This is a genomic window from Acinetobacter sp. M5A5_2a (genome assembly GCF_053345265.1).
Genome location: NZ_JBKEZV010000010.1, coordinates 172,812 through 230,482 on the forward strand (window position 1 = coordinate 172,812; position 57,671 = coordinate 230,482).

The window sequence follows — 57,671 nt, forward strand, 5'->3', positions numbered from 1 at the left end:
ATCTACGATATCAATAGTCGGAATAACGGTCATGTGTGTTCCTGGCAAAAGGCTTGGGCGCATTGAGTTATGAAAAATATTCTAAAGGATAGTTAATAAACTGCTTAGCACTTTAATTTCGATCCTTATGAATAAAATTGATTTGATCAATAACAACGCAAAACTGAAAATCTTAATGGTATGATACAGCAATTTTTAACCAACGTTGGAAGCATTCATGGAAATCGTATGCCTAGATCTTGAAGGGGTTTTAGTTCCTGAAATCTGGATCAATTTCGCTAAAAAAACAGGGATTAAAGAACTCGAGGCTACAACTCGTGATATTCCGGATTATGATGTTTTAATGACTCAGCGTCTTAATATTTTAAAACAACACGGTCTAGGCTTAAATGACATTCAAGAAGTCATTGCTGAGATGGGGCCTTTACCAGGTGCAAAAGAATTTGTTGAATGGGTGAGTACACATTTCCAACTCGTGATCTTGTCAGATACTTTTTATGAGTTTGCGCATCCTTTAATGAAGCAATTGGGTTGGCCAACAATTTTCTGTCATAAATTAGAGACAGATGAAGAAGGAATGATCACGGCTTATAAATTACGTCAACCAGATCAAAAACGTGAGTCGGTTAAGGCACTACATGGCTTAAATTTCCGTGTAATTGCTGCTGGTGATTCTTATAATGATACAACGATGCTAGGCGAAGCTGACCATGGTTTCTTGTTTGATGCACCTGCAAACGTAATTGCCGAGTTCCCGCAATTCCCTGCAATTCACGGCTATGACGCATTAAAAGAAGCAATCCGTTCAGTTTCAAAGCGTAGCATTCCAGCTTAAATAGCAAGAATAAAAAAGGCGCTTTAAGCGCCTTTTTTATATGAATGAGTTTTGAAACTTAGAATTTATAGCCAAGTTTTAAACCGTAAGCGATTGCGTTGTTGTCAGAGAACTCTGCAACATAATAGTCATCGCTACCAGCTTGTGCACCAGTTTGTGCTTTTGCATCACCTAACCAGAAGTATTTTACACCGCCAGCAATAAATGTTTGAGGAGTAGGGCTATATTGAAGTCCTAAACCTACGTTCCAGTAACCTTCAGTTGGGCCTAAAGTAGTTACAGGGTTACCTGCACCAGAGTCCCAACCTACAGAAACGTTACCCGCCCATTTATCGTTAAGCTTACGGCCTACACCCGCATTAACAGACCATTGGTCATCAGCATATTCAACTAGATTAAAACCATTTGGGCGGCTAGGAGTTGCTATTGGACCTACAGCTTCTGATACTTTGCCAAATTTATATGGACGAATCGCGAAATCTTTCCAATTCACCCAGCGTACATTCGCGAATGCGACTGTATTTGCCATAATCCCTGTCTGGAAATCAAGGTTTACAGATTGAGGGGTGGTAATTGTGGTTTTGCCTTCTAATTGGTTAGCAGTAATAGCCTTGCCAATTGTTTGTTGGATCGCTCCAGCTTGGGCAGGAGTTAACTGACCAGCTGCAACTAATTGTCCAATAGTTGATCCAAGCGCTCCAGCATTGGCTGTAATTGAGTCTGCCAGTGCAATTGTTTCATTTGCATCAATTTTGTGATCAATTTCTGAACGATATGTAATAGAGGCTTTAAGTGCGATGTCTGGAATTTGGAAAGCAGCCCCCGCTAACCAACCAGCTGCGCCATCTTCAGGAATCGAAGCGTCATAGCCATTATATAAACTATATGCCGCACCTCTTAAATGAACATTTCCTTTGATTGTTTGGTATACACCACCACCGTAGAAGTTAAAGTTTTCAGTAGGTTGGAAACCAAAAATCATCGAAATATTTTGAGTATCAACTTCAACAGAAGTTGCACCCTGAGTTCCGCCTAAAGCGCCTGTTGTAATTGGTAAAGTACCAAGAATAGGATCTGATGGGCTTGCTACGAAGGCATTCTTACCAGAATATTGTGCATCGGCTCCAAATGGTTGATCGTAGAGCAAACCAAAAGAGAATTTATCAGTAAGTTGTAGTTTTAAGGCTGCACTTGGGAAATAATAATCATCTCCCATATCGCCAATATTACGACCCGTTTTAATTGTACCGGCTTCTTTACCCGCTACATCCGGATCTAAAACAGAAATACCAGCTTCAAAGTAGTTACCAGGCTGCAAAAATGCAGAGATAGATTGTCCAGAGCGATCCAATGCTGCTGCAAAAACCCCAGTTGCAGGCAGCGTTGCTAAAATCATTGCAGTGCTCAGATGTTTTAATTTCATTTTAATCTTTCCTTGAACTTCAAGACATTTTTTTAAAAGTAACAGAGTTAAACCGTTTAAACTGTGTTGCCTTCAAAGCTTCTAATTACAACTTATAAAAGCTTTGATAACTCCATGTAACAAAAATAGCATAATTACAATAAGAGTAAATCTGTTATATGAACTGAGCAGTACTCATTTTTTATACAAATAAGGTCAATAATGGATGAAATATGAAGGAATATTTTCATTGGTAAATTATTTTAATTAATTGATATTTATATTTTTAATCTATTAGTAAAGAGGTTTGTTTTAGTGACATTTTTGTCACTAATCCAAGAAAAATGGTCAAAGATTTTTTTGTAAAAATATGAATTAATTGATTATGAAATGAGTATTAGTTGTCATTTTTAGTTGATAAGTCTAGTTTCTCTACATCTGTATATTATTGATTCAGTTTTATATTATTAATTTTATAAAAAAGTTTCTCCTTATTTTTTTACCATTTGATCTATTTTTTTAGGCGATTTAATTTTACATTTGAGCGTCTATAATTTAAAGAATAACCGAAAATAAAAACTAACTTTCGGTTGTCCTATTTTTAGATTTAAAACATACCATTAGAGGGGATACAGTCTGTCATCAAACTCTTCAAGTTTTGGAAATTTTAGTGGTTCAAGTTGGTCTAGATGCGTTAGATAAGTTACATAGTCTTCGAGGAGGGTTTCTCTGGCCTCTTGGCTAATGTAGGGGACGTGGTAGGCAGTGAATGGTGGTAGAACTTCAAAACCAGCATATGCCAAAGTACCGCGTTGAATCGGGGATAGATAATGTTTGATTGGCCCATGAATAGTGTTTTCTCCAAACATGTGTGTTCTACCACCGAGTGTTAAACACAACATCGCTTTTTTACCAGCCATTCCACCGTGGTTATAAAAGCGTTTACCCCCGTAAAAGAGCCCTGAAACAAATACACGATCAATCCAGCCTTTTAAAATTGCTGGTACAGAGGTCCAGTAAAGTGGGAAATTTAAAATGACTAAATCAGCTTTTTTTACCTTTTCAATTTCTGCCTGAATATCAGGAGCTAGAAGTTGATTTTTACTGGCATTTCTTTGTTCTAGAGCATAGTTAAAATAGTCAGGCTGATTGAGCTCTAAAAAATCCTCTTTGGATGCAATGGGGTTAAATTGCATGGCATATAAATCTGAAACCTCTACGCGATGTCCCAATTTTTCTAGAGTTTGTTTAGCCGTGCTTTTTAGAGCAGTGGTAAAAGATTGTGGTTCTGGGTGGGCATGGACAATCAGGATATTCATAGGGGCACCTGTGTTTTTCAGAAATTGTACTGTTTAATGCAATTAAGCGGATTTTGCTTTGAATGACTATGCCTGAATTTAAAAGCATGGCATAGTTCATGAACTGACAGTTTTTACCATTTCGCGCCATTTATTTTGCTCAATGGGTTACTCATGAATCCAGAATTACCCGGAACTTATATTAACTTAATCGTCGAGACTGTTAAGCGGTGGGGTGTCTCTTATGAGCAGCTTTTAGATGGAAGCGGCATAACAGTAGATCAATTAAAAAAACCATATTGGTATGTTGAGTTTAATACCTTAAATCAGCTCATTGAGCGGGCCATCGAGTTGTGCAAAGAGCCTGCATTAGCGGGGTATTTGGCTTTAGAAATGACTGCTTCATGTTATGGTTCAGTCGGAATGGCTGCCATGGTTTCTGCAAATTTAGGGGAAGCACTGAAAATACTTGAACAGTTCATTGGGTCACGTTGCGAGGTTTTTAAACCGGAAGTAAAACAAGAAAATAATTATGCATATTGGTTCATTCATCAGCCTGTAAAGGAATTTCAGTTGAGCCCAAATGCCAACATTTTTTTGTTAGTAGGTTTTATTCAAATTGCAAGAAAATTAACAGGGCTCTCTCACTTAGGAAAAGTTGAATTAAAAATGCCAGAACCGACAGGTTTTGCCAAAATAAGTAGTCAACTGGCAGTCACTTGTTTATTTAATCAAAAACGCAACAGTTGGATATTTTCAAAAGACTATTTAGCACAGCCTGTATTAACGGCAGACCCAATGTTGGCGCCTTTAGTAAATGCACAATGCAAGCGAGATATAGAAAAATTAAAGTTACACAGTGGCTGGAAATGGCAAGTCAAACAAGTTGCTGAAAAATTATTTGTAAATGGCGAGGTTGAGACATTAAAGGTAGGGCAAGTGGCTCAAGTCATGAATATTTCAGAGCGAACTTTGCAACGATATTTAGCCATTGAAAATACAAGTTTTACCATCTTGGTTGACTCACTTAAAAAGCAACATGCTCAAAAACTTTTAGCTCAAAATAACATGTCGATTGAAAAAGTAGCTTTAACTTTAGGTTATGCCGAGACTTCTCATTTTACCCGTGCGTTTAAGCGTTGGATGGGAGTCACACCCAAGTATTTTCAGACCCACAGCAAAATGGATGAATTAAGTTCACATTTGGGTTAGAGAGGCCACTGATTTAATTGCATGACCACTAAATCTGATTCGAGAGCTTTAAGCCGTTCGTTCTGACTTAGATGAAAGCAACTGAATCACTTCAAAATAGCTAGGAGGTGTCGGGACATGTCCTCGATCCCTTAATAGCCCATGCATACGTGGCAGTTTGAAGTAGGGTACCGAAGCCATTAAATGGTGTTCCATGTGGTAATTAACGCGAATAGGGGCCACAAAGCTTCTAGCAATCCAACCTGCTCGTGTTGTACGGGTATTTGTTAAGGCTGTAAGACTCGTTTGCATACCTGCATGCTCCGCCATTGAGCGAATTCTTAAAAATAATGGAAATGGGGTCAAATAAGCTAAAGGCCACAACCAATAAAAACGTTGCTGACCAAATGCCTTTAAAACACCATAAAGAGCTGCATTGGTTGCAATGGCTCCACTACTGTTTTTTACAAGACTTTTGGCATAATCAACAAGATGTTTATTGCTGCGGTCTAACCAGATCTGATCATTTGCAACAGTCCATTTCATTAAATCGAGATCCATTAACACTCGACCAAAACTAAACTTTAATCCCGTCATCCCGGTTAAGTCGCGTAAGAATTTGCGGGTAAGAGATTTTTTGCTTACGGGAAAATCCGACACTAACGAAAGATCAGGGTCATCTGGAGTAGAGGTTTTTGCATGATGACGAACATGATGTTGACGGTACTTGTGTAGATCATTCCAGATTGGGCGGGCGCATAGCCATTCGCCTACAAAGTCATTTATTTTTTTATTTTTAAATAAGCTTTTATGTGATGCATCATGCATCAGAATTGCTAGACATAATTGGCGACCTGCCAATATAGCCAAGGCTAGTATACAAGCAAGTAATTTGCCCCAGCTAGGTAAGTAATCCCACATCATGATTAAGCTCGCAAATGTTCCCCCAATAACTGCCCATGTACTTGCAACAGCCCAAGCGCCGTATGCATCCGAAGGCTCCGTCAGTTCTTGTATTTCTTCTCTGCTAAATAGATCGGTAACACTCACCTGTGTATTCATTTTTATTCTCCCAAATCAGATTTTGGTATCCATACTTTATATTACCAATATAATCATAAAATTTTAAAAGTTGTAATATTTGTTTGTAAAAAAATAAATCGTTCTTTAAGGTGTTAATTCATTTTCATAAAGTTTTTGCCACAGCTTTTGTCCAATCGAGTCTAGCTGTTGTACATTTTGAGCAAATTGATTGCGGGCATGTTCATTAACAAAGGGAGAGGGTAGTAAAGGATCATTCATTAATAAAGTAATGGTTTCTCGCCCTAGTAACAATGCTTGAGCAGCAGCGTCATTGAGCGGTAATTTTTCATATTTTAAAAGCCATTGCTGAATATCTTGGCTATAGTTTTTGTAGTTTAATTCGAGTTGTCTGGTATCCCATAAAGAAGCAATCAACTGAAGGCTTTTTGAATCAAATTGTTGAATAATAGAAATTTTGGCTTCACTTTCAAGACCTGCTAAAACAAGTTCTTCACATGTTTTTTCGAAACTATAGGCCAAATTGTCAGGTCGAATATAAATACCAGTTTCGAGTTCTTTAAAGCCAAATTGACGTAATGCTCGTTCTCTCTTTTTTAAAGCGGTGCGATCTATGCGACCTAACGTACCTGTAAATACTGCAAGATAATGCTGTTGCCATTCTTTGGTTTGTTTAATGCCATTTTTGCGGTTCAAAATGATTTTTGCCCATTCTTTGGTTGATGGCGAAAGTTGATAAATACCGCGCTCGACACTTTCTATCATGCCTTCATTTAATAGCCGAGTCGTCGCAACCCGAATTCCATTTTCACTCATATTAAAAAGTTTAGCGGCAATTAATATCTGTTTGATGGTGAGTTGAGGATAGGCTGAGGAAAGAAATAAATCGATAATAAGATGGCGTGCATTAATTTTGATATTTTTCATTCAGATAGAATTTTTGATATGAGCTGCATTTAATCACAATAATATCATGTTTTTTTAAGAGCTTTTTAAGATGATTTTGTAGAGTAAGAGGCGGCAAAAAAGTTTTATCTATAACAAGAGAGATTTTGGCAGTTCTTTACCAAGTTTTATCTTTTTACGATAGTTAACCCAAGTTTGTCATCATGATGTGATACATTATCGCACTTTAAATAAACTGCCTTTAACTAGGGGCAATAACCACAAACGTTAGAAATGATCTGATATTGAACATGTGTTAAGTCAAATTTGAGGCTTACCAATTGCGATAAAACAAATTTTAGGTCGTTCTAGTGATTAACTTTCTTTGAGCAAGTTATGGAAAATTTTGAAGTTATAAAAGCACTGTTTCTAGGCTTTGTTGAAGGCTTAACTGAGTTTTTACCCATCTCGAGTACAGGCCATCTGATTTTATTTGGTCATATTATCGATTTCCATTCAGACGGTGGACGTGTATTTGAGGTCGTAATCCAGTTAGGTGCTATTTTGGCAGTGTGCTGGTTATACCGACAAAAAATTATTAATTTGATTAAAGGTTTTTTTAGTGGAGATGTCGAGTCTCGTCATTTCGCCATCAGTGTACTTATTGCATTTTTCCCTGCAGTCATTATTGGTGTTTTGGCCGTCGACTTTATTAAAAGTGTTTTGTTCAGCCCAATTGTCGTTGCTATTGCATTGATTGTTGGTGCTCTCATTATTTTCTGGGTTGAATCTAAGCAGTTTGAACATAAGACAGACGATGCGACCAAAATTACTTTTAAACAAGCACTTTTAGTCGGGCTTGCTCAATGTGTTGCCATGATTCCGGGGACTTCACGTTCAGGTGCAACGATTGTAGGCGGAATGTTTGCGGGCTTATCGCGTAAGGCTGCTACAGAATTTTCTTTCTTCCTAGCAATGCCAACCATGTTGGGCGCAGCAACTTTTGACTTGATCAAAAATGCAGACGTACTTACCGCTGATAATATGATTAATATTGGAGTTGGTTTCGTTGCAGCCTTTATTGCCGCTTTATTTGTGGTAAAAGCATTAGTGCTATTTGTAGAGCGCCATACGTTACGTGTATTCGCATGGTATCGAATTGTATTGGGTGTAATTATTCTGATCGCAGCAATGTTCTTTAATTTATCGGCTTAAAATCTGATGAAGTGAAAAAGCCTAGAATATTCTAGGCTTTTTTATGCCTAAAAATTGATTTGAATTGCCTATTTATACAAAGTAAACGTAAGACACATGTTTTCATTTTAGGTTCATTGTTATATTGATTATTAGATTACCTCTCGCAATAAAACTATGCCGCAAAATCATCTCTCGGAAAATTTGGTCGACGCATTTTTACATTTGGCTCCAGCAGAAGGTCTTTATCCTACTTTTACCTCCAACATCACCTTGATGCGTGTTGATCACTCCACATCACCTGTTGCAGTGTTGCAAGAACCTTCAATTGTTTTAGTCATACAGGGAGTAAAGCGAGGGTATATCGGCAAAGATATTTTTCAATTTCGTCAGGGGCAGTGCTTATTCATTTCAATTGCCATTCCCTTTGATTGCGATACAGTAGTTGAAAATAATGAACCAATGTTGGCTATTGCAATAAAATTTGAATCTCAAATGATGGTTGATTTAGTAACTAAACTGGATAAAGAACCACAAGTGGTTACCGAAGACTCTCATTCAGGCGATTTAAAATTGAGCTGTGGGCTTAGAGTCATTGATATGAACGCGACTATTTCGGAAGTTGCTCTACGATTGCTTAATTTATTTCGCTCTAAACAAGATACTTTTATCTTGGGGGAACAAGCAAAAAGAGAATTGGTTTATCGTGTATTGCAGGCTTCTGGAGGAGAGTTCATAAAAAATTTATCTGCCATGGCAAGTCGAAACGGCGTGATTTATACAATCTGTGAAATTATTCAGCGTGATTATTATCGTAATTTAACGGTTCAAGAGCTGGCGAAACAAGCGGGAATGAGCATATCGCTTTTTCACCAAACTTTTAAAAAAGTGACAAATTATTCTCCTTTACAGTACATCAAAATTACTCGACTGCATAAAGCACGTGAGTTGATCATGAACAACAAAATGGGGGTAGCAGAAGCAGCCTATGAAGTCGGTTATGTCAGTGCCTCACAATTTAGTCGAGAATTTAAACGACTGTTTGGAATTCCACCTAAGTCTTCGATTATTTAACTTAGATCAGTATTTTTAAAATATAAATCAAACATGGAGCATATAAATGACCCTTCCAACCACTATGAAAATTATTGAAATTACCGCTCCAGGTGGACCTGAGGTTCTAAAAGTTCAAGAGGCTAATATTCCGGTACCTCAAGTAGATGAAGTCTTGATTGAAGTAAAGGCTGCGGGAATTAATCGCCCTGACGTGTTACAGCGTATGGGGCTATATCCGATGCCTAAAGGTGTTACTCAAATACCGGGACTAGAAGTTGCTGGAGTGGTGGTTGCGGTAGGTGACCAAGTGCAACAGTTCAAAGTCGGAGATAAAGTTTGTGCTTTAACAAACGGTGGTGGCTATGCAGAGTACTGTGCAGTTGCTGCGACACAAGTATTACCAATACCTGAAAATTTATCGTTTACTCAAGCCGCTGCTATTCCAGAAACGTTCTTCACAGTTTGGGCCAATCTGTTTGATATTGGTCGTTTAAAGGCAAATGAAACAGCATTGATTCACGGAGGGGCCAGTGGCATTGGCACCACTGCTTTAGCCATTTGCAATGCTTTAGGGATTAAAACTTTTGCTACGGTTGGAAGCGAAGATAAAGTTGAGACACTCTCTGATTTGACCACGGCAATTAACTATAAAACCCAAGATTTTGAGCAAGAAATTTTGAAACACACCCAAGACCAAGGTGTTGATGTTATTTTGGATATTGTGGGTGGCTCTTATTTCCAGAAAAATTTAAATCTATTAAAACGTGATGGTCGACTTGTCATTATTGGTTTTATGGGTGGTCGAATCGCAAAAGAATTTGATTTACAAAAATTGATTTTAAAGCGTGCCACGATTACGGGTTCAACGATGCGAGCGCGTACTAGCGAAGAAAAAGCACAAATTGCCCAATCTTTGCATGAGCATGTGTGGCCATTACTGGCACACGGTAAGTGTTTACCTCAAATCTATAAAACGTATGCTTTTTCAGATGTACAAAGTGCTCATGAATGTATGGAGCAGGGTGATCACATCGGAAAGATCGTTTTAGAAATGAATGCGTAAAGCTGGAATAATTAAGGTTTAGGTGAACGACAGGTTCGCCTAAACTGAATTTTATAATTTTAAACTCTGCCTATTTCTCTATAAAAATTGCCAAATTCTATTGGCAGATTGCACCAGTTCTATGACTTCACCTATAAATTGAGTAAGAAATAAGAATTGGCTCTTAATTTATTATTTCTTTCCATACTGATGAAAAAGGATAGTAACAATGAATACCGCAAATATTGATGATAAAAATCCTACTCCAGATTTGGCTGAAGATAATGCTTTTTTCCCATCACCTTATTCACTGAGTCAATATACTGCTCCAAAAACAAATTACGATGGAACTACATACTCAACGCCGTATACTGGCAGTAAAAAAATCTTAGTGATTGCAACCGATGAGCGTTATATTCAAATGCAAAACGGCAAGTTTTTTTCTACCGGAAATCATCCTGTTGAAATGCTTTTACCGATGTTTCATTTAGATAATGCTGGCTTTGAAATTGATGTTGCGACACTTTCAGGTAATCCAGCTAAGCTTGAAATGTGGGCGATGCCAAAGCAAGAACAGGTTGTATTAGACACTTTTCAAAAATATGCAGACAAGTTAAAAAATCCTCTAAAACTCTCAGATATTTTAGAAAATGTAGTAGGGGAAAATTCACCTTATGCGGCTGTCTTTATTCCGGGTGGGCATGGTGCATTAGCTAAGATTCCACATAGCCTTGAAGTAAAAAAAGTTCTTAAATGGGCAGTTGAACAAGATAAATTTATTATTACTTTATGTCATGGGCCTGCTGCATTATTGGCTGCGGTTGTAGACGAAGCGCCTGAAAACTATATCTTCAAAGGTTATCAAATTTGTGTATTCCCTGATGCTTTAGATGCAGGGGCGAATATCGATATTGGCTATATGCCGGGTGCGTTACCTTGGTTAGTTGGTGAAAACCTTGAAAAACTCGGTGTGGAAATTTTAAATAAGGGTATTACCGGACAATGTCATAGAGACCGTAAACTATTAACAGGCGATAGCCCACTTGCTTCTAATAATTTAGGCAAACTTGCAGCTGAAACGTTGTTGGCTGAAGTGAAGGATTAAGTATATTGTTCTATCGAAATAGGGCTTTTATTAAGTCCTATTTTTTTATAATAAATAGAGTGTTAGGTGGAAATTTGAAAATGGTAAATGATGTAAAATCAGTATAATAAGTAAGGGATAGGAGAATATTAAAATGATAAAAATAGAAGATATAAATCTACTTGAGCAAGGATATAAGTTGGTTTTTGATTTAAGGTCATCTTCTTCAATATTGATGGATGAAAATTATATCAAAAATATACAACAAACTACGTTGGATAAGGGAACAACTATGGGGCTTAAGGGTGACAATGGTTTATATGCAACAGCTGAATGGTGGGGAAATATCGAAAATGGTAATATAGAAAATTACTATGTTAGAGGGTTAATAGTTGAAATAAATGAAGAAAATCCATTTATAGATGGAAGTACCATGATTACAATTAAAGTAAATGGAACTGATAAAGAAATATTTCAAGATATAGTTTTTACTAATGAAAAAGAAAAGGCTATAAGTAAAGAGCTCTATAAAGTTGGAAATGAAATAGTATCCATTTATATTTTGGATAAATTAAAAGAGGATGATGTTTGGAATTGGGTAGTAGAAGAAAAACTAGGTGTTTCTCCATTACTTAATAGGGTTTGTATTAAGGGTGGGGATTAAAATTATTCTATATTGATGGGTTGTAGGTGTTTAATATGAATGAAGATGAAATTAATATTATAGCCTATAACTATGTGGGTTATATTAAATTAAATAAAGATATTATTTTTCCTGCTGATGGTAATAAAAATGATATTATTTATAACCAAAGTGGAGTTAATAGGAGAGAGTTTTCTGGATATATAAGCTTTCCTGAAGTTGAAATTAATACTTTATTTTATATGAAAGCTTTTTTACTTACTCTTAATGTAGATATACCTTGTAATGAGGAAATTCATTCTTTGATTAAAATATTTTCATATTATGAAAATCAATCTTCTTTAATCAATAAATTATCATTAGGGCTGAAATCTAATTCAAAAGGTCTGGTTTTTAATGGACTTAAAGAAATAATAGGTGATTTTTACTTGTTTGAAAAAATTGATGACTTGTTTTTCTACGATGGAAGAGAAGAATATTATAAAAAAACGTGATGCTGGAGGTAGCTGGTAATGGGAAATTTGTATAGTTTACTATTTATACCAGTATTAGTGGCATGCTCTGGTACAGTTGATTTGCTTGTTTCGGGTAATGCTAATAAAAGAATTGTATTTCAGCTATCTAAAAGTGATGCCAAAAAGCTTGATAGTGGTTTTAGATTTTATGTAATGGATAATAGTGCTGTTCCTGCTGGTGCGTTGAAAGAAACAGTATGGGAGATTAAGATAAGCAGTGAAATAAGTTGGTTTAATTTTAAAAATGATTACACCTATAAATGGACTTATGGAGTTAAACCAAGCGGATTTAAAGAGATTGTAAAACCCAAGCAGCTAAAGTTAAATACTCAATATTATTATTCGATTGATGGTGGGGCAGGCTATCATGGTTCAGGTTGTTTTTATTTAAATGAGAACAAAATGGTTATAAATAGTAAGAGCTGCTAAATAAGTTTAGTAGTAGGGCAAGAGGTAGGAAGTGAAAGAGACTTATCTTCTAATATATACAAGATATAAATTTCTAATATTTTTGGTATATACATTAATTTCTACTTTTGGAATATTTGTACAATACATTAAAAATATTGCTAAGGAAATGTCTTTTTTATGTTTTAATAATCAGATTAAATTGACTCCTCTATCTAATGATGCATTATCTTGGATATATTGATATGAGTAAATTACTAATCCATATGGCAAAAAATAAATTTACCATCTGTGTGGCATGGATGATATTGGTAATACCTATATTAGCAATAGCAACCACATCAGATGTTATTTACTCTCCAATTATTTTTATATTATTGGTATTTTATTTAAGGAAAGAGCGGAACTATATATTTTTAGCTTCTGCTGTATATGGCTTTTTTGTTTTCTTTCCTCCCTATCTTCATTTTATCAGGTGGATAAGCTTCTTTATTGCAGGGGAAATTCCACTTAGGGAGTGTTTGGAGCAAATTTATTCACTGCTTAAGGTAAGATCAATGACGTATTTTAATCCACCCAGTGCAATATTTGCAGTGTTAGCTACACCTTCCATTTATTTAATTAATTTGAGAAATAAATTTAATGAAAGTAAATGGATGAAGCTTGAGCATTAAAAAATAAATCATGGATTATATTATTTATTGGTTTTAATTTAAAAGTTATATTCTTTTTTAGAATATACCTTTGTATTTCAGAAGGACTAGATTTTACTTGTTCAGCTAAGCATGTGCGTGACCCTGCTAAAACTACAAATGCCACCCAGTTTAATCAGAATGTTAATGTTAAGGCTTTACGGGGAGATACGATATTGAATTTTGATCGTGCCTCATCGGATATTTTTAATCATATAACAAAATATGAGAAAAAATATGACTTTAATATAAGCATAGCTAATACACCTAGTGGAGATATGAGAATATTCATTAATAATCCTAAGCCTGCTGCTTCGATAAATTTTCCTTACTACCCTAGAAACAGGAAGCAATAATATGAATGAACTAGGTTTAAGCATTAAAATCATTCAAGGAGAGGCATCGATAGAGCTAAGTCATATCTCCTTTGAAAATTCAGCCTTTATATGGCCTACGGATAAATCTGATTTAAATTTTTTCATTGATCAAGGTGCCTTGCTTGTACCATCTGAATTGGAAAAATCCATTTATTCTTCAGGGGATTATTTAATATTTACAGATGTCTCAGGAATAGCTGATGATGGAGGGTGGACTTATGCCAAAGTTGTTCATGTAAATAACGTGGTTCATTGGGAAATATTGTTTAATAATGATCTAATTGAACTAGTTTTTGACTTAACTACATATCAAAAAGAGCTTACTGAGATTATGAATAAATTAAAGGGATTGCCATCAAATATTATATTACAGCCTAGCCAGATTGTATTTCCTGAGGATGTGGATCCGCTTAGCTTTTAGTGATTATTTGTACCCTTTAAAAAACGGCTCTCTATACATCATGTTGCTTAAAATTCCTACCGTTCATAGAATATGCATTGTTAAGCTACAACTCAGTAGTAGCGATTTATGGCTATGTTACCTCCAGAAGATCTTTTTATATGACTACCAATACTTTCCACTTAAGATATTTAATTGATGGTGTGAGCCATGTAGTGGGATGGAGTTAGCATTCTCAGTATGTATAGGTGGAGGAAAAGGTTTAATGTCTGGTACAACGAATTAATTATCTTCAGCTCATCAAGGTTGGTAGTAAAAGAGGATGAGTAATAAATTTAACAAGGTGTCTTAAATTATATAAATTAATGATTTATATTAATAAATATTTGTATCAAAGATATAAAATAATTTTAAAATAAAGCTATAAGGTTTAATTTGGAGAAAGGAAATAATATGAGACCTTTTTTAGTATGTTTGATGTTTTTTCTTAGTGGTTGTAGAGCTGTAGAAATTAATAAGGAGTATTATTTTCAGCAAGGTTTTAATGCATCAACTGTTGTAAATCTGACTAATTATGTCTATATAATTAAAGAGTTACAAAAACATGAAAATGTGGATATATATATTCCTTTATTGCTTGTTGCACAAGATATGAGGAGAATATCAGAAAAAGATTTAACTATTTATGATAAAAAGAATTTATGTCAAGTTAAATATTTTATAGATAATAGATATTTAAATGATCAAAGAAAGATTCAAAAAGATCTCTTGGAAACTAAAAAATGGCTTTTAAATCTAAATTACTGTGATTAAATTTATATATGAAAGTTTAAAATTGGAACAGTGTCTTAAGAGTATTTTAATATTAAAGGAACTGTATGAAAAATTATATTATAAATTTATCTGATGACTTTTGTGAATATGCTTGGGAAATTGAGTTGAAGGGATGTTTTGAGGTGGATATACAGGTATTTGATAAACTTTATACATTTAATTTTTATGATCCTATTAGATTGAAACAAACTATTGAAGATGATTTAAGATCAAATCAATATTTTTTTTATGAAAATATGGTTGTATTGCCAAAAGTAAATTTAAGGAATATTGAAAAATTTATAGAAAATATAATTGATACTCCTTATCTATTATCTTTTTCTACAAAAATAATCTAATAAAAAGGATAAGAGGTAGGAAGTGAAAGAGACTTATCTTCTAATATATACAAGATATAAATTTCTAATATTTTTAGTATATACATTAATTTCTGCTTTTGGATTATTTTTGCAATATATCAACGAAGTTTTATCTATATCTTCTATTTTGAGTATTTTTTTATCAACATTTTTTTGCTTATATGCTTGGTTTAATGGAACTTTTACCTTTGTATTTGCTATAGATGTTAATAGTAGTACAGGAGAGGTTTATAGGAGATGGTGTGTAATTATTTTTAGCTCTTTGTTCTATGTGTATACTTTAATTGACCCTTTTCTATAATCATTACTAGTATATCTATTTGCTAGATTATAGTACGCCCTGCGGGACTCGAACCCACGTCGGTCGCTTAGGAGGCAACTGCTCTATCCAGTTAAGCTAAGGGCGCATAATTTAATGATTATAAACGAAAAAGCTATTGCTAAGGCAATGGCTTTTTCATATTTTAAGTATTAAAACTTTTGCCATAAGGGGGAATATAGATAAAGTTGAACCACTCAACAGTTTCATAACTACTTATGCCTAGTATAAAAAACAGTTTATAACGCTAAAAAATCACAAAAAATTCATGCTTATCTTTCTATGATCTAAAGTAAAACACGAAAAGATTCAAGGCAAGCAATCGAGTAGATGAAGCTATTTCCGAAAAGTTGTTTGTTAAAAATCAGATTTAGCTACCTATAATTCAAAAGGGTATAACATGAAAAAAATTGCTGAACAGGACTTATCTAGAATTATTGAAATGGCATGGGAAGATCGGACTCCATTTGAAGCAATTGAGCGCGAGTATGGCTTAAGTGAAAGTGAGGTTATTCGTTTGATGAGATACAACCTGAAAACCAACAGTTTTAAACTCTGGCGCAAACGTATGGCTGGGCGTAAAACTAAGCATCAGCAATTACGTTCACCAGAAATTGAACGAGCTTACTGTTCGCGTCAGTATAAATATGCATAACTTCTAATTTTATTCTCGATGAAATTTTAATTTTTACAGCGCATAATTTTCTGATGATGAATAAAAAAGCCCCTGTCGAAACAGAGGCTTTTTTGTATTTAAGTATGAAATATAGAATTATTGTTTTTTAGAATTCAATAATTTAAATAGTACAAACATGAGAACGATCCAGATTGGAATCATCATCACTGACTCTTTGAAACCTTGGCTCCACATAATGTAGAGAACAACTGCAATAAAGCCTAAAACCAAATAGTTACTAAATGGTGCCCAAAGTGCAGGGAAGTGAGTTTTTTCACCTTTTGCTTTCATTGCTGATCTAAATTTGAGGTGAGTCAAACTAATCATTGCCCAGTTCAATACTAATGCACCAACGACGATATACATTAAGTGACTTAATGCATTTTCGGGTACAAAGTAGTTCAACAGTACACAACCAAAAATTAACAATGCAGAAAGTAATACGGCTGGAACAGGTACGCCTTGTTTGTTTACTTTTTTGAAAACTTTTGGAGCGTTACCTTGTTGAGCTAGACCGTATAACATACGGCTGTTTGCGAACATACCACTGTTATAAACAGATAAAGCAGCAGTTAAAATAATAAAGTTAAGAAGATGCGCAGCCCAACCAATTCCCATTTGGCTAAAAATCATGACGAATGGGCTTTTGTCGAGGCCACCAAGATCTAACTGGTTCCATGGCACTAATGAAAGCAAAATTGTCAATGAACCGATATAGAAAATTAAGATACGGAAAACGACTTGGTTAATTGCTTTTGGAATGGTTTTTTTCGGATCTTTTGCTTCAGCCGCTGCCATACCAATTAGCTCAATGCCGCCAAAAGCGAACATTAAGAAAGCTAACATATAGAACAGACCACTAAAGCCATTTGGAAAAAATCCACCATGTGTCCAAAGGTTGCTAAATGAAATGCTTGAACCCACATCTGCTGTAAACAACAAATAAAGGCCAAATACAATCATAGAGATGACCGCAGTTACTTTAATAATGGCGAGCCAGAATTCAGATTCACCATAAAATTTAACGTTGGTTAAGTTAACTGCCGTGATTACGACAAAGAAAAATAAGACAGAAGTCCATGCTGGTATGTGGGGCCACCAATAATTAATATATTTGGCCACAGCGGTGAGTTCACTCATCGCAACCAGAACATAGAGTATCCAATAATTCCATCCAGCTAAAAATCCAGGAAATTTCCCCCAATATTTATAAGCAAAATGGCTGAACGATCCTGCAACAGGTTCTTCAACAATCATTTCTCCCAAGTGACGCATAATCAAAAACGCGATTAAGCCGCCAATGGCATATCCTAAAATAATGGATGGTCCCGCAGATTGAATCACTTGCGCCGAGCCTAAAAATAATCCGGTACCAATTGCTCCACCCATAGCAATTAATTGGATATGTCGATTTTTTAGTCCTCGTTGCAGTGTAGAAGATTCGTTGGTCAAAGGTCTTCACTCACAATGAATAAGTAAATTATTCTAATAGATGGAGTTATTTTAGCCTAGCCTACAAATTAATAACGAGTGACTGAAAAGTACTCTTAAAAAATATTTAAAATCAATGATTTGTATTTAATATTTCAATATCGAGTGAAAAGTGTTCTAAAAAATATAATTTCATATAGACTTTTTTTCTTAGATTTTGCTTAGATTAAGTCATTGCAAGCATATTGCTAAATTCTCAAAATATGCTCGCGTCAATACGATTGATGTATAAAAGCAGAGTGCTATCTCTTGACCTTAAAACAATTTAAAATGAAGAGAAGGGTAAACAAGAATGCTTGTTTCGATATAGAAGAACATAATAGTAAGGATAACAGTTGATATGAGCTCAATACCGCAAATTAAAATTCCAGCAACTTATATGCGTGGTGGAACCAGTAAAGGTGTATTTTTTAAGCTTGATGATTTGCCGGAAAAAGCCCAAGTTGCAGGACAAGCACGAGATCAACTTTTACTCCGTGTAATTGGTAGTCCAGACCCATATGGAAAACAAATTGATGGAATGGGGGGAGCCACTTCTAGTACCAGCAAAACTGTTATTCTCGCGAAAAGTACTCAGCCAGAGCATGATGTAGATTATTTATTTGGTCAGGTTTCAATTGATCAGGCTTTTGTAGACTGGAGTGGTAACTGCGGAAACTTAACTGCTGCTGTTGGTTCTTTTGCGATTTCAAATGGCTTGGTAGATGCAGACCGTATTCCTGAAAATGGCCTATGCACGGTTCGAATTTGGCAAAAAAATATTCAAAAAACCATTATTGCCCATGTGCCTATCACCAATGGTCAAGTTCAAGAAACTGGTGATTTTGAGCTTGATGGTGTGACGTTTCCTGCCGCTGAGGTTCAAATTGAGTTTTTAGATCCGGCCGATGATGGTGAAGAGGGCGGCGATATGTTTCCTACAGGAAATGTCGTTGACGAATTAGACGTTCCTGATATTGGTCGTTTCCAAGCGACATTTATTAACGCTGGTATTCCAACCATTTTTTTAAATGCAGAAGATTTGGGTTACCAAGGCACTGAATTACAAGATCATATTAATAGCGATGCGGCAGCACTGGCACGTTTTGAAAAAATTCGTGCGTATGGTGCGGTACAGATGGGTTTAATTAAAGATATTTCAGAAGCAGCTGCGCGTCAGCACACACCAAAAATTGCTTTTGTTTCTAAACCAAAAAACTATACAGCATCGAGTGGTAAGCCTGTTTCAGAGAGTGATGTTGATTTATTGGTCCGTGCTTTGTCGATGGGTAAATTGCACCATGCCATGATGGGAACAGCAGCAGTTGCGATTGGCACTGCTGCTGCCATTCCGGGTACATTGGTGAATTTAGCGGCTGGTGGTGGCGAACGTGAAGCGGTACGTTTTGGGCATCCATCTGGAACATTACGTGTTGGCGCTCAAGCTGAACTTGTTAATGACCAATGGGCGGTTAAAAAAGCCATTATGAGTCGTAGTGCACGTGTGTTAATGGAAGGTTGGGTGCGTGTTCCGGGTGACAGTTTCTAAACTTCCTCTAAATAAAAAGCCTCTCAATATGTAGAGGCTTTTTTACGCCTGCCTTTAAAAACTCAGCACCCACTTTTCACAGTGAATCGTGTATGATGTAGCCCATGAATGCTTCATTACATTCAATAAAATTTCTCTACTGATTTTATCGAGGCGACTGTGTCATCACTCTCTCAAGTTAATGCGGATGTTTTAAAACAAGCTCAACAACGTATTCAACAAGATTTATTGACGACATTGGCTGCGTTCTCAATTCCAGAGCCTTTAAAAAGTGCAGTACACCATGCAGTTATGCTTGGTGGAAAACGTGTGCGTCCGGCTTTATGTTATGCCACTGCTTCTTTACAGCCAAATCCAAATTTTGCGGCCGCTCGTCGTGCTGCGGTTGCAGTCGAACTCATTCATTGTTACTCACTAGCGCACGATGATTTGCCTTGTATGGACAATGATTTACTGCGTCGTGGTCAGCCGACTTGTCATGTTGCGTTTGGTGAAGATACTGCTTTGCTTGCAGGCGACATTTTACAATCGATGGCTTTTGAGGTTTTAGGTAGTCGTTTGTTTGATGAACAAGGGCAGGGTACTGATGCCGCGATTGTATTAAAACAAATGCAGATTTTAGCAACTGCCAGCTCTAAAATGGTCTCTGGACAGGTGTTAGACTTACAAGCTGAAGGCAAGCAAATTGCCCAAGATGAACTAGAAAATATCCACCGCAATAAAACTGGTGCGCTCATTCAGGCCGCAATTATGATGGGTGCAGTCACCATCTTTTCTGGAACGGATCAAGCAATTCCAAAATTGCGCCAATATGGGCAGACGATTGGATTAGCTTTTCAAGTATTAGATGATATTCTCGATATTACGTCGAGTACTGAAGCTTTGGGTAAAACTGCTGGTAAGGATGAGCAAGTGCAAAAATCGACATACCCAGCGTTAATGGGTCTTGAACAAGCACAGATCTATGCAAAAGAATTGCACGATCAAGCTTTTGAAGCCTTAGCGCATTTTGGTGATAATGCAAAAGAATTAGTTGATATCTCAAAATTTCTTTTAGCGCGTACGAACTAATAATATTAAATCAATATTCATAACTTCTATTCATGCGAAATGAATAAAGGAGAAAAAAATGAATGGTGAACAACTCCATCAAAAAGCAATTGAAATTGCGCGTAATCTTCCCTTTAGTCAACAGACTCATCCGTTTGGGCCTGACTATGAAGTTTTTAAAATTTTAGAGAAAATGTTCATGCTGACGACAGAAGTTGCAGGCGTCAAAATGATTAATGTGAAGTGTGATCCGTATAAGAGTCAGGAATATCAGGAGCTTTATTCATTTATTATTCCGGGTTATCACATGAATAAAAAACATTGGATTTCGATTACACCGCATAAGAGTTTAACTAGCGATTTACTGCAAGATTTAATTCATGATTCTTATGATTTAGTCGTAAAGAAATTACCTTTGAAAGATCAGAAAAGATTAAAAAACCAATAATATAAAAAACGGCGACATGATAGTCACCGCCTTGATTTTAATTACTTATTTGAAGTAATTGAATTAATTATGCTTTCCCATAATACCGCGAATTGTATTTAAAACATCGGCAGGTAAAACCACAGTTTTAGCATTATTTGATTTCGCCATATCCTGCATTGCTTTTACATATTGTTCACCCAACAGATATGCCACAGGAATCTCTTTATCGCCAACTGCACTGGTCACCATTTCAATTGCACGTTGAGAAGCTTCAGCTAACACGACTTGTGCTTCTGCATCACGGCGAGAAGCTTCTAAACGACCTTCTGCACTTAAAATAGCAGCCTGTTTTTCACCATCGGCTTTGGTAACAGCAGCACGACGTTGACGTTCTGCGGCAGCTTGCTCTTCCATGGCAGCTTGCATGGTATGAGACGGTTGAATGTCCTGAATTTCGACTGTTTTTAAGGTAATGCCCCAATCTGAAATATCGTCAGAAATAGCAGCTTTTAACTTAGCCTTGATATGATCTCGTGAAGACAATGCATCATCTAGATCCATTTCACCGACAATAGAACGTAATGAGGTTTGTACAAGGTTCTGAATCGCCCATGTATAGTTTTCAATACCGTAAACTGCTTTTTCTGGTGTGGTTAAATTAATATAGGCTACCGCATTCATGAGCAATACGGCATTGTCACGTGTAATCACTTCTTGCGACGGAATATCTAGCACAATATCTTTCGTGGTAATTTTATAAGCTACTTCATCGATATAGGGAATCACAAAATTAAGTCCCGGATTAAGGGTCGTGTGATATTTACCTAAACGTTGGACAATCCATTTGTAGCCCTGAGGAACAATACGAACCCCTTTAAAAATGGTAACACCTACAAAAGCCAAAAAGGCTAAAACAATAATAGTACCGACTGGCATGAAAATACCCTCTCTTTATCTTTAATGTTTATGAAGTACTGTGGGTTTGAACAATTAAGTCGTTACCCGAAATGTCAATAACTCTGACACGATCGCCCACTTTAACAGGAGTAGTGCTCCGACAATTCCACTCATCGGCCCCTAAAATAGGCATTGGAAAGCGAACAATAATTTGATCATGGTCTAGACCAGTTTGAATAACCATTCCAATTTGACCAATAGTTGCTTCACGGGGGAGGCCCGCTTTCGTTTTATCAATTGATAAGGGTTTAATAAACTTGAACCAAAGAATGGTGCATAGCACTGATAATATTATCCACAATACAATTTGCGTTGTGAGGCTAATATCTGGAAATAACCAATAGAGAATGCACACCATAATGGCGGCAATACCAAACCAGAGTGCGGCAAAGGCAGGTAGAATCAGTTCAGAAAGAATAAGTAAGATACCCAATACAAACCAGTGCCAAGGTTGTACAACAAACTCCATAAATCTGCTCTTTTATATATCTTTATGATGGGTAAAAGTGACTAATATCACTTTTACTACTGTAGCAGATGATAGGAAGTGTGGATAGAAAAAAACCACTTCAATTAGAATTTAGAGCGTGGCGCGGGCTTAAATGCTGCTGGAGATTTTTTGAAGTTTGCAATTGCACTTTCAATTTGACGCATTTGAGCTTGAGCAGCTTTTTCACCTTCCAAAATTGCTTCATTACTGGATTTCAAGTCTAGTGTACCTAAATGACCAACTTTAGGTTTAATTACCACATTCGCTTGCTTGAGTTCTTCATTAATACTTTGTTGGCCCATAATATTAATTGTCTGATCAAGCAATCCCCACATATTGGCTGGGCGATTACCTGCTGGACGCGCAGAAATATCAACTGCAATCACAATATCTGCACCCATATCACGAGCTGTTTTTACAGGAATTGGGCTGACTAGGCCACCATCTACGTATTTTTGATTGCCGATTGTGGCAGGCACGAACACATTTGGAATGCTGCAAGAGGCACGTACAGCTTGACCAGCATTACCTTTAATAAAGTCTGCTTTTTGACCATTATCAAGACGAGTTGCCACAGCCGCAAAGCGGATTGGGAACTTCTCAATTGGTTTATTACCAACATTACGGTTCACGTAGTCTTGTAACTTTTGTCCGAGAATAATGCCCTGACGATTAAGGGTCAAATCACGGATATCAGACTCTTGTAATTTCAGAGCCAGACTTTGCAATTGATAAGGTGTTTGCCCACTCGCGTAGATACTTCCAACAAAGCTACCAGCGCTGGTACCCGTTACAATTTTAGGCTTAATTCCATGAGACTCTAAAACCTTGATCACACCAATATGTGAAAATCCTTTTGCTCCACCGCCACCTAAAGCAAGCGCAATGACAGGTTCACGGGCTTTAATTGAGGTAGTCGGCGTTGGTGTTTTGCTAAATTTATCACAGCCAAAGAGTGCTAGAGAGATAAATCCAATACTGGCAAATTGAGCAATTTTCATCTTTAAAAATAATCTATGTCGAGATAAATTAAGAAGGGCCATAAGACCAGATTCGCTCAATTTTTGCTAGGTTTTTTTCACTAGATTTTGTAAAGGTTCGGCAAGCCAATTACGATTTTTGGGTGAAATTTTTCCTTCATAGCGGTCAAAAATCTTTTGTAGATCTTCATCATAGTTTCCACTTGGGTCTAAGTGACCTAAGCAGTGAATCGTTTTATGGTCATAATCAAAAGAAAACATCACAATTGGAATGTTGGCTTTTGCGGCAATATGGTAAAAACCACTTTTCATTTTTTTTGCTTTTTTACGTGTGCCTTCAGGTGCCATCCCAATCCAGATCTTGTCATATTTTTGAATTGTGGCGACGACTTGTTCAGTTAGTCCATTGGCTGTGTCACGTTTAACTGGAATAACACCAGCCCAATCTAACGCCCGTTTAAAAGGTGGTTTAAAAAGAGCATCTTTACCCAAAACTGTAATCTGGATACCTAATCCGAAAATAGCAAGAAAACCATACCACCCATCAATGTTAGACGTATGAGGTGAAATAATCGCAACTGCTTTTGGATAATTAGGAATTTCGCCTTCAATTGTCCAACCTTGCGCTAAAAAAAGTTTTTTAAATAGTGCTCGGCTTAACACAGTGCCGCGTTGAGGTACCAAATGAGGTAAATTAGGGAAATGTTGATCCATATTTTTTTAAATTTTAACTTGTCCTTGTTTAATCTTAATCTTTTGAAATATATGCTTCATTGGCAAAATGTAAGAACAACATGACATTTGATGTTATTCCTCATTAAAGAAATAAAAAGTAGGTATATATGTTTCGGCAGCAAAATCTTTATCTTCTGCTATTTTCCTTATATTGGGCACAAGGGCTACCAGTGGGTTTTATGACCCATGCTTTACCTGTTATTTTAAGGGCACAAGGTGTATCACTCGCTCATATTGGTGGTTTTGGTCTACTAATGTTACCTTGGTCAATTAAGATCTTTTGGGCGCCGTGGGTTGATCGACATGCACTTTCCCATTTGGGACACTATCGTAGCTGGATTTTACCTACTCAGTTTTTGACTGTGGGTGTGCTGTGTATTTTGTCTTTTTTCCCCATTCAAGCTTTAGATCAGCCTCTTTATTTATTTGCCTTTTTTATTTCGCTTCTTTTAATGAACTTAACAGGAGCAACCCAAGATATTGCAACTGATGCTTTGGCCGTCAATTTATTACAGCATGACCAGCAACATTGGGGAAATACATTTCAGGTGATTGGTTCCCGACTCGGTTTTATTGTCGGGGGAGGCGCCGTACTTTGGTGTTTAGACTGGTTGACATGGCAACCCACTTTTTTGTTATTAGCAGCTTTGGTGTTTTTAAATACGTTACCCGTTTTATTATTTAAAGAACCTAAACACAATTCTCATTCAAATAATGAACCTCAACTTAATCAACAAAACTTAGTCATAAAGATTAAGGCCTACTTGAGTTATTTCTCTCAAAATAAAGAGCTCCGCTCTTGGTTGATTGTACTCATTACTTTTAAAGTAGCAGATGGTTTAGCTGGACCATTACTTAAACCTTTAATGGTTGATATGGGACTAAGTTTTACTCAAATTGGCGTTTATATCACGATGCTTGGTGCAGTAGCAGCACTGGCAGGGGCGGCAATTGCAGGTTGGCTGCTTAAATACTTTTCTAGACCTACGGCCTTAATTGTTTTTTCAGTATTTAAAATTATGAGCTTAGCGGCTTATACCTATTTAGCTTATGCGTATGAGCAGAAAATTCACCTCAATGTTTGGGGAGTTTATGCTGTAAATGCTTTAGAAGATGCATTCTCTGCAATGTTGTTGGTGGTTATGTTGACCTTAGTCATGCATTACAGTCGAAAAGAATATGCGGGTACAGATTTTACCTTTCAGGTTTCAGTCATGGCGACTGTGAGTGGGGGGCTTTATAGTTTGAGTGGTGTGTTTGGAGATGCTTTCGGTTATTTCCATTATTTGATAGCTATTGTCATTATTAGCACTGTTACTTTGCTCCCTATTTCCCTCTGGAAACATGCAAAACTACAAGAAAAATAATGTTAACTAAATGAAATAAAGAAATTTAATATCGATTAAGGAATGATCTAGTCATTATCTACTACCTTGGTCTATGTTTTTAAAAATGTATGTTTTTAGCTATTTAAATGCTCTATTAATTGTGCCATCTTGTTTGGGTAGCAAATGGAAGCTAACTGGAGTAAAAATGGATTTCGTTAACAAGAAAAATCATGTGAATCAATCAAAATGGGTAGAAAAATGTTCAAGTAGATTGGATATTAGCCTAAAGTCTAAAAAAGAATAATGAAATAACGATTTAATCATTCTATAAGATAAGAGAGTTGTGTAGGATTCGTTACAACATGAAGTTAAGGTAAAAATCTGTAAGTCAAAGTATATTTTTTATGTCTTTGGTTATTGGTTTTGGTCTTGCATAACGTTGAAATTGGTTTTGGTTGCGGTAATAAAATTAATGTAACCAAAGTGGAGGAGAGTTGATTTTTTAGCCCCTTAATTTAATGGCGTAAATCAACTTGGCATGGATAGGCAACATAAAATATATTTTTGGAGTTTTTGATGGATCTATTCCTTAATCGTAAATCTTTCGTTGTTAAAAGTTTAGCTCTTACAGTTACAGCTTTAATGATGAGTGGGGCACATGCTGCGACTTCCGACAAAGCGGAAATTCAACAGCTTCGTAAAGAAGTTGAAGCTTTAAAAGCTTTAATTCAACAACAAAGCCAAGTGCAACAACAGCAGCAGCAAGTACAGCAACAACAGCAAGTACAGTTAGCTGAAGTTAAGGCACAACCGGTTGCTGCACCAGTTTCACCTTTAGCATCATTAAAATCTAAAGCTGGCGCTGATGTGAACCTATATGGTTTTGTTCGTGGCGATGCTAACTATATTATTGAAGGTGCAGATGGTGACTTCGCTGATGCAAGTAAGTCAACTGGCGAAGCAAAAGATAAATTGCGTGCAACAGCTAAAACGACACGTCTTGGTTTAGATTTTACTGCTCCAGTAAGTAATGCCAAAGTTGGTGGTAAAATTGAATTAGACTTTGCAAGTAGTGACAATAGCAAATCTGAAAACGTACGTATTCGTCATGCTTACTTGACTTATAACAACTGGTTGTTTGGTCAAACAACGTCTAACTTCTTGGCGAGCCATGCACCAGAAATGATCGATTTCTCGACGAATATTGGTGGTGGTACGACACGTATTCCACAAGTACGTTATAACTATAAATTAGCTCCTGCAACTCAGTTATTTGTTTCAGCAGAAGAAGGTAATAGCTCGGCAACAGGTGACTCAGTTAAATACAGATTACCTGTATTAACAGCTAAAATCACTCAAGGCTACGCTGCAGGTAATGGTAATGCTTCTGCTCGAGCTTTTGTTGAAAATTATAAATCAGGTAAAGGTGATGACCAAACTGGATGGGGTGTTGCTGCAGGTACCGACTTTAAAGTATCAGATCCTTTAAAACTCTTTGCTGATGCTTCTTATGTTGTAGGTAACAGCAACTACTTATATGGTAGTAATTCTGCTTATACTTTAGTTAATAATAATATTGAGCAAAATGAATTTGTAGCAGTACAAGTGGGTGGAACTTATAAGATTTTACCTAACTTACGCGCTACTTTAGCGTATGGTGCTCAATTCGCTGATGACGGTACTGATTATGCAAAAGCATATACAGCTGGTAATGAAAAAGTTCAACAAGCATGGCTTAACGTAATTTACACACCAGTTAAACCAATTGACTTAGGTATTGAATACGTTAACGGTAAACGTGAAACCTTTGCTGGTGATGACTACAAAGATAACCGTGTTGGTTTAATGGCTAAATATAGTTTCTAAGAACAATATTTAGTTAAAAATTAAAAAAGAAGGGGTTAAATCTAACCTCTTCTTTTTTTTATAAAAAAATTTAAAATAAGTGTTTTTTAAAAGTATCTGTCTTAGATCATTTTTTATTTAAGTCATTTTTAAGTTTCAATTTCTACAGTAAAGCATCATAAAAAGATTGTAGTTCCCCAAGATGCTGAATTTTTTTTCTATATTAAAAAATAAACAGACTTCACTGTTTATGTTTAATTTCATTATAGCCATTTGGTTAGGTGCAATTCTAAATATTGGTTTTTATAACAAAGTACATCTTTTAACTCCATATTTTGGAGTAAAGGCTATTCTATTTTTAGCTGCTACAGTGGTTATTGTTGTTGCTGCTTATTATGCGCTCTTACAAATTTTAAATTGGAAATGGACTGCCAAATTTTTTGCAATTTTGCTGGTCTTCATTGGTGGTTTTAGCTCTTATTTTGTTAATACATTAGGTGTAATCATCTCGCCTGATCAGATTCAAAATATGATCCAAACAGATGTATCTGAAGTTTCTGATTTAGTTTCATTACGCTTTGGACTTTGGACAGTTTTCTTTGTTGTTTTACCTATTGTTTTAATTACTCAAGTAAAGCTTAAAAAAGAAAAAGTATCCCATTTGTTGTTGAAAAAAGTCGGTTCAATTGTCGCTTCTTTTGCAATTGTCGGTATTTTACTATTTACTTATTATGTCGATTTTGCTGCGATTTTTCGTGAACATCGTGATTTAAAAGGCATGATTTCTCCTCAAAATAGTATTTCTTCTTTAATGTCTTATTATCATAAGAAGGCACCCAAGAAGAACTTACCATTGATACATTATGGTGAAGATGCTCATCAAGTTCAGTCAGTACAAAAGAACCTGCCTAAATTAATGGTGCTAGTTGTCGGAGAGACAGCTCGTGCGGAAAGTTTTTCACTCAATGGTTATGCCAAAAATACGAATCCAGAGCTTTCTAAACAAGATATTTTAAATTTTTCTCAAGTTAGCTCATGTGGTACAGCAACTGCTGTTTCAGTTCCATGCATGTTCTCTGGCATGCCACGTGTTGACTATGATGAGCAATTAGCAAGTCATCGTGAAGGTCTATTGGACATTGCAAAGCGTGCAGGTTACCAAGTGACTTGGATTGACAATAATTCTGGTTGTAAAGGCGCATGTGATCGTGTAGAGCAATATCAAATTCCAGAAAAGTTAAAGCAAAAATGGTGTAAAGATGGCGAATGCTATGATGATATTTTAATTGATAGCTTAAATGAATATTTGGCTACTATTCCTAAAGAAGACACCCGCCCACGTCTAATTGTTTTACATCAAGTCGGTAGTCATGGCCCAGCCTATTACAAGCGTGCGCCTGCGGAATATCAAAAGTTTAAACCGACTTGCGATACTAATGCGATACAGGGTTGTTCTCCAACCGAATTAGTAAACAGCTATGATAATTCAATCGTATATACAGACCATGTATTAAGTCAGATGATTAATAATTTAAAAGAAGTATCGAAATATCAAACAGGTTTATGGTATTTATCTGATCATGGTGAATCAACTGGCGAACATGGTATGTATTTGCATGGGTCACCGTATGCAATTGCACCGACTCAACAAACACATGTACCAATGATTATGTGGTTCTCTAATAACTGGAAACAGCACAATCTTGCGCAAGTGAGTTGTTTAGGCCAACAAACGAAACAAAAGTTAAGTCAGGATAATTTATTCCCAAGTTTGTTAAGTATGCTGGATGTAAAAACTCAGGTCATCAACCCTCAACTGGACATGTTGCACTCTTGTGCCCATGTGAATTAAAGCGAGCCTAGAACATGACAAAAATCTTGATGATTGAAGATGATTTTATGATTGCTGAGTCAACAATAACGTTGCTGCAATATCATCAATTTGAGGTGGAGTGGGTCAATAATGGCTTGGATGGTCTGGCACAATTGGCCAAAAATAAGTTTGATATCATTTTATTAGACTTAGGTTTGCCGATGATGGATGGTATGCAGGTCTTAAAGCAAATCCGTCAAAGAGCTGTCACTCCAGTTTTAATCATTTCGGCACGAGACCAGTTACAAAACCGTGTAGATGGATTAAACCACGGTGCAGATGATTACTTAATCAAACCATACGAATTTGATGAGTTACTTGCTCGTATACATGCGCTATTACGCCGTACTGGAGTAGAGGCTCAGCTTGCGAATCATGAGCAATTATTACAAAGTGGTGATCTGGTTTTAAATGTTGAACAACATATTGCAACCTTTAAAGGCCAACGGATCGATTTGTCGAATCGAGAATGGGCAATTCTTATTCCTTTGATGAGCCACCCAAATAAAATCTTTTCTAAAGCAAATCTTGAAGATAAGTTATATGATTTCGATAGTGAGGTGACCAGTAATACGATTGAAGTATATGTGCATCACTTGAGGGCTAAACTTGGAAAAGACTTTATTCGAACTATTCGAGGGTTGGGTTACCGTTTAGGGTAATCCTCGCTTCAATTTTGGAACTTTATAAAAGTGCATTATTCATTAAAGAAACGACTGATTTGGGGCACCTCAATTTTCAGTGTCATCTTAGGTTGTATATTAATTTTTAGTGCCTATAAGGTTGCACTTCAAGAAGTTGATGAAATTTTAGATACTCAAATGCAGTATTTAGCAGAGCGAACAGCTGAATATCCATTGAAAACAGTAAGTAGTAAGTTCGATTTACACAAAACTTATCATGAAGAAGATCTCTTTGTAGACATTTGGGCTTATAAAGATCAGGCCCATTTATCTCATCATTTACATCTGTTGGTTCCACCTGTCGCACAAGCTGGTTTTTACTCGCATAAGACTAGCCAAGGCGTAGTGAGAACTTACGTTTTGCCTTTAAAAGATTACCAGATTCAGGTTAGTCAACAAGAACGAGTTCGTGAAGCTTTTGCTTGGGAACTTGCAGGAAGTATGTTTATTCCGTATTTAATTATTTTGCCATTTGCGATTTTTGCTTTAGCTGCAATTATTGGTCGAGGCCTAAAGCCGATAGATGACTTTAAAAATGAGTTGAAGGAACGCGATTCGGAAGAGTTAACTCCCATTGAAGTCTTGGACTATCCTCAAGAGTTATTGCCGACTATTGATGAAATGAACCGTCTGTTTGAGCGTATTTCTAAAGCTCAAAATGAGCAAAAACAGTTTATTGCAGATGCTGCTCATGAATTACGAACTCCTGTTACAGCGTTAAATTTACAAACTAAAATTCTAATCAGTCAATTTCCTGAGCATGAAGCGTTGCAAAATTTGAGTAAAGGATTAGCACGCATTCAGCATTTGGTCACACAGCTTTTGGCTTTGGCTAAGCAAGATGTTTCTTTAAGTGTGATTGAACCGACCAGAACTTTCCAACTCAATGATGTCGCTTTAAATTGTGTGGAACAGCTGGTTAACTTAGCTATGCAAAAAGATATTGACCTAGGATTTGTTCGTAACGAACCTATTGAAATGCATAGTGTGGAGCCAACAGTACATTCAATTATTTTCAACCTAATTGATAACGCAATCAAATACACGCCTCATGAAGGAATGATAAATATTTCAGTTTTTACTGCTACAGATGGCGATGCATGTATACAAATTGAAGATAGCGGTGCAGGGATTGACCCTGAACATTATGATAAAGTTTTAAAACGTTTTTATCGTGTACACCACCACCTTGAAGTGGGTAGTGGCTTAGGTTTATCAATTGTTGACCGAGCGACTCAGCGTTTAGGTGGAACTTTGACGCTAGATCGAAGCTTAGAGCTTGGTGGGCTTTCTGTTCTGGTTAAACTGCCTAAAACTCTACATAGTCATGAAACAAGAGCTTGATTTATACAAGTTCTTGTTTGATTCGTTTTTCAAATTCAAAGCGGTGAATACAAATCCTGTAAAATAAGATATTTACTGCCCAAACGACCCAACCTGTCCATAAATTGTGGCTCAGGAAATGCGCGCCACGCATCATTTGCCCCCAACCCATTAGAAAGCCTAAGATGATGCCAGCGATAAGATAAAAATAGGCACGTTTAGGTTGCTCAAGACGATAAACAAAATAGCCTGTCATTAAAATAAAGCCTGCGCTTGCATGACCACCTGGAAAGCAATGACCATGTGTAGAAGTAAAGTCCCACACATAACTTAAAGTAATTGGATGAACCATATTCCAAGGGCAGGCGTGAGCAGATTGTGATTTTAATAAGCCAACTATACCGCTACCAATCATGCTCACAAAAAACATATAGCCATATTGCCAGCGATAAAGCTTCAATTTTTCTACTTTGAATGACGCAATCCACAGACCTAAAAAGATCACATAAACGGTGGTGATGATTTGTTTTACGATTTCATGGTTAAGCCGTACAAGGTACCAATTGTCCCGATTAAAAAAATGACCTGTTGAATCCATCCAAGGGTGGATGAAATACATATCAATTTTCCCACCCACCGGAAATATAAATAAAAGTATAAAAAAACTAAGGGCAAGAAAAATAAGCTGAAGTTGAAAAAATTGTTTTTGTTGGTTCATCGCGCTGCAACATCAATTTGAGTGTGAGTTGAAGGCATTACATAAAATAAAACTTAAATTGTTCTTAAACTAAACAAATTTTAATGTTTAAATAAAGTTGATTTTAAAAATAATATTGATGATTCATAGATATATATTATTTACTTATAGAAATTATGTGGTGTTTTTTTAGCCATTTTGGTCTGTGAGAACTTTTGAAATAATGATAAGCAGAATATTTAACCCTGCTTATCAATCCCTGAATTAGAACATACCTTCTTCGGAGTTTGCAGAAATTTTATGAATGGATAAATCTGCACCTCTAAACTCATCTTCTTGAGATAAACGAATACCAATGGTCGCTTTGAGTAAGCCGTAGACAATAAAACCACCAGCGAGCGCAATGGCAATCGCAAGTACTGTGCCAATGAGCTGTGAGGCAAAAGATACACCGCCTAAACCACCAAGCCATTGTTGACCAAATAGACCTACTGCAATACCACCAAATGCACCACACACACCATGTAACGGCCATACACCCAACACATCATCAACTTTGAGTTTGTTTTGTGTGTAGGTAAATAGGTACACAAACATCGCACCAGCTGCACCACCAATGACAAGCGCACTAATTGGATGAACAATGTCAGACCCTGCACAGATTGCCACTAAGCCTGCAAGTGGACCGTTGTGTAAGAAACCTGGGTCATTTTTACCAATCGCATTTGCTGTAATTGTTCCCCCAACCATTGCCATGAGTGAGTTAATGGCAACTAGACCAGAAATAGCATCTACACGCTGAGCACTCATCACGTTAAAGCCAAACCAGCCGACAATTAAAATCCATGAACCCAGTGCCAAAAATGGAATAGAAGAGGGCGGGTGAGCACTTACACGACCATCTTTCTTATAACGACCAGAACGTGCCCCCAATAAAATGACCGCAGCAAGCGCAATCCAACCCCCCATAGCATGCACTACAACTGAACCAGCAAAGTCATGAAAAGCTGCCCCAAAGGTTGTTTCTAACCACTTTTGCAGACCATAGTTACCGTTCCAGACCATGCCTTCGAAAAATGGATAAACCAGCGCAACTAAAGCGAGTGTTGCAATGGCTTGAGAACGCATTTTTGCACGTTCAGCAATACCACCCGAAATAATGGCAGGAATTGCAGCAGCAAAAGTGAGTAAAAAGAAACAACGCATAAGGTTGTAGCCATGATCGCTTGATAAAACCGTACCATCATGGAAGAAATGCTGACCATAAGAAATATAGTAGCCAACAAAGAAATATGCGATTGCTGAAAGGGCAAAGTCAGTCAGAATTTTACTCAGTGCGTTCACCTGATTTTTATGGCGAACTGTACCAAGTTCCAAGAATGCAAAACCTGCGTGCATGGCAAGAACCAAAACAGCACCAAGTAATAAGAAAAATAGATCTACATTTTGCATAGCATGCTCGAAAAAAGTGCTAAATTCCATTTTGGAACAAATCTGGGTCTGTAAATTGCACCAAAATAGATTTAAGGAATCTAAAAACCTAAGTTTGTCGAAACAAACTCAATTGCATAAAAGTGAATATGCAATAAGCGCACCAATTTAGATTAGATAATGGGATTTTGACGACAAATGGTGCGTAGAGTTGCTCGAGATAAGGGCGACACTCATGCTTTTATGTTAAAAATCATCTAATACGCTTATAAATTGACCTAAAAAAGTTCGTTATTAAAATTTAAAAAAGTTGTTTGTATTTGAACTAATGATTCGACCAAACTTCCTGAGCAACGTCAATGAATGCTTTCACAGCTGGACTCATATGCTTTTTATTTTTCACTGCGAGTCCAATAGAACGTTTAAGGTTCGGTTTAAAAGGGCGTTTAACTACATTTGGATAGAGTGAGAGTAACCCTTTGGTGATGACCATATCAGACACAATGGAAACACCTAACTGGTTGTGGACCATGCTAACGATACTCAGAATTTGTGACACATAAAATTTGATGTCTGGTTTCACATTAAAGTTTTTTAAAATTAATTCGACCTGATGTCTACTGCCTGCCATTGTCATAATAAAAGGGCAGTTTTCTAGTTGTGCTGGATCAATATAGAGTTGTTGCGCCAGTGGGTAACCATTCGGAATTAGGGCAACAAAACGGTCTTCGATTAAAGGGAATGTATCGAACCGCTCATCTGGCATAATCAAAAAACCGACTTCTATACGCCGTTCCAATAACCATTGAGCTACTTCTTTATCCTCACCTTCATCGATATAAATTTCGATTTTAGGGTAGCGCTGCCGAAAGCTTTCTAAAATTTCAGGCAATAGATAAATGGATGATGAAGCCCCAAAAGATCCGATATGTAATGTGCCTTCATTTAATCCATGGATCGCAGCTACTTCTTTTTCTAATGTGTTGGAAATACTCAATAGCTCTTTTACATGAGTGAGTAACTGCTGGCCTGTTGTAGTCAGTTCAATATCACTTTGAGTTCTTGAAATGAGGTTAATGCCCCATTGTTGTTCTAATGACTTAAGGGCATGAGAAACTGCCGACTGCGAAATTCCCAGCTTTTCTGCTGTAGCAGTAAAGCTTTTTAGTTCAGCAATAAGTGCGAAAATTTCAAGCTGGGTAAATGTCATGTTGTATTTGTTATGAGTAAAAACTCATTTTATCATGAGTTTTCATTATCTTTAATATATGAGTAAGCCAAAGGAATTACCAAAAAATAGCAAGCCCTTCAACCAAACTCGAGTAAAGAAATGAATAGCATTGTTTTATCTCTTTTTCCCTTAGTTGCATTAATTGCATCGGGATACCTGTTTAAAAAATATCGTTTTTTTAGCGATGAGTTTTGGGCTGGGGCAGAGAAGCTCAATTACTATATTTTATTTCCCGCTTTGCTTTTTAGTACGCTATCGACTGCGAAAATTGACTTACAAAGCTTGAGTACAGCCATCATTGCCATGTTGATTGTAGTTTTGGCAGTCACCATTTTCTTGTACCTACTTCGTGTGTTTTGGCACATACCACCTGCACGTTTTGGAGTGCATGTACAAAGTATGGTTCGCTTTAATACTTATATTGGTTTGGCGTTAGTGACTTCGCTTTTTAAAAGTGAAGGAATGGCAATTCTGGCAATTTTATTGGCGCTTTGCATTCCACTTGTGAACGTTATTTCGGTGCTTGCTCTAACTTCTAAAGAACACATGGCGATTAAGCCTGTTTTGATTGCGCTTCTTAAAAACCCGTTAATTGCATCGTGTGTGGTGGGAGCGGTAGTCAATGCACTTCACATCCCGATTTGGGACGGCATTGCTAACTTTATTAAACTTTTTTCAGCATCGAGTTTGCCACTGGGTCTGTTATGTGTGGGCGCAGCTTTACAGTTTATGCAAATTAAAAAAGATATTGTCGTGTTGGCGGCAGACACTTTTGCACGACTTTTAGCAGTGCCTGCTTTAGCCTATGTGGTCTGCATGTGGTTTGGTTTACCAAGTCTACAAACACAAATTTTAGTCATTTTCTTTGCGTTACCGACTGCTTCTGCATCATACATTTTAACCAAAGTTTTGGGTGGCGACAGCCAACTCATGGCAGCAGTAATCAGCTTTCAAACCTTATGTGCAGCTGTGACTTTACCAGTAGTGATTTGGTGGATCTCTTAAGTTATAAACATTTAGGTAAGACACGTTCTATTTTTTAAAAATTAACGTGCCGATTCTTATTTAAAGAATGCTTTGCTACCTTCCTCATCTGATTATTGCTACACTTTTTTCTTTTTCAGGTGGATGAGTATGTCCTTTGATCTCAAAGTGAGCTTGCAGCAAAGGTCTGAACCGTCTGCACAGCAGAAAAAACTTAATCACCTGATTGATAAAATAGAACAGCAAAAAGTTAGCCTTAGCATATGGCAAAATGCGCAAGCTGAGATTCAACAGCACATAAGGCAAAAACTGATGCCTGTGTATAGCGATTTGCATGAAGTCTTATTTCAGCAGTTGGATCAACTTTGGAATATGTTGCATAGCCATGATTTTTCCAAAGTAGATATGCAACAACTTGATGAAAAAATTGCCCAGCTTGCACAAATGTTGAAGCGCTCCAAAATGCTGTCTGCTGAACAGTTGGAGCTAGTGAAGCAGCTCGATACCTTTTATCAGCAACATGCGGGGGAGTCGGCAAAAAAGACTAAAAAAGCTCAGTCAATAAAATCTGAATATGAAGAAAGTGCTGATCGAAGTGCAGAACTTGAAGAAGACTTTGAACAATATGCTGCTGAGCAACAACAAGCGCGAGAACAAGCCAAACAGCAAAGGCAACAACAGAAACGTGAGCAAGCAGAGCAAATGGCAGCGCAGTCGTTAAAAACAGTTTATTTAAAAATTGCCGCGATGATTCACCCAGACCGTGAGCAGGATGAAACCAAAAAAGAAGAAAAAACTGAGTTGTTCCAACAAGCAAGTCAGGCCTATGAAAAGCAGGATTTGTTTTATTTACTCAAACTCCAGTTACAGCTTGAACAGAATAAGGGGCTAGGTGCTAAAGAACTATCTGCGGAGCAGTTGAGGTTTTATAAACTGGCTTTGGATGCACAAAGTCAGCAGCTTGAAAGCCAAATAGCTGAGATTTTAGATTCTTTTCAGTTAGCCAAGAATGTGAAAGCAGAGCATGTACACATTAGTGATGTTTATAAAGCTATAGATGCTGACTGTGCTGAGTTAAAGCAGCAGGTGAAGTGGGAAAAGGAACGTTTAAAGCATATGAAAAAGGTGAGTGGAGTGGAGATGTTGTTGGGGCATGGGGTTTTAGTTTATTAGATAATACTCCAAAGTACTTAATCTATAGCAGGAGTAATTAGCTTTCAGAAGTTATATGATGTCATGAGATTAGTAGTGATGATTTAGTGAAGTTGAAAATAAATATTTAATATCTAAATTGTTAGAAAAAATGTAATTTAATACTAAAAAGATTTATATAATTTACTTAATATTTTTTTAATTAAGAAGGGGGTAAGATGAATAAAACTGATTTATTACGTGAAAGTATACTTGATACGCAACAAACAATTAGGGCTATTGATGTTAAAGCAGGTTTTTTCCTAGTTTTTTTATGTTTACCATTAAGTGAAATGGATAAAATTACAATAGGATTAAGTAAGTTAGTAGAACTTCATGATTTTTGGATATTTTTGATAATATTGGATTTTTTATTATGGGTCGTTAGTTTGTTAATATTAGTATTTTCAGTTTTTCCTTTGAGTAACCCGAAAGATTCTATTGATTTTGATGGTTATCAAGATCATCCTAAAGGTGTAATATTTGGAGGCTATTTATTTCCAAAACTTGAATTTTTATCAGCTTTTAATGTTTTTCATATTCCTAAAGCAAATACTAAATTTGTTGATGAGAAAAAATATATTGACTCATTAGATTCTATTAAAATTGAAGATGAACTTTTATTTGAAAGGATGAAATTAATTTCGATTAGAGATATAAAAATTAAAAGAATGCAAAAAGCACTTTTAACTACAATTTTTTGGGTAGCAATAAGTTTTTTAACGTGGTTAGCGGTAATTATCTTAAATTAATATAAGGGGAAGTTATGAGTCATTCATTGGGATTAAATCAACAGGAATATAATCAATTAAGACAAAAAGTAATGTCGGCGTGTATTTTAAGTTTAGATCAAGCAGAGAATGAATGGGAATATACAGGGGCGAGTAAAAAACTTATTGAAAAATCAATGGGTATGGAAGACAGTTCAGAAAGCTTAATGGTATTTGATAGTGCTGTACCCTCGGATATTCCAGGACATGAGTTAGTAGACAAGGCCCAGATTAACGAATTCATTGCTCTAGTATGTGATATTAGAAAATCTACTCAACGATTAAGTACAAACTTAGCTGATGCTCAAGTGAACGGTATTCAAAGAGTTTTTTACGAAACCTCTGCACTTTTACCAAGTTTAGAAGTAGTAATTGATCATTTTAGTGGGGCGGTTACAGAATATTTGGGGGATGGGATTTTAGGTTTTTTTCCTTACTTAAATGATGATGATTTATATAATTCTTACTATGCATCAATTGGTTGTATGGAAATGGTTAGAACAATAGTGAATTTAGAACTTAAGAAGAGATATAATTTACCTGCACTTGATATAGGTATTGGTATGGCTTGTGGCCCTGCAATGGTTAGGAAAGTTGCTAAAAAGCATGTAAAAGCATTCGGAAGGTGTGTTTGGACAGCTAGCAAATTATCTGGTGGTACAAATTTAATTCTGATTGATGACGGCTTACGGGCTAAGTGGCCAAAAAGTCAAAATGGAGCTATTAGCTTTAGAAATAAACAATTAATGAAAGAAGTGGAAGGATATAAATTATATCCACAATAAAATAGATAAAGGGCTGAATAATCAGCCCCTTAATCTACAGATTAAATTGTGAAATTTAAAGATTAAAGCGCAGCAATCTGTTCCATATTCGCTTTAACTTTCTCTAACTGAGCAGCAAACTCAGCAAGCTTCGCTTTTTCACCTTCAACAACTGCTGCTGGTGCTTTAGATACAAAGCCTTCGTTTGCAAGTTTGCCCGCGATTTGGTCGTGTTGCTTTTGGATTTTATCCAAGTCTTTTTGCAAACGAGCAAGCTCAGCTTTAGGGTCAATTAAGCCTTTCATTGGTACAAATACCGATGCATGGCTAACAACGCTAGAGCAAGACAAAGGTGGTTCTTGGTCTTTATTCAAGAACTCAATGCTTTCAACTTTAGCCAATGCTTTGAACAATGCTTCAATACGAATGATTTGTTCACGTTCAGCGTCAGACGTGTTTTGAAGTAATACTGGCAACAAGCGCGCATTACCTAAGCCTAACTCACCACGAATGTTACGTACCGCACCAATTAAACCTTGAAGCCATTGCATGTCTGCTTCAGCTTGTTCATTGATTTTTGCTTGCTCAGGAATAGGGTATTGAGCAGTCATAATCGTTGGACCGCCTTTACCAAGCATTGGTGCAAGCGTTTGCCAGATTTCTTCTGTCAAATACGGCATTAACGGATGAGCTAAACGTAAAGAAGCTTCCATCACTGCAAGCAATACACGGCGTACTTCAGCTTTACGCTCTTCGGCAACGTCTGCATCGTTAAGAACTGGTTTAGTTAACTCAACATACCAGTCACAGTATTCATTCCAGATAAAGTCGTAAATCGCTTGTGCAGCAAGGTCTAAACGGTAAGTTGCAAATGCTTGGTGTACGGCAGCTTCAGCTTTTTGCAGACGGCTCATAATCCATTGTTCTGGAAGTTCCCAAAGATCAGGACGAGCGTCAGTACCAACAGTTTGACCTTCAACATTCATCAGAACGAAACGAGTCGCGTTCCAGATTTTGTTACAGAAGTTACGATAGCCTTCAACACGTTTTAAGTCGAACTTGATGTCACGACCAGTGTTTGCAAGCGCACAGAACGTGAAACGAACTGCGTCAGTACCATAAGCATTAATGCCTTCTGGGAACTCTTTGCGCGTTGATTTTTCAATCTTCGCGGCATCTTTCGGGTTCATTAGGCCAGTCGTACGTTTTGCCACTAAGCTTTCTAAATCAATACCGTCAATCAAGTCTAATGGGTCAAGGACGTTACCTTTAGACTTAGACATTTTTTGACCTTCACCATCACGTACCAAGCCGTGAACGTAAACAGTCTTAAATGGAACTTGAGATGAACCGTCTTCATTTTTCATGAAGTGCAGGGTCATCATGATCATGCGGGCAACCCAGAAGAAAATGATGTCAAAACCAGTGACCAACACATCTGTTGGGTGGAAAGTTTTTAAGAAATCATTTAAATCATCTTGCTTCGCATTGCCAGTCCAACCTAAGGTTGAGAAAGTCCAAAGCGCAGAAGAGAACCATGTATCAAGAACGTCTTCGTCTTGTTTAAGTTCAACGTCAGCAGCGATATTGTTCTTCGCGCGTACTTCTTCTTCGTTACGACCCACATAGATGTTGCCATTCGCATCGTACCAAGCTGGAATACGGTGACCCCACCAAAGCTGACGTGAAATACACCAGTCTTGAATGTCACGCATCCATGCCATATACATGTTGCTGTACTGCTCTGGAACAAACTTAATACGGCCATCTTGAACTGCTTCAATTGCAGGTTCAGCAAGCGGAGCAATTTTTACATACCATTGGTCAGTTAATAATGGCTCAATGATCACGCCTGAACGGTCGCCACGTGGAGCTTTTAAGTCATACGGTTGGATTTGATCTAACCAGCCTTCAGCTTCTGCTTGAGCAACTAATTTTTTACGTGCTGCGAAGCGTTCTAAACCAGCGTATTCCGCAGGTGCAGTAATGGTTTTAGAAATTTGTTCGCCAGCTTTTGCAATATATTCAAACTCACCCAAAACTTCGGCATTTTTGTTGAATATATTAATGATTGGCAAACTATTGCGTTTACCTAGGTCATAGTCGTTAAAGTCATGGGCAGGCGTGATTTTTACACAGCCAGTACCGAAATCTTTTTCAACGTAGTCGTCAGCAACGATTGGAATTAAACGACCAGTAATTGGCAATACAATATTTTTACCAACAAGGTGTGCATAACGCTCATCTTCAGGGTGAACAGCAACCGCAGTATCGCCCAGTAAAGTTTCAGGACGAGTCGTTGCAACTACTAGATAGTCTTTGCCATCTTGAGTTTTAACTGATTTATCTTCAAAGAAATATTTAAAGTGCCAAAGTGAGCCTTTTTCTTCTTTGCTTTCTACTTCAAGGTCAGAAAGAGCAGTTTGAAGTTTAGGATCCCAGTTTACAAGGCGCTTACCACGGTAAATTAAACCGTCTTCGTGCAAGCGAACGAACACTTCTTTAACTGCGTTCGACAAACCTTCGTCCATCGTGAAGCGTTCACGTGACCAGTCTACAGATGAACCTAAACGACGAATTTGTTTCGTAATCGTGCCGCCAGATTGTTCTTTCCATTCCCAAACTTTTTCGATGAACTTATCACGGCCCAAGTCATGACGAGTCACACCTTGTAAGCCAAGTTGACGCTCAACAACCATTTGAGTTGCAATACCCGCATGGTCAGTACCTGGTTGCCACAAGGTGTTTTTACCCATCATACGGTTATAACGGGTGAGGGCATCCATAATGGCATTGTTAAAGCCATGGCCCATGTGCAAACTACCAGTGACGTTTGGTGGCGGAATCATGATACAGAATGATTCACCGTGACCAGAAGGTTTGAAGTAACCTTGTTCTTCCCACGTTTGGTACCACTTCTTTTCGATCTCGGTTGGATCGTATGTGGTCGCAATATTTTGAGCGGTTTGAGCGTCAGTCATAGTAGCTTAGATCGAATATGCATAAAAAATTGCACCTATTGTAGCAAAAAAATGCCTCGAAATTAATGTGCTGAAAACAGATAAACGGTTTTGTATTTTTTTCAAAAAACGGTAGATTTATGAAAGATGGATCACAATTTAATCGTGTAGAGACACGGCACAAAAATTACAAAAGAATTGAAAAAGGATGTTGCTCATGAGTTATGAAGTTTTTTTGAAAATTTCCGATTCAACTTATACCCAATTCGAGACCATTCGGCAGAAACTGCATGATGGGGTAAGCCAAAGTCAGGCAAAACCCTTAGGGGATGTATTGTCTGACCTTTCTTGTGAAATTATTGAGCAGGTTTTTTCTGTACTTTTACAGTCAGGGAATACAACCATGTCCCCAAAACAGCAAGCTGAGTCTGAAAAAGTGGTTCAGCAGGTTTTGGAAACTTTTCGAAAATACATGCCTTGGTCAGTTTCATTCTTTGGAAATGAACGTCTTTTACCTTTAGTCGATTACATGACATCTCTGATGAAAGAGCAGGGACAGCAAGTTTATATTACCTATCCAGTTACCCTCCAACTCGTGCAACAAGCCGAAACCCTGACTCAGCAAATTCGTGATGGGAATATGCAGAGTGTTGCAGCTGCTTTTGATACCCTCATTCAAATTGTAGATTTAGGCGTAACAAGCCTAGTACGTGAACCTAAAAAGCGTTTAAAATTTAATTTAGTTGTCGATAAAACCCTGAATGGGGTGATCAACATGACGACGCATTTGGGCTATAAACGTTTGGAAAAGTTAGGTACACAGGTCGATCAGACCACAGCAACTCATTATATCAACCACTTTTTGGCCTTCATGCATCAAGCAGCATAATTTAAAAAGATAATAGGAACATAAAGCATGGCCAAACTTGATACTTTGCAAAATAAAGTGGTATGGATTACGGGAGCATCTTCTGGTCTGGGTAAGGCCTTAGCAGGCGAGTTGGCTTTGCAAGGGGCGGAGGTGATTTTGACCTCGCGTCGTTTTGATGAATTAGAAGTAGTTCGAGTGGGTTTGTTAAATCCAGATCATCATTTATCTGTGGTTGCAGATATTACTGATGAAAAGCAGGTACAAGAAGCCTATGAGCAGATTTTAAAAGCGAAAGGGCGAATTGACTGGCTCATTAATAATGCAGGTTTGAGCCAACGTGCTTTAATTGAAGATACGACGATGGCAACTGAACGGGCCATTATGGAAGTCGACTATTTCTCACAAGTGGCGTTAACCAAAACTGTGCTTCCGACCATGCTAAAACAAAAGTCTGGTCGAGTTGTATTTGTGTCGAGTGTGGCGGGTTTATTAGGAACGCAGTACCGTGCAAGTTATTCGGCTGCTAAAGCTGCAATTCATATGTGGGCAAATAGTTTACGTGCCGAGGTCTCAGATCAAGGTGTTGAAGTTTCTGTGATTTTCCCAGGCTTTGTAAAAACTAACGTTTCTTTTAATGCGTTAAATGGTGCTGGACAACCTCAAGGTCATCAAGATGAAGCAATTGAAAATGGTTTAGAGGCAGATGTATTTGCAGAGCAATCTGTAAAAGCATTAATGCAAGGCCAAGAATATATTGTTGTTGGTGGAGCAAAAGAAAAACTAGGGGTTATGGTTTCTCGGATGTCACCAAAACTTCTTTATAAAATGATTCGGAAAACAAAAGTAAAATAAAAAAGTGATTTTGTCGTGCTAAATTGATGGAAAACCCGCATAGAAGGTTCACCATGGATCAAGATTATCACCGTATTTTAGAAGTCATTACGCGTTTTCAATTGGTCTTTGACCAGAAAAATTGGGACGCTTTTGATGAGTTATTGGCAGATCAACTTGAGGTGGACTATTTCCAGTTTAGGGGAGAGCCTTTATGTGTCGTGTCTTGTCATGAATATAAAGGTTCTCGGCAACAGGCGTTGTCGCATCTCAGATTGCAACATAACTTAAGTAATCCGATCATCCGTATTGAACAAGATCGGGCATGGTTAGAATGTAATTATCAAATTTATCGTTTTTCAGAAAATGATTATTTTCATTCGTTTGGTCGTTATTATTTTACTTTGGCAAAACAACAGGGCAGTTGGAAAATTACCGGAATTTGCCAACATTTAACTAAAAATATTGGCAATCCACGCATACATTTTTCTAATGTAGGGCAGTATTAATCTTTTACTGCTGTACCGTAGGCAAAAACTTCGACCATTCCGCCCTGCATTCCTAGTTCGGTTGTACTCAGCCGAACTCCCATAATATGGTTAGCTCCTGCGGTATGGGCTTGTTGTTTTAAACGGACAATCGCTTCACGGCGAGCACGCTCAACTACACTCTCATAACTGGTGAGTCGACCACCCAAAACATTCTTAATGGATGCCAATACATATTTAAAGTAGTCATGAGAAATCACGACATTACTACTAATGAAATGGCCTAGCTGATCACTCGTCGCAAAACGATTCGTATCAATTCTGATATGGGCCAGTCGTTGCTCTTTTTCTAGAAGTTCATTCAAATGTTTTCGTTCAATATGGCGCCCAAAACCCCAACCAATACTGAAAAGAATGAGAAAAATAACAAGCTGAAAAATAAGATTTTCCATTTTCTACCTATGCACTAAATGGATCTGGTAGATGGGGGGCTTGAGGTTGCACAACCACAGCGGTGCCATATACAAATAGTTCGGAAGCACCTTGAGCAATATTTGAAGTTGAAAAACGAATGCCGACAATTGCATTCGCACCAAGTTGCTGAGCTTTGGCAATCATACGATTCATGGCTTCTTGGCGGGATTCTTCTAATAATTCGGTATAACCTGTAAGTTCACCACCCACAATATTTTTTAAACTCGCCATCAAGTCACGGCCAACATGCTTACTACGGACTGTACTTCCATAAACAACATCAAGCTGTTTTAAAATCTGGTAGCCCGGAACACTTTCTAAATTACTCAGTAACATTATTTTTTATCAATCTAAATCTCTTAAGCTTTCAAGATAAGAAATATTCGCATGAGATGCAATAAAAAAGCCCACCGAAGTGAGCTTTTATAGATAAGTTATTTAAAACTTATTGCTTTTTAAGTTCAGCACTTGATGGTTGATTAACCACTGTATCTGAAGAGTTTGCTTTTAAACCGCCACCTAGAGTTTTATATAACTCAATTTGGTTGTTTAAGTTAGCTTGTTGAAGCAACAATAAACCTTGTTCTGCTGAATAAGATGAACGTTGTGCATCAAGAACTGTCAAGTAACTATCAATACCAGCACGGAAGCGAGCATTTGATAATGTGTAGTTGCGGTTAGTTGCTTCTACTAGACGTTGTTGAGCTGTTAAACGTTCACCAATATTGGCACGAGTTGCAAGCGCATCATTAACTTCGCGGAATGCAGACTGAACTGATTTTTCATAATCAGACAATGCAATTTTCTGATCGGTTTCAGAAATTTTTACATTGGCACGACGCGTGCCCCAGTCAAAGATTGGTAAATCCAAGCTTGGACCAATTGACCATGCAAAACCACCAGACTTAAATAAATCACTTAAATCAGTCGATGCGTAACCTGCAGAACCCGTTAAGCTAATTGTTGGGAATAAACGTGCTTTTGCAGCACCAATATTCGCACCAGCAGCGCTTAAGTTATATTCGGCAGCTTTTACATCTGGACGGTTGTTAAGCAAGTCGCTTGGTAAACCAGCTGTATATACATTCTGTTGAGTAATGCGTTTTACAGGTTGGTTTGGCAACAAGTTTTGCGGAATCGATTGACCTGATAACAAGTTCAACAAGTTTTGTGCTTGAGCCATCTGAGTTTTGTAGTTCGCTACATCGTTACGCGCAGTTTCTACAGAAATCTGTGCCTGACGTAGTGGAACTTCACTGTCGATACCCACATCAAAACGTTTTTTGTTGAGGTTGTAAGAGTCTTGCTGTGCTTTAAGCGTTTGCTCTGCAAGCTTTAGATTCGCCGATGCAAAAGAATAGTTCAACCATGCTTGAGCAACCTGACTAATCAGACTGATTTGTGTCGAATCACGTGCACTTTGCGTTGAAAGATAACTATCTAATGCAGCATCTTTCAAGCTACGAACGCGGCCCCAAAAATCAAGCTCATAGGCAGTTACACCCAAACCCACCTGATAGGTAGAGTAGGGGTTATTCGGATCACGGCTTTGAGAAACCTGACGAATTGCACTACCACTTGCTCCGATTGTTGGAAGCTGGTTGTTTTGAGTAATTCGATATTGCTGTTGAGCACGTTCAATATTGAGCGTTGCTGTACGTAAGTCACGGTTGTTGGCAAGAGCCAAATCAATCACTTCGAGCAAACGAGGGTCAGAAAAGAACTGTTTATAACCCTGTTCTGCAATAGACGTACCAGAAGCGCTGTTATATCCATAGCTTTGTGGTATATCGGTTTTCACGACTGGTTCTGGGCCGCGCATGCTTTGACAAGCTGCCAAAGCAAGCGCAAGTGCAGATACCGCAATGCTACGACCTGAAATAGACCATACTTTTTGCATCACGATTTATGCTCCTGAGTGTTTATGGTTTTTGGTTTGTACTTAAAGATACTACGAATCCACACATAGAATACAGGGATAAAGAAGATACCTAAGAACGTTGCACTGAGTACGCCACCGAGTACACCGAAGCCGACTGAGTGCTGACTTCCTGCACCAGCACCTGTTGAAAGGGCAAGTGGAAGTACACCAAAACCGAAGGCAAGGGTGGTCATAATAATTGGGCGTAAACGCATTTTTGAAGCATGTAAAGTTGCATCAAGTAGGTCTTCGCCTTTTTCCTGCAACTCTTTTGCGAACTCAACAATCAAGATCGCATTTTTTGCAGAAAGACCAATGACCGCGATCATCGCTACTTGGAAGTAAATGTTATTTGAGAGATTTGGATCTCCTTTAATAATCATACCCAAGTAAGTCAATACGATTGCACCAATAATACCAAGTGGTACCACAAGTAAAACCGAGAACGGAATAGACCAGCTTTCATATAATGCAGCTAAGCAAAGGAAAACGATTAACAATGAAAGAGCATAAAGGAATGGAGCTTGAGCGCCAGACTCACGTTCTTCAAGTGATAAACCTGTCCATTCATAGTCGAAACCTTGTAAGCCCATAGATGGTAACTTAGCAATAATTTCTTCCATGGCTTTCATAGAATCACCAGAACTTACGCCCGGTGCAGGTGTACCTTGAATGTTAACCGATGACACGCCGTTATAACGTTCAAGACGAGGAGAACCATATGTCCATTCGCCTGTAGCAAATGCAGAGAACGGTACCATTTCACCTTTGCTATTACGTACATACCACTTGTTTAAGTCTTCAGGCATCATACGGCTACCCGAATCACCTTGAACATAAACTTTTTTCACACGACCGCGGTCAACGAAATCGTTAATGTATGAGCCACCCCATGCAATACGCATAGTGTTGTTAATGTCAGCAATGCTAACGCCCATAGCACCAGCTTGAGCCTGATCTACATTAATTTGATACTGAGGCGTATCTTCTTGACCATTAGGACGTACCCCTACAAGACGTTTATCTTGTGAAGCCAAACCTAAAATTGTGTTACGTGCGGCAATTAGTTTCTCATGGCCTTGACCACTTGAATCTTTAAGCTGCAAGTTAAAACCAGCAGTTACACCGAGTTCAGGCATTGCTGGAAGCTGTAATGGCATGATGTAAGATGCGTCTTTGACGATCATGTTTAATGCCATACCGCGCTGAATTAACGCACCAATTTGAGATTCTGGTGAAGTACGTTCACTCCAGTCTTTCAATTTAACGAAACCAATACCAGCATTTTGACCAACACCCGTAAATGAGAAACCTGAAACGGTGAAAATAGATTCCACTGTATCTTTTTCATTCATGAAGAAGTTTGTCATGGTATCAACAACTTTATTCGTACGATCAAGCGTTGCATTCGGTGGTAATTGTACAAGTGTCATGACCACGCCCTGATCTTCTTCTGGTAAGAATGAAGATGGGAGTTTTTGGAACAAGAACACCAATAGGCCAATCACTAAAGCGTAAAGTACGCCAGAGAAGATTTTGCCTTTAAGCATGCGGCTAACACCATTTTGGTAGCTATGCGACATGCGGTCAAAACCGTTGTTAAATCCTCTGAAGAAACGAGCAAAAATATTATTGCTTGGTTCTTTGTTAGGATCATGCTGTTTTAAAATTGTTGCACAAAGTGCTGGCGTGAAGGTTAACGCCACAATTAACGATAAGACCATTGCTGTTACAAGGGTAATCGAGAATTGGCGGTAAATTACACCAGTCGTACCACCAAAGAATGCCATTGGTACGAATACCGCTGTCAATACGCTTGTAATACCAATTAATGCACCAGAAATCTGTTCCATTGATCGTGAAGTCGCCGTGACCGGATCGGTATGCTCTTCACTCATCACACGTTCAACGTTTTCCACTACAACAATGGCGTCATCGACCAGAAGACCAATTGCCAATACCATAGCGAACATGGTTAAGGTGTTAATTGAGAAACCAAAGATATTGATGACAGCAAATGTACCTAACACAACAACAGGTACTGCAAGTGTAGGAATAATGGTTGCACGCCAGTTCTGCAAGAACAAGAACATGACAATAAATACTAAAATTACCGCTTCAATTAATGTGTGTACAACACTTTCAATTGAAAGACGAATAAATGGAGTAGTGTCATAAGCCAGTTTATCTGCAAGGCCTGCTGGATAGTTCTTACGTAATTCGGTTAAACGATGTTCAACAGCATCAGCGGTATCAAGTGCGTTCGCACCAGTTGCAATTTTAATTGCAAGACCACCGGCAGGTTTACCATTAAACTTCGAATCGAACTGATAGTTATCAGAACCTAACTCAACACGAGCAACATCTTTTAAACGAACCTCAGCACCTGATGCTGTGTTCTTTAAGAAGATATTTTTAAATTGCTCAGGTGTTTGCAACAAGCTTTGTGCATTCACTGTCGCGTTAAGCACTTGACCTTGTACTGCTGGTGCTCCGCCTAACTGACCCACAGCAACTTGTGAGTTTTGCGCTTGTAAAGCAGTCGCAATATCACTTGGTGTTAACTGGTAATTAGTCAATTTTGCAGGGTCGAGCCAGATACGCATTGCGTATGAACCACCAAAAACTTGTACCTCACCAACACCAGCAACACGGCTAAGTGGTTCTTTAATTGACGAGTTTACGTAATCTTTAATGTCTGAGTCTGAAAGGGTATTGTCTGGTGAATAGAATGCAATAACTTGCAAGAAGCTTGCACCAGATTTGGTAACCGTCACACCTTGGCGTTGAACATCTTCAGGTAAAAGAGCAGTTGCAGATTGCAGCTTGTTTTGAACCTGAACCTGTGCAATATCTGGATCAATACCTTGTTCAAAGTTTAATTGAATAGAGGCCTGACCGTTACCCGCACTGTTAGATGAAATATAACGTAAACCATCTAGACCATTCATTTGTTGTTCAATGATCTGGGTTACGGTGTTTTCAACAGTTTCAGCCGATGCACCAGGATAAGTTGCAGCAATTGTAACTGTCGGTGGTGCAATCGTCGGATACTGTGCAATAGGCATTTTTGTGAGCGTAAGAATACCCGCCAACATAATGACTAATGCAATCACCCACGCAAAAATGGGGCGATGAATAAAAAATTGTGCCATTCAATCTACCCCTTATGCATTAGATGCTTTCTGTTCTGCTTGAGGTTTACCTGATTGAGCCGGTTTTGTCGCATTTGGAGCTGCACCTTGAGGGGTTGCTGGTTGAGCTTGGTAAGGTTTTGCTGATACTTCTTGCCCTTCTTTAACTTTGGCAACACCATCAACAATCACTTTATCACCAGCTTTGAGACCATTGGTCACAATCCAGTTTTGTCCTTGAACACCAGAAGTTTCAACAGGACGACTCTCAACAGCACCTTTTGCATTCACAGTCATCGCCATAGCTTGACCTGTCGGTAAACGGGTAATTGCAGCTTGAGGAATCAGATAAGCATTTGGAACTACACCCTGAACAATCTGTGCAGTTGTGTACATGCCTGGAAGTAACAGATGATTCGGGTTCGAGAATACGGCACGTAAAGTAATCGTTCCTGTATCCTGATTTACAGAAGCATCAGAGAAAGCAAGTTGTCCTTCGATTGGATAGGTTGAACCATCTTCGAGCTTCAATTTTACTTTCGTGTTGTTACTATTGTCTAAACTACCTTTACTCAATTGTTGACGTAAACGTAATAACTCGGCGCTAGACTGGTTAATATCAACATAGATTGGATCTAACTGTTGAATCGTCACTAAAGGATCAGTTTGGTTTGCAGTGACTAAAGCACCAGCTGTTACAGAAGAACGTCCAGACTGACCAGAAATTGGTGAGCGAATTGTAGAATAACCAAGATCTACATTTGCATTCGTTACTTGAGCTTTTGCAGCAGAAACTTGTGCTTCTGCAACATTAACCTGACCAAGTAAGTCGTCATATTCTTGTCTAGATACAGCGTTACTCGAAACAAGTTGCTTATAACGGTTTAACTTAGTACGTAGGGAAGCTAGATTTGCCTGTTGTTGTAAAAGTGATGCTTTTGCATTTTCGAGCGTTGCATGGTTAGTTCGAGAATCAAGTTGATAAAGAGCCTGACCTTCACGAACATAACTTCCTTCAGCAAACAAGCGTTTTAAAATTACGCCACTTGTTTGAGGGCGAACTTCAGAAATTTGATATGCTGAAGTACGACCAGAAAGTTCAACGCTTTGTTCAACACTTTGTGGTTGAGCAACAATAACACCTACTTCAGCAGGCGGCATTTTCTGAGCAGCAGCAGCTTGCTGTTTCTCATCGGAGCCTTTGCCACAACCAACAAGTGCGATACTTGTTGCTAATGCGCAAGCAGTAAGGGCAGGAGCCCAAAGCTTAGCCGACATCATTGTTCCACCTCGTTAGATAAAATCTAAAAATATATTTGTTTTTTACTTAACCTACTTTGTGTTTGTAATAACCAGAGCCAAAGCAGTGCAATCCAAATAAAACCTATGCCCCAACCGGCGAGTACATCTGTTGGAAAATGAACTCCAGCATATATTCTTGAAAGCCCCATACAGATAAACCAAAGACAGGAGATCAAAATGATAGAAGGAGAGTTAGTGTTGGGCTTATGGCATAACATTATCATTGCCAGACAGGCCAGTGTTGATGCATAAACACTGTGTGCACTTGGGAACGATGCACCGTAACTTTCGACAATATGATATACCTGTGGGGGTCTTGGGCGGTCAACACACCACTTGAGCAGCCAACCCATGGTGATACTGCCAATAACTCCCACGCTAATGAAAATAACAGTAATATATTTTTTATACCATGCCTGATATATACATACCAGAAAGGATAAAAAACATACAAAAGGCATACCACCTACACGTGCCAGAAAGATCGTAATAAAGTTAAGATAATCTGATCGGTGTTCACTTAATATTTGAACGCTCAGGAGATCCATAGATTGAAGTCTTGGTACAAAAAGACCAAGCACACCTAATCCAAAAAAAATACAACCAATAAAAAGCAACATATAGGGCATGTATATACCTTTGCTTATTCAAGCAGTGTCCACTACTGAAAGCCGTTAAAAGTGTACTTGCCAGTACACTTTTTTTCAAGCCTGATAGATCATCGTAAATTCATTTTGAAAATTTTTTAACATTTGGAAAAACAATCACAACAAAATTGACGGAATTCACATTTTGTGTACAAAGCAAAATTCTTAATGTTCTACCTTTTTTCCACTATTTGTTGTCGTATTTTCTTCAAGTTCTAGAGGTTGTTTTGGTGGCCAGAAAAAATCGCTTGGGCGAGTCAGAAAATGGGTCATTACCAGTTTAGCTAAAGGTTTCCATTGTTCAAAGCGAACTCGACGTGCCCGTAGTGCCACAATAATGGTTAAGGTGAAACTAACGAATAAGTTAGTGAGACCAATACATAAAACGCCTAAAAAGGACACGATAATCAGTCCGATATCTGGGCTGCCGTTAATTGTCATTAAACCTTGAATAAAGTTAGCCGAGGCAAACGCAATATGGCGAATATCCAAAGGTAAACCTAAGATAAAGCCTATGGTCCCCATACTCCCTAACATAATCCCGAATAAGAAGTTACCGGCTAAAGCTCCTAAATTTCGCTCAATATATTCAGCAAAACGGTTGAGGCGATCTTGCCCTAACCAGTTTGCTAAACGGCGATGTGCTCTAAGGCGTGGACCGACTTTTCGGTAAACAGCCATATTGTCGAAGTATCCCGCAATAAGGCCTGACAAAAATAAGCAAACTCCGGCTATGGCTGCATGTGGAACTGCCAAAGAGGTGAAGGGATTTAGGCTGTGCAATAAATAAGTTGCTTTAGTATGAGTTAATAAAGGCTCATCAAGATAGAACTGCCAAGCAAAAGTAATGAGCGCGGCAGTAGGAATCGCAATTGAAATATTGCCTAAAATAGCAATGAATTGTGTTCGAATAATATTAATAATCAGAGCTGCTAACTCTGCAATTTGAGCTGTTTTAGAGCCTTTACGCTGTTGTACCGTTGCAGCAAGGGCAGCAGCAGTCATTGCGGGTTGTTTGGTTGCAACTGTGAAATGCAGAACATGAATCAGAATGAACCCTAGAGAATAATTCATACTGAAAGTAAAGGCTTGCATGAGCGGGGCCATGGTCATTCTTGCTGCAAGAATTTTTAAAGATGCCATACAGGCAATAATGACACCTGCTCCAGCGGCAGCTTTATACATGCCCCAGAAACCTTTTGTATCGGTACTTACATAATGTTCGCCTGTTCGGCTAGCATTTTCAGTCACTTGAAAGGCAATAAGTTCACTTGTCGTACTTAATAAAGAGCGAACACTTTTTTCACTGTAGTGCGCCTTGGTTAAATCGGAAATAAGATGTCCTAAAGAGACATATTTTCCTTTACTGTTATCTACAACCAAATAAAGCAGTAATTCAATTCGGTCGAGGCACTGCTCAAGCAACGACAATAAATAAGTCAAACTTAAGCTGACACCAATTCTTTTGGTGGCACGGCGAATCTTTAAAACCACATCCCGACATTGTTCCAGCATAACAAATGCTTGTGATGCATCCGGAGGAGAAATAACTGCAATTTCATGTTCAGAAAGTTCTTGTTTTTTATACTTTTCGATAAACTCAATAATTTCACGGTTCTGAACTAAAAATGGTGATTCATATTCCGTTAATTCCGGTTGAGCATTAATAAATTCAGGGTAAAGGCCAATTCCACTAATTCGATAAGTTAAGACGGTAATTGCTTTAATCATTTCACTTTGAATGACAAGCTTTTCGTCTACATTACTTTGGCTTTGTCCAATAAGACTGAATAAATTTGCCCAATCTTCATCATCAATATTATTGAGCCAGATTTTGTCACTTTCTAAATAAAAAATTCGACCAATTAATATTTTGAGTTGGCTTGCATCTTCGATTAACGGTAAAAAATGTGCTCCGAGTCTTTGCCCGAGTTGGTTCCAGAAACCATCTAAAGACAAAATTCCGCTATCGGCATATAAGCTGACTTGTTTATAGCGATTAATTAGACGTAATAAAAAAGTTTGTAGCAGAAGCGGCGCTGTAGGTGTGCGTAATAGGCTTTCAATTAAAGCCTGTATTTTTTGCTTTATCTCATCCGTATCATGAGGATCGGATGGACGAATGGCATTGACTAATTCAATGATTAGATTTTCGTCAATGACAGCTTGAGTATCCTCAAGCTGTTTCTGTATTTTTAAAAAATGATCTGAAAAATTTATATGCATAGGCAAAATAATATCTATTGTATTCGATGTAACGCAAGCTGAGTTAAGTTAATCAAAGCCTGACGATATGGTGTATCGGGTAGGTTTGATAAAGCTTGCAGTGCTGCTTCTGTTTCTTCTTGGGCACGTTGGTGACAATAATCTAAAGCACCAGACTTCTGTACAATTTCTATAACTTGAGATAATTGGTCCACTCCACCAGTTGCGATACTGCGACGAATAATCGCATGCTCATCACCTGTTGAGTGTGCTAATGCAGAAATTAACGGTAAAGTTGGCTTACCTTCCATTAAATCATCACCAATATTTTTACCTAATGTTTCAGCATCTGAAGTGTAGTCTAAAATATCATCAATAATTTGGAATGCATTACCAAAATGACCGGCAAATAATCTCAAAGGTTCACGATACGCTTCTTGTCCTGCCAAAATAGCAGCGCCTTCTGTAGCCAGTTCAAACAAACGAGAAGTTTTACCGTGAATAATTTTTAAATAAGTTTCTTCTGTTGTATCTGGTTGATGTTGCGATTGAAGTTGTAATACTTCACCTTCCGCAATTTCACATGTACCTGTTGAAAAGTCTTTCAATAAAGTCATGTTGTTTAAATCGACCAGTAAATCGAAAGCACGTGCAATGAGGAAGTCACCGACTAATACGGCTGTCTGATTGTTCCATGTCGCATTTGCTGTAGGTCGACCACGACGAAGCCCAGATTCATCTACCACATCATCATGGACTAATGTCGCAGTATGCAACATTTCAATGATTGCAGCCAGACGCTGTGCGTTTGCCATGTTATCTAGGCCACATGCGCGAGCAGCGAGTAAGCACATGATTGGGCGCATACGTTTTCCGCCAGCCTCAACAACATGTTTGCTGACAGACATGACTAAACCGACTTTTGAGCTAATTCCTTCATTAATCAAGTGATCCATCGCAGCAAAGTCTGAGGCAACAGGCGCAAGAATGTCTTGCTTGAAATCGATGACCATATGAAGAAAAACCCCGTATTGGTAGATAAGTGGCGTTAGTGTATCAAGTAAAGGTGTGTTGCACAGGTTAACAAGTGGCTGATATTAATCATTTCTATTGTCTTTATGCGTTCTTTGTTCTTTATTTAAGCAAAACATGATATTTCCGGCAAAACAATAAATTTAATGACATCAGCATTAATACAACTTGTTCTTGTCGCAATTTGTGTCTGGAACTGTATTTTAATTTTCATTCAGAATCAATGAAAACTGCTAAATTCCAATCTAAGCTGCTTGTTGATTTTGTAAAAATAGGGCAATAGGCTTTACTGATAAACAGAAAATACTTGTCGTTTGATCAAATTTCACTTAAAATCTGTCGCCTTATATAACCCCAGTGGCGAACGTTTTAAGATCGATATATCCCTTATCGGCACGACGACACGGGCTAATTGGAGTACATTATGTACGCAGTAATCCAAAGCGGTGGTAAACAGCACCGTGTAGTTGAGGGTGAAACCCTTAAAGTTGAATTATTGAAAGCTGAATCTGGCGCGACTATTACATTTGATGATGTATTAATGGTTGTAAACGGTGACAGCATTCAAATCGGTGCTCCAGTTGTAGCTGGCGCTAAAGTAACTGCAGAAGTGGTTGGTCATGGTCGTCACGACAAAATCCGCATTATCAAAATGCGTCGTCGTAAACATTACCGTAAACAACAAGGTCACCGTCAATGGTTCACTGAGTTGAAAATTACTGGTATTTCAGGCTAATCACGAGGAGTAAGAGACATGGCAACTAAAAAAGCCGGTGGATCGACGAAGAACGGTCGTGATTCAAACCCAAAAATGTTAGGTGTTAAAATTTACGGCGGTCAAGCTGTAACTGCTGGTAACATCATCGTTCGTCAACGTGGTACAGAGTTCCACGCTGGTGCAAATGTTGGTATGGGCCGTGACCATACTTTATTTGCTACTGCTGACGGCGTAGTAAAATTCGAAGTGAAAGGTCAATTTGGCCGTCGCTACGTAAAAGTTGAAACTGTTTAAGTTTTAGCTTCAAAAAAAGCCCACATTTTGTGGGCTTTTTTTATGGAATCTAATCTGGTTTATCTTCATCATGATGAATGAAATTCTACAAACAACATGAATAACATAACAAAATATCTTATTTTCTCAATGATTAGCACAGAGTTTGTCGGTTAATATGAGTCTTGAATTAAGAGCTTGCTAAGTTTCATAACTTTGAAAGATGGCAAGTTGTCTTACAGCAACTAAAAAGGTGATGACATGAATATGCTTCGTAAAACTATGTGTGCTATTACACTCAGCGCGTCAGTGCTTGCTCCTGTAATGAGTACTACAGTGTTTGCTGCGCCTGTAGCAGCACCGGAGCAACAGGCAATTGGGAACCTGGTTAATCAGTTATCAGGATTACAGCGTTTGACTGCCGATTTTGAACAAACAACTAAAGCCAATACAAAAACTGTGGCACAGAAAAAGAGTTTAAGTGCACAGCATATGAACCAGACATTTAAAGGCTCAATGAAAGTTGAACGCCCTGGGAAATTTTATTGGGAAACGGTGAGTCCGTCTAAACAAACGATTGTAACGAGTGGGAAAACAGTTTGGATTTATGACCCAGATTTACAACAAGCTGTACGTCAAAGCTTAGATGATCAGGTTGCAGATACGCCAGCGTTATTACTCTCTGGTAACACCAATCAAATCATGAAGTCTTATCGTGTAACGCAACCAGATAAATCAAAACTCTATTTCACATTATTCCCTAAAAAAGAAGATGGTGCTTTCCAAAGCTTAACGATTAGTTTTGGAGCAAATAAAGCGCCTACACTTATGGTGTTACAAGACTCATTAGGTCAAACCACCTATGTTCGTTTCAAAAACGTGAAAGTAAATGCTTCAATTCCAGCATCTGTCTTTAACTTTACGCCACCAAAAGGTACAGATGTTATTGACCAATAATTAATTCTTCTCAAAAAAGCTACCTTTCACGGTAGCTTTTTTTATATTAGAGAGATAGATACATTTTTTAACCCCGTCTTATTCTTACGCTTTGTATAGTGATAGAGGTAAATTCATGGGGATTATTATGCGACTTTACGATAAAAAAATTATTTGTATTCTTCCATTAATGGCTGCAATGGCAATTGTGAGTGGTTGCCAACCAAAGTCGGCAGCTAAAGAGGAGCAAGCCGCTTCGACTGCAAAAGTTAAAGAGACAAAAGAGGTTGGCGTGCCTGTAATTCAGGCAAAAGTAATCCCAGTAAAATTGCCGAAATCAAAAGTTTGTTTAGAAGATGGGTGTACTGAGTATGACTTTCAAACAGTACAAACCAATCAGAAGTGGATTAATGATTACTTTACCAATCGTATAAAGAAAGCAGATCCGAATGCTTTTGCAAATTTAGCTGATCAGCCAGTCGATGTACCTGAAGGTGAGCCTCGTTCGAGTCAAAGTGCAATTTATGTCCGCTATTTGGGGCAAAATTATAACCTTGCAACTTTTGCGTTACAGACCTATTCATATTCTGCTGGTGCAGCACATGGCATGTCTCATCAAGAATTTGTGACTTTTGATTTATTAAATAAAAAGCACATTACTGTTGCCGAACTTATTCAGCCAGATGTTGAAAAACAGTTAGTTGATGCGCTTTTTGATGCGAATACCAATTGGCTTCAAGAGCACAATATCAGCCGTGAAAAACTGCAATTAAGTGATAATTTCTACTATGGCGCAAATGGGATTGTTTTTGTCTATCCAATTTATGAGTTGGCTTCTTATGCTGAAGGAATGTCTGAATTAACGCTGCCGTATTTTGAAGCTAGTAAATTCATTAAACCTGAGTATTTACCGAGTGTGCCAAACTATAAGTTCTAAAATAGGTGATCTATTCTAACAATTGTGTGAAAGCTATTCGTTATGAAGATGATCACTATATTTTTTAGTGTGAAGGCCTTACACTATAGCCAGTTTTTTACCCATATTATGATTGATTATGATCGACCCTAAGTTACTCAGAAATAATATTGAAGCCGTTAATGCGGCTTTGGCAAAACGTGGTGTTCAATTAGATGTTCAAGAATGGGCTTCTTTAGAAACTCGCCGTAAAGACTTGCAATCAAAAACTGAAAAATTGCAGGCAGAACGTAATGCCGGTGCAAAACAAGTGGGTCAGATTAAAAAATCCGGTGGCGATGCTTCTGAAATCATGGCGCGTATGCAAGCCATTGGTGATGAAATCAAAGCTGCTGAAGTTGCTTTGTCAGAACTACAAAACGAGATTGAGCAAAAAGCGCTTAGCATCCCTAACTTACCAGACGAATCTGTTCCTGCTGGTAAAAATGAAGATGATAACGTTGAAATCTCAAAATGGGGCACGCCTCGTCAGTTTGATTTTGAAATCAAAGATCACACCGATTTAGGTGAGTGGATGGGCGGTTTAGAGTTCGAAACAGCTACTAAATTGACTGGTTCACGTTTTAGCGTATTGAAAGGTTCTTTAGCACGCTTACAACGTGCGTTAACGCAGTTCATGCTTGATACCCATACATTAAAAAATGGTTATACAGAAGCTTATGTGCCTTATTTGGTAAATGCTGATTCACTACGTGGTACTGGTCAGTTACCAAAATTTGAAGAAGATTTATTTAAACTTCAAGGCGAAAAAGAATATTACCTCATCCCTACAGCAGAAGTTCCAGTTACTAACTTCGTTCGTGATGAGATTATTGATACCGAACGCTTGCCATTAAAATACGCTGCACATACGCCTTGTTTCCGTAGTGAA

General features: G+C 37.7%; 58 protein-coding genes and 1 tRNA gene (2 of these 59 cut by a window edge). 36 read left to right on the forward strand and 23 right to left on the reverse strand.

The window, feature by feature from the left end; all coding sequences use genetic code 11:
- A protein-coding gene (locus ACLBWE_RS14410; protein WP_004639063.1) for a phosphoadenylyl-sulfate reductase crosses the window boundary here: on the reverse strand, window positions 1-33 show its start. It extends 702 nt beyond the left edge of the window; 33 of the gene's 735 nt are visible here — the first part of the coding sequence; it begins with the start codon at window positions 31-33; its stop codon lies beyond the left edge, outside the window.
- A 184-nt stretch (window positions 34-217) separates the two neighbouring features.
- On the opposite strand from ACLBWE_RS14410, the gene thrH reads away from it, so the two are divergent.
- Complete coding sequence (gene thrH, locus ACLBWE_RS14415; protein ID WP_003655338.1) at window positions 218-835, forward strand: bifunctional phosphoserine phosphatase/homoserine phosphotransferase ThrH; 618 nt, start codon at window positions 218-220, stop codon at window positions 833-835.
- Window positions 836-893: 58 nt separating this feature from the next.
- Here the strand turns inward: thrH and ACLBWE_RS14420 are convergent, their stop codons facing one another.
- Together ACLBWE_RS14420 and ACLBWE_RS14425 are read right to left on the reverse strand one after the other, a co-directional pair.
- Window positions 894-2,258, reverse strand: coding sequence for an outer membrane protein transport protein (locus ACLBWE_RS14420; RefSeq protein WP_348950019.1), 1,365 nt, complete (start codon window positions 2,256-2,258; stop codon window positions 894-896).
- Window positions 2,259-2,857: 599 nt separating this feature from the next.
- Window positions 2,858-3,556: an NAD(P)H-dependent oxidoreductase gene (locus ACLBWE_RS14425; protein WP_348950021.1), complete on the reverse strand. Its 699-nt coding sequence runs from the start codon at window positions 3,554-3,556 to the stop codon at window positions 2,858-2,860.
- A gap of 153 nt (window positions 3,557-3,709) precedes the next feature.
- Here ACLBWE_RS14425 and ACLBWE_RS14430 point away from each other — a divergent pair, with 153 nt between their 5' ends.
- The gene (locus tag ACLBWE_RS14430; protein ID WP_447603674.1) at window positions 3,710-4,747 is read left to right on the forward strand and encodes an AraC family transcriptional regulator ligand-binding domain-containing protein; all 1,038 of its coding nucleotides are present in this window, start codon (window positions 3,710-3,712) and stop codon (window positions 4,745-4,747) included.
- A 48-nt stretch (window positions 4,748-4,795) separates the two neighbouring features.
- Here ACLBWE_RS14430 and ACLBWE_RS14435 read toward each other — a convergent pair whose 3' ends face one another.
- The gene (locus tag ACLBWE_RS14435; protein ID WP_447603676.1) at window positions 4,796-5,788 is read right to left on the reverse strand and encodes a fatty acid desaturase family protein; all 993 of its coding nucleotides are present in this window, start codon (window positions 5,786-5,788) and stop codon (window positions 4,796-4,798) included.
- A 105-nt stretch (window positions 5,789-5,893) separates the two neighbouring features.
- Window positions 5,894-6,694 carry a PaaX family transcriptional regulator C-terminal domain-containing protein gene (locus ACLBWE_RS14440; protein WP_447603678.1) on the reverse strand — a complete coding sequence of 267 codons (801 nt, stop codon included), beginning with the start codon at window positions 6,692-6,694 and terminating at the stop codon, window positions 5,894-5,896.
- Window positions 6,695-7,048: 354 nt separating this feature from the next.
- Between ACLBWE_RS14440 and ACLBWE_RS14445 the strand changes: the two genes are divergently transcribed.
- From ACLBWE_RS14445 to ACLBWE_RS14500, 12 genes are all read left to right on the forward strand, one after another.
- Entirely contained in the window at window positions 7,049-7,867 is an 819-nt protein-coding gene (locus ACLBWE_RS14445; protein WP_005036395.1) for an undecaprenyl-diphosphate phosphatase, read from the forward strand.
- A 156-nt stretch (window positions 7,868-8,023) separates the two neighbouring features.
- On the forward strand, window positions 8,024-8,920 hold the full coding sequence (locus ACLBWE_RS14450) for an AraC family transcriptional regulator (RefSeq protein ID WP_447603681.1): 897 nt from the start codon (window positions 8,024-8,026) through the stop codon (window positions 8,918-8,920).
- Between the two features lie 46 nt (window positions 8,921-8,966).
- The gene (locus ACLBWE_RS14455) at window positions 8,967-9,965 is read left to right on the forward strand and encodes an NAD(P)H-quinone oxidoreductase (protein WP_447603683.1); all 999 of its coding nucleotides are present in this window, start codon (window positions 8,967-8,969) and stop codon (window positions 9,963-9,965) included.
- 208 nt (window positions 9,966-10,173) lie between these two features.
- Complete coding sequence (hchA, locus tag ACLBWE_RS14460; protein ID WP_447603685.1) at window positions 10,174-11,049, forward strand: glyoxalase III HchA; 876 nt, start codon at window positions 10,174-10,176, stop codon at window positions 11,047-11,049.
- A 133-nt stretch (window positions 11,050-11,182) separates the two neighbouring features.
- The gene (locus tag ACLBWE_RS14465) at window positions 11,183-11,692 is read left to right on the forward strand and encodes a hypothetical protein (protein WP_447603687.1); all 510 of its coding nucleotides are present in this window, start codon (window positions 11,183-11,185) and stop codon (window positions 11,690-11,692) included.
- A 35-nt stretch (window positions 11,693-11,727) separates the two neighbouring features.
- Complete coding sequence (locus tag ACLBWE_RS14470) at window positions 11,728-12,165, forward strand: hypothetical protein (RefSeq protein WP_447603689.1); 438 nt, start codon at window positions 11,728-11,730, stop codon at window positions 12,163-12,165.
- 18 nt (window positions 12,166-12,183) lie between these two features.
- The gene (locus tag ACLBWE_RS14475; RefSeq protein WP_447603691.1) at window positions 12,184-12,615 is read left to right on the forward strand and encodes a hypothetical protein; all 432 of its coding nucleotides are present in this window, start codon (window positions 12,184-12,186) and stop codon (window positions 12,613-12,615) included.
- Between the two features lie 224 nt (window positions 12,616-12,839).
- On the forward strand, window positions 12,840-13,268 hold the full coding sequence (locus tag ACLBWE_RS14480) for a hypothetical protein (protein ID WP_447603693.1): 429 nt from the start codon (window positions 12,840-12,842) through the stop codon (window positions 13,266-13,268).
- A 113-nt stretch (window positions 13,269-13,381) separates the two neighbouring features.
- On the forward strand, window positions 13,382-13,642 hold the full coding sequence (locus tag ACLBWE_RS14485; RefSeq protein WP_447603695.1) for a hypothetical protein: 261 nt from the start codon (window positions 13,382-13,384) through the stop codon (window positions 13,640-13,642).
- Window position 13,643: 1 nt separating this feature from the next.
- Window positions 13,644-14,084 (forward strand): hypothetical protein, encoded by a 441-nt coding sequence (locus ACLBWE_RS14490; protein ID WP_447603697.1) that lies wholly within the window; start codon window positions 13,644-13,646, stop codon window positions 14,082-14,084.
- Window positions 14,085-14,516: 432 nt separating this feature from the next.
- Window positions 14,517-14,876, forward strand: a complete 360-nt coding sequence (locus ACLBWE_RS14495; RefSeq protein WP_447603699.1) for a hypothetical protein — start codon at window positions 14,517-14,519, stop codon at window positions 14,874-14,876.
- Window positions 14,877-14,941: 65 nt separating this feature from the next.
- The gene (locus tag ACLBWE_RS14500; RefSeq protein WP_447603701.1) at window positions 14,942-15,235 is read left to right on the forward strand and encodes a hypothetical protein; all 294 of its coding nucleotides are present in this window, start codon (window positions 14,942-14,944) and stop codon (window positions 15,233-15,235) included.
- 355 nt (window positions 15,236-15,590) lie between these two features.
- Here the strand turns inward: ACLBWE_RS14500 and ACLBWE_RS14505 are convergent.
- Window positions 15,591-15,663, reverse strand: a tRNA-Arg gene (locus ACLBWE_RS14505).
- A 312-nt stretch (window positions 15,664-15,975) separates the two neighbouring features.
- On the opposite strand from ACLBWE_RS14505, the gene ACLBWE_RS14510 reads away from it, so the two are divergent.
- Window positions 15,976-16,230, forward strand: a complete 255-nt coding sequence (locus ACLBWE_RS14510) for a TIGR03643 family protein (RefSeq protein ID WP_004639076.1) — start codon at window positions 15,976-15,978, stop codon at window positions 16,228-16,230.
- A gap of 117 nt (window positions 16,231-16,347) precedes the next feature.
- Here ACLBWE_RS14510 and ACLBWE_RS14515 read toward each other — a convergent pair whose 3' ends face one another.
- The gene (locus ACLBWE_RS14515; protein ID WP_003655361.1) at window positions 16,348-17,703 is read right to left on the reverse strand and encodes an amino acid permease; all 1,356 of its coding nucleotides are present in this window, start codon (window positions 17,701-17,703) and stop codon (window positions 16,348-16,350) included.
- Between the two features lie 379 nt (window positions 17,704-18,082).
- On the opposite strand from ACLBWE_RS14515, the gene prpF reads away from it, so the two are divergent.
- From prpF to ACLBWE_RS14530, 3 genes are all read left to right on the forward strand, one after another.
- On the forward strand, window positions 18,083-19,270 hold the full coding sequence (gene prpF, locus ACLBWE_RS14520; RefSeq protein ID WP_447603704.1) for a 2-methylaconitate cis-trans isomerase PrpF: 1,188 nt from the start codon (window positions 18,083-18,085) through the stop codon (window positions 19,268-19,270).
- A gap of 159 nt (window positions 19,271-19,429) precedes the next feature.
- Window positions 19,430-20,341, forward strand: a complete 912-nt coding sequence (locus ACLBWE_RS14525; RefSeq protein ID WP_447603706.1) for a polyprenyl synthetase family protein — start codon at window positions 19,430-19,432, stop codon at window positions 20,339-20,341.
- Between the two features lie 58 nt (window positions 20,342-20,399).
- On the forward strand, window positions 20,400-20,768 hold the full coding sequence (locus ACLBWE_RS14530) for an MmcQ/YjbR family DNA-binding protein (RefSeq protein WP_151989025.1): 369 nt from the start codon (window positions 20,400-20,402) through the stop codon (window positions 20,766-20,768).
- Between the two features lie 63 nt (window positions 20,769-20,831).
- Here ACLBWE_RS14530 and ACLBWE_RS14535 read toward each other — a convergent pair whose 3' ends face one another.
- From ACLBWE_RS14535 to ACLBWE_RS14550, 4 genes are all read right to left on the reverse strand, one after another.
- On the reverse strand, window positions 20,832-21,686 hold the full coding sequence (locus ACLBWE_RS14535; RefSeq protein WP_005036413.1) for an SPFH domain-containing protein: 855 nt from the start codon (window positions 21,684-21,686) through the stop codon (window positions 20,832-20,834).
- A 28-nt stretch (window positions 21,687-21,714) separates the two neighbouring features.
- Window positions 21,715-22,176: an NfeD family protein gene (locus tag ACLBWE_RS14540; protein ID WP_005309929.1), complete on the reverse strand. Its 462-nt coding sequence runs from the start codon at window positions 22,174-22,176 to the stop codon at window positions 21,715-21,717.
- Window positions 22,177-22,280: 104 nt separating this feature from the next.
- Window positions 22,281-23,198, reverse strand: a complete 918-nt coding sequence (locus tag ACLBWE_RS14545; RefSeq protein WP_199943711.1) for a patatin-like phospholipase family protein — start codon at window positions 23,196-23,198, stop codon at window positions 22,281-22,283.
- Between the two features lie 66 nt (window positions 23,199-23,264).
- Complete coding sequence (locus tag ACLBWE_RS14550) at window positions 23,265-23,891, reverse strand: lysophospholipid acyltransferase family protein (RefSeq protein ID WP_447603710.1); 627 nt, start codon at window positions 23,889-23,891, stop codon at window positions 23,265-23,267.
- 128 nt (window positions 23,892-24,019) lie between these two features.
- Between ACLBWE_RS14550 and ACLBWE_RS14555 the strand changes: the two genes are divergently transcribed.
- The 6 genes from ACLBWE_RS14555 (at window position 24,020) to ACLBWE_RS14580 (ending at window position 30,985) form a co-directional block, all read left to right on the forward strand.
- Window positions 24,020-25,279 (forward strand): MFS transporter, encoded by a 1,260-nt coding sequence (locus ACLBWE_RS14555; RefSeq protein ID WP_447603712.1) that lies wholly within the window; start codon window positions 24,020-24,022, stop codon window positions 25,277-25,279.
- A 73-nt stretch (window positions 25,280-25,352) separates the two neighbouring features.
- Complete coding sequence (locus ACLBWE_RS14560) at window positions 25,353-25,544, forward strand: hypothetical protein (RefSeq protein ID WP_045435295.1); 192 nt, start codon at window positions 25,353-25,355, stop codon at window positions 25,542-25,544.
- Window positions 25,545-25,816: 272 nt separating this feature from the next.
- The gene (locus ACLBWE_RS14565; protein WP_447603714.1) at window positions 25,817-27,106 is read left to right on the forward strand and encodes a DcaP family trimeric outer membrane transporter; all 1,290 of its coding nucleotides are present in this window, start codon (window positions 25,817-25,819) and stop codon (window positions 27,104-27,106) included.
- 181 nt (window positions 27,107-27,287) lie between these two features.
- Window positions 27,288-28,937: a phosphoethanolamine transferase gene (locus tag ACLBWE_RS14570; RefSeq protein WP_447603716.1), complete on the forward strand. Its 1,650-nt coding sequence runs from the start codon at window positions 27,288-27,290 to the stop codon at window positions 28,935-28,937.
- A 14-nt stretch (window positions 28,938-28,951) separates the two neighbouring features.
- Window positions 28,952-29,620 carry a response regulator transcription factor gene (locus ACLBWE_RS14575; RefSeq protein WP_151743362.1) on the forward strand — a complete coding sequence of 223 codons (669 nt, stop codon included), beginning with the start codon at window positions 28,952-28,954 and terminating at the stop codon, window positions 29,618-29,620.
- 30 nt (window positions 29,621-29,650) lie between these two features.
- Window positions 29,651-30,985, forward strand: a complete 1,335-nt coding sequence (locus tag ACLBWE_RS14580) for an ATP-binding protein (protein WP_424611863.1) — start codon at window positions 29,651-29,653, stop codon at window positions 30,983-30,985.
- Between the two features lies 1 nt (window position 30,986).
- Here ACLBWE_RS14580 and ACLBWE_RS14585 read toward each other — a convergent pair whose 3' ends face one another.
- From ACLBWE_RS14585 to ACLBWE_RS14595, 3 genes are all read right to left on the reverse strand, one after another.
- Window positions 30,987-31,682, reverse strand: a complete 696-nt coding sequence (locus ACLBWE_RS14585; RefSeq protein ID WP_447603719.1) for a phosphatase PAP2 family protein — start codon at window positions 31,680-31,682, stop codon at window positions 30,987-30,989.
- A 243-nt stretch (window positions 31,683-31,925) separates the two neighbouring features.
- Window positions 31,926-33,113 carry an ammonium transporter gene (locus ACLBWE_RS14590; protein ID WP_347019577.1) on the reverse strand — a complete coding sequence of 396 codons (1,188 nt, stop codon included), beginning with the start codon at window positions 33,111-33,113 and terminating at the stop codon, window positions 31,926-31,928.
- A gap of 304 nt (window positions 33,114-33,417) precedes the next feature.
- Window positions 33,418-34,302: a LysR family transcriptional regulator gene (locus ACLBWE_RS14595; RefSeq protein ID WP_447603722.1), complete on the reverse strand. Its 885-nt coding sequence runs from the start codon at window positions 34,300-34,302 to the stop codon at window positions 33,418-33,420.
- Window positions 34,303-34,422: 120 nt separating this feature from the next.
- Here ACLBWE_RS14595 and ACLBWE_RS14600 point away from each other — a divergent pair, with 120 nt between their 5' ends.
- The 4 genes from ACLBWE_RS14600 (at window position 34,423) to ACLBWE_RS14615 (ending at window position 38,053) form a co-directional block, all read left to right on the forward strand.
- A complete protein-coding gene (locus tag ACLBWE_RS14600; RefSeq protein ID WP_447603724.1) occupies window positions 34,423-35,328 on the forward strand; it encodes an AEC family transporter in 906 nt (301 codons plus the stop codon).
- A 129-nt stretch (window positions 35,329-35,457) separates the two neighbouring features.
- On the forward strand, window positions 35,458-36,480 hold the full coding sequence (locus tag ACLBWE_RS14605; protein ID WP_447603726.1) for a molecular chaperone DnaJ: 1,023 nt from the start codon (window positions 35,458-35,460) through the stop codon (window positions 36,478-36,480).
- Window positions 36,481-36,677: 197 nt separating this feature from the next.
- The gene (locus tag ACLBWE_RS14610) at window positions 36,678-37,250 is read left to right on the forward strand and encodes a hypothetical protein (protein WP_447603728.1); all 573 of its coding nucleotides are present in this window, start codon (window positions 36,678-36,680) and stop codon (window positions 37,248-37,250) included.
- A gap of 14 nt (window positions 37,251-37,264) precedes the next feature.
- Entirely contained in the window at window positions 37,265-38,053 is a 789-nt protein-coding gene (locus ACLBWE_RS14615; RefSeq protein WP_447603730.1) for a hypothetical protein, read from the forward strand.
- A gap of 62 nt (window positions 38,054-38,115) precedes the next feature.
- On the opposite strand, the gene ACLBWE_RS14620 is transcribed toward ACLBWE_RS14615, so the two are convergent.
- The gene (locus ACLBWE_RS14620; protein ID WP_447603732.1) at window positions 38,116-41,013 is read right to left on the reverse strand and encodes a valine--tRNA ligase; all 2,898 of its coding nucleotides are present in this window, start codon (window positions 41,011-41,013) and stop codon (window positions 38,116-38,118) included.
- 196 nt (window positions 41,014-41,209) lie between these two features.
- Between ACLBWE_RS14620 and ACLBWE_RS14625 the strand changes: the two genes are divergently transcribed.
- Genes ACLBWE_RS14625 through ACLBWE_RS14635 form a run of 3 tightly spaced genes read left to right on the forward strand, consistent with a single transcriptional unit; the run spans window position 41,210 to window position 43,203 of the window.
- On the forward strand, window positions 41,210-41,881 hold the full coding sequence (locus ACLBWE_RS14625; RefSeq protein WP_005036445.1) for a hypothetical protein: 672 nt from the start codon (window positions 41,210-41,212) through the stop codon (window positions 41,879-41,881).
- A gap of 27 nt (window positions 41,882-41,908) precedes the next feature.
- The gene (locus ACLBWE_RS14630) at window positions 41,909-42,715 is read left to right on the forward strand and encodes an SDR family NAD(P)-dependent oxidoreductase (protein ID WP_424611868.1); all 807 of its coding nucleotides are present in this window, start codon (window positions 41,909-41,911) and stop codon (window positions 42,713-42,715) included.
- A 53-nt stretch (window positions 42,716-42,768) separates the two neighbouring features.
- The gene (locus ACLBWE_RS14635; protein ID WP_424611869.1) at window positions 42,769-43,203 is read left to right on the forward strand and encodes a nuclear transport factor 2 family protein; all 435 of its coding nucleotides are present in this window, start codon (window positions 42,769-42,771) and stop codon (window positions 43,201-43,203) included.
- On the opposite strand, the gene ACLBWE_RS14640 is transcribed toward ACLBWE_RS14635, so the two are convergent.
- The 8 genes from ACLBWE_RS14640 to sdsA form a co-directional block, all read right to left on the reverse strand.
- Entirely contained in the window at window positions 43,200-43,634 is a 435-nt protein-coding gene (locus tag ACLBWE_RS14640; RefSeq protein WP_151743353.1) for a YbjQ family protein, read from the reverse strand. The two genes, ACLBWE_RS14635 and ACLBWE_RS14640, sit on opposite strands and share 4 nt — an antisense overlap.
- Before the next feature lie 7 nt (window positions 43,635-43,641).
- Window positions 43,642-43,992, reverse strand: a complete 351-nt coding sequence (locus ACLBWE_RS14645) for a YbjQ family protein (protein ID WP_447603735.1) — start codon at window positions 43,990-43,992, stop codon at window positions 43,642-43,644.
- A gap of 109 nt (window positions 43,993-44,101) precedes the next feature.
- Window positions 44,102-45,556 (reverse strand): multidrug efflux RND transporter outer membrane channel subunit AdeK, encoded by a 1,455-nt coding sequence (adeK, locus tag ACLBWE_RS14650; protein ID WP_045435268.1) that lies wholly within the window; start codon window positions 45,554-45,556, stop codon window positions 44,102-44,104.
- On the reverse strand, window positions 45,556-48,732 hold the full coding sequence (gene adeJ / locus ACLBWE_RS14655) for a multidrug efflux RND transporter permease subunit AdeJ (protein WP_005036454.1): 3,177 nt from the start codon (window positions 48,730-48,732) through the stop codon (window positions 45,556-45,558). The genes adeK and adeJ overlap by 1 nt, the downstream gene beginning before the upstream one ends.
- A gap of 12 nt (window positions 48,733-48,744) precedes the next feature.
- Window positions 48,745-49,992 carry a multidrug efflux RND transporter periplasmic adaptor subunit AdeI gene (gene adeI / locus ACLBWE_RS14660; RefSeq protein ID WP_045435260.1) on the reverse strand — a complete coding sequence of 416 codons (1,248 nt, stop codon included), beginning with the start codon at window positions 49,990-49,992 and terminating at the stop codon, window positions 48,745-48,747.
- Between the two features lie 23 nt (window positions 49,993-50,015).
- Entirely contained in the window at window positions 50,016-50,642 is a 627-nt protein-coding gene (locus tag ACLBWE_RS14665) for a phosphatase PAP2 family protein (RefSeq protein ID WP_004639128.1), read from the reverse strand.
- Window positions 50,643-50,825: 183 nt separating this feature from the next.
- A complete protein-coding gene (locus ACLBWE_RS14670; RefSeq protein ID WP_424611870.1) occupies window positions 50,826-52,886 on the reverse strand; it encodes a site-specific recombinase in 2,061 nt (686 codons plus the stop codon).
- Window positions 52,887-52,900: 14 nt separating this feature from the next.
- Window positions 52,901-53,878, reverse strand: coding sequence for an All-trans-nonaprenyl-diphosphate synthase (gene sdsA, locus ACLBWE_RS14675; protein ID WP_003655412.1), 978 nt, complete (start codon window positions 53,876-53,878; stop codon window positions 52,901-52,903).
- Window positions 53,879-54,321: 443 nt separating this feature from the next.
- Between sdsA and rplU the strand changes: the two genes are divergently transcribed.
- From rplU to serS, 5 genes are all read left to right on the forward strand, one after another.
- Complete coding sequence (gene rplU / locus ACLBWE_RS14680) at window positions 54,322-54,633, forward strand: 50S ribosomal protein L21 (protein ID WP_004639133.1); 312 nt, start codon at window positions 54,322-54,324, stop codon at window positions 54,631-54,633.
- An 18-nt stretch (window positions 54,634-54,651) separates the two neighbouring features.
- On the forward strand, window positions 54,652-54,909 hold the full coding sequence (gene rpmA / locus ACLBWE_RS14685) for a 50S ribosomal protein L27 (protein ID WP_003655414.1): 258 nt from the start codon (window positions 54,652-54,654) through the stop codon (window positions 54,907-54,909).
- Window positions 54,910-55,149: 240 nt separating this feature from the next.
- Complete coding sequence (gene lolA / locus ACLBWE_RS14690; RefSeq protein WP_003655415.1) at window positions 55,150-55,845, forward strand: outer membrane lipoprotein chaperone LolA; 696 nt, start codon at window positions 55,150-55,152, stop codon at window positions 55,843-55,845.
- A 115-nt stretch (window positions 55,846-55,960) separates the two neighbouring features.
- The gene (locus tag ACLBWE_RS14695; RefSeq protein WP_447603740.1) at window positions 55,961-56,761 is read left to right on the forward strand and encodes an RsiV family protein; all 801 of its coding nucleotides are present in this window, start codon (window positions 55,961-55,963) and stop codon (window positions 56,759-56,761) included.
- A gap of 118 nt (window positions 56,762-56,879) precedes the next feature.
- Window positions 56,880-57,671, forward strand: partial view of a serine--tRNA ligase gene (gene serS / locus ACLBWE_RS14700; RefSeq protein ID WP_004639138.1) — the 5' portion only. The gene runs 480 nt beyond the window's last position; only the first 792 of its 1,272 coding nucleotides appear in the window; the start codon lies at window positions 56,880-56,882; its stop codon lies beyond the right edge, outside the window.

Coding starts and splice junctions, on each gene's coding strand:
- sdsA (WP_003655412.1), bottom strand. CDS start 53,878: ATGGTCATCGATTTCAAGCAAGACATTCTTGCGCCTGTTGCCTCAGAC.
- ACLBWE_RS14595 (WP_447603722.1), bottom strand. CDS start 34,302: ATGACATTTACCCAGCTTGAAATTTTCGCACTTATTGCTGAACTAAAA.
- hchA (WP_447603685.1), top strand. CDS start 10,174: ATGAATACCGCAAATATTGATGATAAAAATCCTACTCCAGATTTGGCT.
- ACLBWE_RS14645 (WP_447603735.1), bottom strand. CDS start 43,992: ATGTTACTGAGTAATTTAGAAAGTGTTCCGGGCTACCAGATTTTAAAA.
- ACLBWE_RS14430 (WP_447603674.1), top strand. CDS start 3,710: ATGAATCCAGAATTACCCGGAACTTATATTAACTTAATCGTCGAGACT.
- lolA (WP_003655415.1), top strand. CDS start 55,150: ATGAATATGCTTCGTAAAACTATGTGTGCTATTACACTCAGCGCGTCA.
- ACLBWE_RS14585 (WP_447603719.1), bottom strand. CDS start 31,682: ATGAACCAACAAAAACAATTTTTTCAACTTCAGCTTATTTTTCTTGCC.
- ACLBWE_RS14535 (WP_005036413.1), bottom strand. CDS start 21,686: ATGCCAGTCGGTACTATTATTGTTTTAGCCTTTTTGGCTTTTGTAGGT.
- ACLBWE_RS14545 (WP_199943711.1), bottom strand. CDS start 23,198: ATGAAAATTGCTCAATTTGCCAGTATTGGATTTATCTCTCTAGCACTC.
- ACLBWE_RS14665 (WP_004639128.1), bottom strand. CDS start 50,642: ATGCCCTATATGTTGCTTTTTATTGGTTGTATTTTTTTTGGATTAGGT.
- ACLBWE_RS14615 (WP_447603730.1), top strand. CDS start 37,265: ATGAGTCATTCATTGGGATTAAATCAACAGGAATATAATCAATTAAGA.
- ACLBWE_RS14510 (WP_004639076.1), top strand. CDS start 15,976: ATGAAAAAAATTGCTGAACAGGACTTATCTAGAATTATTGAAATGGCA.
- ACLBWE_RS14620 (WP_447603732.1), bottom strand. CDS start 41,013: ATGACTGACGCTCAAACCGCTCAAAATATTGCGACCACATACGATCCA.
- ACLBWE_RS14550 (WP_447603710.1), bottom strand. CDS start 23,891: ATGGATCAACATTTCCCTAATTTACCTCATTTGGTACCTCAACGCGGC.
- ACLBWE_RS14475 (WP_447603691.1), top strand. CDS start 12,184: ATGGGAAATTTGTATAGTTTACTATTTATACCAGTATTAGTGGCATGC.
- ACLBWE_RS14640 (WP_151743353.1), bottom strand. CDS start 43,634: ATGGAAAATCTTATTTTTCAGCTTGTTATTTTTCTCATTCTTTTCAGT.
- ACLBWE_RS14530 (WP_151989025.1), top strand. CDS start 20,400: ATGAATGGTGAACAACTCCATCAAAAAGCAATTGAAATTGCGCGTAAT.
- prpF (WP_447603704.1), top strand. CDS start 18,083: ATGAGCTCAATACCGCAAATTAAAATTCCAGCAACTTATATGCGTGGT.
- ACLBWE_RS14425 (WP_348950021.1), bottom strand. CDS start 3,556: ATGAATATCCTGATTGTCCATGCCCACCCAGAACCACAATCTTTTACC.
- ACLBWE_RS14495 (WP_447603699.1), top strand. CDS start 14,517: ATGAGACCTTTTTTAGTATGTTTGATGTTTTTTCTTAGTGGTTGTAGA.
- ACLBWE_RS14465 (WP_447603687.1), top strand. CDS start 11,183: ATGATAAAAATAGAAGATATAAATCTACTTGAGCAAGGATATAAGTTG.
- ACLBWE_RS14625 (WP_005036445.1), top strand. CDS start 41,210: ATGAGTTATGAAGTTTTTTTGAAAATTTCCGATTCAACTTATACCCAA.
- adeJ (WP_005036454.1), bottom strand. CDS start 48,732: ATGGCACAATTTTTTATTCATCGCCCCATTTTTGCGTGGGTGATTGCA.
- ACLBWE_RS14635 (WP_424611869.1), top strand. CDS start 42,769: ATGGATCAAGATTATCACCGTATTTTAGAAGTCATTACGCGTTTTCAA.
- rplU (WP_004639133.1), top strand. CDS start 54,322: ATGTACGCAGTAATCCAAAGCGGTGGTAAACAGCACCGTGTAGTTGAG.
- ACLBWE_RS14445 (WP_005036395.1), top strand. CDS start 7,049: ATGGAAAATTTTGAAGTTATAAAAGCACTGTTTCTAGGCTTTGTTGAA.
- ACLBWE_RS14630 (WP_424611868.1), top strand. CDS start 41,909: ATGGCCAAACTTGATACTTTGCAAAATAAAGTGGTATGGATTACGGGA.
- ACLBWE_RS14590 (WP_347019577.1), bottom strand. CDS start 33,113: ATGCAAAATGTAGATCTATTTTTCTTATTACTTGGTGCTGTTTTGGTT.
- ACLBWE_RS14555 (WP_447603712.1), top strand. CDS start 24,020: ATGTTTCGGCAGCAAAATCTTTATCTTCTGCTATTTTCCTTATATTGG.
- ACLBWE_RS14420 (WP_348950019.1), bottom strand. CDS start 2,258: ATGAAATTAAAACATCTGAGCACTGCAATGATTTTAGCAACGCTGCCT.
- rpmA (WP_003655414.1), top strand. CDS start 54,652: ATGGCAACTAAAAAAGCCGGTGGATCGACGAAGAACGGTCGTGATTCA.
- ACLBWE_RS14450 (WP_447603681.1), top strand. CDS start 8,024: ATGCCGCAAAATCATCTCTCGGAAAATTTGGTCGACGCATTTTTACAT.
- ACLBWE_RS14605 (WP_447603726.1), top strand. CDS start 35,458: ATGTCCTTTGATCTCAAAGTGAGCTTGCAGCAAAGGTCTGAACCGTCT.
- ACLBWE_RS14565 (WP_447603714.1), top strand. CDS start 25,817: ATGGATCTATTCCTTAATCGTAAATCTTTCGTTGTTAAAAGTTTAGCT.
- ACLBWE_RS14610 (WP_447603728.1), top strand. CDS start 36,678: ATGAATAAAACTGATTTATTACGTGAAAGTATACTTGATACGCAACAA.
- ACLBWE_RS14670 (WP_424611870.1), bottom strand. CDS start 52,886: ATGCATATAAATTTTTCAGATCATTTTTTAAAAATACAGAAACAGCTT.
- ACLBWE_RS14480 (WP_447603693.1), top strand. CDS start 12,840: ATGAGTAAATTACTAATCCATATGGCAAAAAATAAATTTACCATCTGT.
- ACLBWE_RS14440 (WP_447603678.1), bottom strand. CDS start 6,694: ATGAAAAATATCAAAATTAATGCACGCCATCTTATTATCGATTTATTT.
- adeK (WP_045435268.1), bottom strand. CDS start 45,556: ATGCAAAAAGTATGGTCTATTTCAGGTCGTAGCATTGCGGTATCTGCA.
- ACLBWE_RS14455 (WP_447603683.1), top strand. CDS start 8,967: ATGACCCTTCCAACCACTATGAAAATTATTGAAATTACCGCTCCAGGT.
- ACLBWE_RS14570 (WP_447603716.1), top strand. CDS start 27,288: ATGCTGAATTTTTTTTCTATATTAAAAAATAAACAGACTTCACTGTTT.
- ACLBWE_RS14575 (WP_151743362.1), top strand. CDS start 28,952: ATGACAAAAATCTTGATGATTGAAGATGATTTTATGATTGCTGAGTCA.
- ACLBWE_RS14470 (WP_447603689.1), top strand. CDS start 11,728: ATGAATGAAGATGAAATTAATATTATAGCCTATAACTATGTGGGTTAT.
- ACLBWE_RS14490 (WP_447603697.1), top strand. CDS start 13,644: ATGAATGAACTAGGTTTAAGCATTAAAATCATTCAAGGAGAGGCATCG.
- adeI (WP_045435260.1), bottom strand. CDS start 49,992: ATGATGTCGGCTAAGCTTTGGGCTCCTGCCCTTACTGCTTGCGCATTA.
- ACLBWE_RS14435 (WP_447603676.1), bottom strand. CDS start 5,788: ATGAATACACAGGTGAGTGTTACCGATCTATTTAGCAGAGAAGAAATA.
- ACLBWE_RS14500 (WP_447603701.1), top strand. CDS start 14,942: ATGAAAAATTATATTATAAATTTATCTGATGACTTTTGTGAATATGCT.
- ACLBWE_RS14600 (WP_447603724.1), top strand. CDS start 34,423: ATGAATAGCATTGTTTTATCTCTTTTTCCCTTAGTTGCATTAATTGCA.
- ACLBWE_RS14560 (WP_045435295.1), top strand. CDS start 25,353: ATGTTTTTAAAAATGTATGTTTTTAGCTATTTAAATGCTCTATTAATT.
- ACLBWE_RS14540 (WP_005309929.1), bottom strand. CDS start 22,176: ATGGAGTTTGTTGTACAACCTTGGCACTGGTTTGTATTGGGTATCTTA.
- thrH (WP_003655338.1), top strand. CDS start 218: ATGGAAATCGTATGCCTAGATCTTGAAGGGGTTTTAGTTCCTGAAATC.
- ACLBWE_RS14695 (WP_447603740.1), top strand. CDS start 55,961: ATGGGGATTATTATGCGACTTTACGATAAAAAAATTATTTGTATTCTT.